This is a genomic window from Sphingobacterium sp. LRF_L2, from assembly GCF_965644235.1.
GTDB lineage: Bacteria > Bacteroidota > Bacteroidia > Sphingobacteriales > Sphingobacteriaceae > Sphingobacterium.
Genome location: NZ_CBFFRI010000003.1, coordinates 574,908 through 632,578, shown reverse-complemented (window position 1 = coordinate 632,578; position 57,671 = coordinate 574,908). Strand labels below are relative to the sequence as shown.

Here is a 57,671-nt window from a genome sequence, read left to right as displayed (position 1 = left end):
CACTCAAACTCATGCAAATTATGTTTGAGAAAGGAATGGTTTCACGAGACGCTACCGCAAAAACCCATATCTATAAAGCTAAATTAAGCAAGGAGCAGACTCAACATCAATTTCTAGATAAAATCATCGACACCGTTTACAACGGATCAACAGCTCGTCTTGTCATGCAGGCCTTAGGCAATCAACGCGCAAGCAAAGATGAGATCGACTTAATAAAAGAATACCTAAACAACCTTGAAAATTCTTAAGCTATGAATGCCCTCTTTCAAAATATCACGCATGCCTTAGGTTGGGGAATTGTACATTCTCTGTGGCAAAGTGCAGCCTTATATGTCCTTATATCGCTATTTTATATCCTTAAGCCGAACTTGTCTGCAAAGCATCGCTATCTGGTTGCTACCGCTGGACAAATGATAATCGTGCTCTTATTTCTAGGCACATTTTTGCACTCTTTAGATTTATCCGTCTTAACAAATAACCCGGTAAACATCATAGATATAGAAAAAGATGTATATGTTAATAACCATAATACGCCTGCATTCTTTGCTGCTATTGAGCCGATGTTTCCGATATTTAGCTCGCTATATGTTTTAGGCTTATTTATACAACTGATCTTTTTTGCAAACAGTTTTTCAAAACTGCGTTATCTCCGAACACGAGGTCTAAGCGATGCACCTATTACTTGGTTGGAATCTTTTCAGCAAGCATGCACAACATTACAGATTACTGAAAATGTCAAGTTGTATTTATCCGAAAAAATTTCAGTCCCTTTAACTTTAGGTCACTTTAAGCCCATTATACTTTTCCCATTAGCCTATGCCAACCAACTCGATTTGAATCAGGTCGAAACCATCTTGATACACGAGTTAGCACACATCAAGAGATATGATTATCTTTTCAACCTACTAAAAATAGCTGTAGAAACCATACTTTTCTTCAATCCATTTGTCTGGTTACTTTCGAAACACATCGAAGAAGACAGGGAGCATGCCTGTGACGACATCGTACTCTCTTTGATCCCTTCGCCTATTGCATACGCCCAAACGCTCCTTACTATCGAAACGTTAAGAAACGAAGAAACACGGATAGCTATGGCTGCGACTGGAACAAAACACCATCTATTTCATCGTATAAAAAGAATCACAAAAATGGAAAAGAAACATATACACACCAAACAACACCTCTTAGCAATTCTCTTAAGTTGCTCCGCACTTCTTACCATTGCCTGGATTGCTCCTTCAACGAGGTCCAACAGCACACAACAAGAAAACATTGAACATGCTGCTCTGATTCCTATACAGTTCAACTCTGCCATCGATACAATTGAAGTGATACAAACAACCAGCTCCATTAGAAACGATGTTGATACTGTTGGAGAAAAGTGTGAGGAAACGAGCATACAACCAACAGCAGTATCTGTACACTCGATCAAAACAGCACAAACGGACACCGACGAAGCCCAAGACAATATTCAGAAAGTAGAAAGGCAAGCGAAACGAATTGAAGCGTACTACAACTCTCCGGAATGGAAAGAACATATCGCTACAGTTGAACAAAATGCCCAGCGTATTGAAAACTACTACAATTCTTCTGAATGGAAAGAGCATATCGCTAAAATTGAGCAAAATGCCAAGCGAGTGGAAGATTATTACAATTCACCTGAATGGAAAAAACAAATTGCTAAAATTGAGCAAAACGCCAAACGCATTGAAGACTATTACAATATTACAATTCACCTGAATGGAAAAAACAAATTGCTAAAATTGAGCAAAACGCCAAACGCATTGAAGACTATTACAATTCACCTGAATGGAAAAAACAAATTGCTAAAATTGAGCAAAACGCCAAACGCGTTGAAGACTATTACAATTCACCTGAATGGAAAAAACAAATTGCTAAAATTGAGCAAAACGCCAAACGCATTGAAGACTATTACAATTCACCTGAATGGAAAAAACAAATTGCTAAAATTGAGCAAAACGCTAAACAGATAGAAAATTATTATAACTCTCCCGAATGGAAAGAGAAGGTAGAGCAACTCAAAGATTTTTATAAATCGTCTGAAGGCGAGGAAAAACAAACGCAGGAATAATATTATCATTTTTTCACACGAAAGAAGGAAACATGCTAAACATACAGCTGTTTCCTTTTTTTATGCCTCATTCATCCAAGAAATTGTATTTTTTATGTATTATTGCGTACCAGCAATTCTACCCCATGAATAATATATATGTTATTGATTTATTGGGAACCATGTTCTTCGCTATTTCGGGAGCCATGGCTGCCAATCGAAAGCATATAGATGTTTTCGGAGCTACTTTTACTGGTTTTGTAACCGCAATAGGGGGAGGCTCTTTAAGAGACGTTTTTTTGAATCTGCGTCCTGTATGGGTCGATGACGGTAATTATCTATTCGCAATTTTAGCCGGTGTTGTTATTTCGATACTTGCCAACAAACAGCTCGATAGACTGGCCCGAACCTTTTCATTTTTTGACGCGATAGGCATTGGATTTTTCTGCATCGTAGGGGTACAAAAATCATTAATATATGGAAGCACAGAGGTTGCAGCCATCGTTTTAGGGATGTTCTCTGCCGTTATGGGGGGAGTAATACGCGACACCTTAATGAACGAAACACCGTTAATTTTTCGTAAGGAAATCTATGCTACAGCCTGCTTATCTGGCGCTATACTATATGTTATTTTAGGATTATTGGGTGTTGATAGCACAACAAATGCCTTTTCTTCTGCATTCGTTATTTTTTCCATCCGATTAGCTGCAGTTAAATATAAGCTTTCCCTACCTGTAATCGGCGGTTAACTGATCTTTTTTCTAAAAAAATTTTTTTAGAAAAGCTTTTAGATAAACCGGCGAATAATTTTTAAACCGATTACTTGATTTTCTTTATCCCCGGAAACTTTCCAGCCTTTCAACTAAAATTCTACTCGTTTTCAACGTAGCAACTTTGAGAAAGATTTGATAACCATTAAATCTTATAAAAAAAGGCAGTTTAGAACTACCTTTTTTTCTTTAAATTGGGGAATCTCATTTTGTATCCCACTCGCACCGCACCTTTGGAAATAGACTCCAGCCTTCCTTTCAACATTGCTTTCTTTAAAGGACCTAACTTATCAATAAAAAGCTTTCCTTCTATATGATCGTACTCATGTTGCACAATTCGAGCAGCAAGACCACTTAATTTAACTTCTTGTTCTTCAAAATCTTCATCCAAATAGTTGATAAGCACTTCAGAAGGACGAAGGACTTCTTCATTTATATCTGGGATACTCAAGCATCCTTCGCTGAATGCCCACTTATCACCTGTCTCTTCCAAAATTATCGGATTGATCAACACCTTCTTGAAATCTTTCAAGGAAGGATCTCCTTCTCCATCTTCATCATCCTCCGCAAAAGGGGATGCGTCGATCACGAATAAGCGGATCGGTAATCCCACTTGAGGAGCTGCCAATCCCACACCCCGCGCAGCATACATCGTTTCAAACATATCATCAATGATCTGCTTCAGATTTGGATAATCCTCGTCGATCTCTTCAGCCTTCTTTCTCAAGATAGGATCGCCATACGCAACAATAGGTAACTTCATACTTTGTAATTTCTGTGCAAAGGTATTAATAATAATTAATACCGATTTAGATTGTACTAACTTTGTAGCGTATGAGCATAAATAGTACTCAAAATATAAACGTATTTATTGATAAAATATCACGGAGACTATCATCCGACTTTCAGGTGTACAAACAACAAGGTGTCACGATTTTAAATTTAGAAAAGCACGACACAACACTAATCATCTATCCAGCTTTCACAACGCTTCGCTTACCAAATATCGGTAAACGAACAATACACCTTGACGACGACCAAATCATGAATCACTCAGAAAAAATAGTCGCTAGATTAGCTTCATTGCTAGGGCAAGGTGATACAATCTTTGCCCGAAACACCGTCATCGCAAGAGTAGATAAACGCGTTACGCTAGAATTTCTTACAGAACATCATCTGCAATCGGCCTTACCTGGGAAATATCGATATGGCTTGTTTTATCAAGGAGAACTTTTGTCCATCGCTGTGTTTAGTGGTGGGCGACACATGCGCGATCAAGCTTCTGATTACCGATCGTTCGAATTATTGCGTTTCTGTCACAAATCAGGTTATCGTGTTGTAGGCGGCCTTTCAAAATTAATTAAAGCATTTGCTAAAGACTTCCAGCCAAATGATATTATGACTTACGTCGATAATGACTGGTCTCGTGATTCAAGTTTACAGACCATAGGCTTTCAAGAAAGGGGGCTAAGTCTGCCACAACAGTTTTGGATCGCCAACCACGAACGCCATTCATTTAGAACGCCAGAACAACTTCAAACCTTGCGTATTAATCTTCCAAATGGGTATTTAATCGAGAACCAAGGGAGTACAAAGTTGGTCCTCCAGTTATGAAAACCCAGTTGTGTTCTGTATATTTAGCCGACAAAAACCTTAAACGAAGACAATCTTATGAAACGTAAATTACGTATGGGTATGGTTGGCGGTGGTAAAGATGCCTTTATCGGGGCAGTACACCGCATAGCGGCCTTTATGGACGGAAAAATCGAATTGGTATGTGGAGCTTTTAGCATCGATCCAGAGATTTCCAGACAATCCGGTGAAGACCTATTTATCGCTCCAGACAGAGTATACGCCAATTACGAGGAAATGATAGCAAAAGAGGCCGCACTTCCAGAAGGCGAGCGTATGGATTTTCTTACTATCGTCACCCCGAACTTCCTTCACTTTGGTCCAGCCAAGCTGGCCTTGGAAAATGGCTTTGATGTCGTTGTCGAAAAACCGATGACTGTAACCCTTGACGAAGCCAAGGAATTACAAACTATAGTTGAAAAAACAGGCCGTACACTTTGCCTAACACATACCTACTCGGGATACCCTATGGTTAAACAGGCAAAAGCCATGGTCAAAGAAGGCCACTTTGGAAAGATCCGAAAAATTGTTGTCGAATACCCACAAGGTTGGCTCAGCCGCCTCTCTGAAAGAGAGGGAAATGCCGGCGCTGCTTGGCGTGCTGACCCTAAAAAATCAGGTCTTTCCTTGGTTATGGGCGATATCGGAACACATGCAGCCCATCTAGCAGAATATGTTACTGGTTTGCGTATCACATCACTTTGTGCTGATTTGACGACATTTGTAGAAGGCCGTTTATTGGATGACGATGGATCTGTTTTGCTACGCTTTGAAGATGGTGCTAAAGGAGTATTGATGGCATCTCAGATATCTGCTGGGGAGGAGAATGCGGTAAGAATTCGTATTTATGGTGAAAAAGGAGGACTAGAATGGGCTAATGAAGACCCAAACAATCTGATTATCAAAATGTTAGATCAACCTCGCCAAATTTACCGTACAGGTAATGCTTATGCAGCACCTTTCACGCTGAGTTCTTTTGCTACGCATAATACGCGCATTCCTGCGGGCCATCCTGAGGGCCTTTTGGAATCCTTTGCGAACATTTATAGAAATTTTGCTGCTACCGTAACAGCGAAACGTGAAGGCAGAGTTCCTAAAGCAGAAGAGTTAGATTTCCCTTCCGTACAAGATGGCGTAAGAGGTATGGCTTTCGTTCAAAATGTTGTGAAGAGCAACGAGAGCAACGAAAAATGGACTACTTTTGTTGTGTGATAACGTCAGCGAATAAACCAACGATAAATCAGGTGGAGAGACTAACTCCACCTGATTTATTATATATCATTCTAGGCCCTACAGCTTCTGGAAAAACCCAACTAGGCGTCGCTTTAGCCGAACGTATTTCCGGAGAAATTATCAGTGTCGATTCACGGCAAGTCTATCGTGGAATGAATATCGGCACGGGAAAAGATCTCGAAGAATATAAGCGTATTCCTTATCATCTTATCGATATTCGCGAGCCAGGAGAGAAATATGATATTACGCAATTTTTAACAGATTTTAAACAGAGTTACACAGATATCCTCGCCCGAGGTCGTCAACCTATCGCCGTCGGGGGAACGGGGATGTACATCCATTCGTTATTAAAGCCACAGCCCTATATGCATGTTCCTGTAGACAAAGACCTGCGGGACAATTTACAATGGAGGGAAAAAGACGATTTGATTGGCTTATTAACTCAATTTGAGATCCCCACTAATTTCCATATTGACACGAGTTCACATAAAAGACTCATACGCGCTATTGAGATTTTAAAGCTGCTGGAACAGGGCTATAGAATCGATGAATCAGCATCCAACTATCAGCCTATCCTATTTGGTTTATCTCCTTCTGTAGAAACACGAAGAACAAAAATAAGCAACCGTCTCACACAACGAATTCGTTCCGGCTTATTACAAGAAGTAGAACAATTAATTTCATCGGGTGTATCTCACGAAGATTTGCAGTATTACGGCTTAGAATATAAATACAGTTCTCTTTTTATCCTGGGAGAATTAGACAAAGCATCATTTTATTCGAAACTGGAAACAGAAATTCACCGGTATGCAAAACGGCAAATGACTTTTTTTAGAAAGATGGAAAAAGATGGTTTAAAAATTAACTGGCTGAAAGGGGAGAACACCGCAGACCGACTCGAAGAAATCATACAGCTAATGAATGCTTAAAATACCCCAAATGGGGTATACCACACCGTCTATTTTGTTTGTAATTTCAATCATTAAAAACAAACAAAATGAAACTAACCGATTTAAGAAGAACAATGCTTGCGATAGCGGTCATGTTCCTTTTTTGGCAATATGCGCAAGCGCAGCACACAGCTAATGCCAGTTCATTTGAAGGTGTATGGGCAGGACAATTGCAAGATGAAAATGAGGAAGTTCAATACCTTATCATTCGCATTATCAATGGCGACGCGAGCAAATATAGCTATAACGAAGAAAACAATTCTTTTGAAGCGAATACATTCGACCTAGAGAAAACGATGATTACGGGGAATAATGCTTCCTACACATGGATGAATAAAGGAGGGGTATGGACCGAAACGCAAACACATTTACTTTCCTATTTAAAACCCGGAGAACTATGGTGCCGTATGATCCGCCAAGTTACAAATGCGAAAGAGGATGAAGACAATCCAGGTATTAACAATGAATGGTCTACATATTATTATGGACGATTATCATACCATCGCTCTATAGAAGCTTTTGTGGCAAGTTTGGAAGAATAATTGGGATAGTATCTAATAAGAAAAGCAGCATAAAAATGCTGCTTTTCTTTTATTCATATTTTACAACTTAATTTCTTCGTCTTTGCTATTAAAGAATCGAAATTGCGTTAAATAATAGGAAGAGACGGTCTTTATTTTTATCCATTTCCCGTATTTGAAAAACCATTTCATTCTTCTTGAGAACAATCCTGACGTAATGTAGGCGCCTATATATGGATGTACACAAAGTGTTATTCCCTTTTCATTTTGTTCTTGTAAGATAAAACTCAAGTTATTTTCAATATCGTCTAGCAATACAATGCTCGAACGAATCTCTCCAGTACCTTCACAAGCAGGACATTTTTCATTTGTCACCACACTCATCTCAGGTCTTACGCGTTGCCTTGTTATTTGCACCAGTCCAAATTTACTTGGTGGAAGGATTGTATGTTTCGCTCTATCATTAGCCATACATTCCTTCAGATAACTATACAATTCCTTTCGATTGGTTGGCTTGTGCATATCGATAAAATCGATAACAACAATTCCCCCCATATCGCGCAAACGTAATTGTCTTGCGATTTCTTTTGCGGCCTCTTTATTGACCAACAACGCGTTTTCTTCTTGATTTTCTTTGCTAGCAATTCGATTTCCACTATTCACATCCACAACGTGGAGTGCCTCAGTGTGCTCAATCACAAGATAAGCACCACCTTGGAGGTTAACCGTTTTGCCGAAAGATGCCTTAATTTGCCTTTCGACACCAAAATGGTCGAATATAGGCTCTTTATGCTTGTAAAGCTTAACGATCTTCTCTAAATCAGGTGAAATTTCCTGTACATAAGATTTGACCTCATCATACAGTGCATTGTCATTCACATGAATATGCGCAAATTCATCTGTCAAGATATCACGAAGAATCGTAGATGCTCTATCCATCTCTCCCAAAACTTTATGGGAAGGTTCAGCAGTTTTAAGGCGTTTGGTAAAAAGTTCCCATTTAGAGATCAAGTCTAAAAGATCTTTCTGCATCTCTTCGACGCCTTTTCCTTCAGAAACAGTCCGTATGATAACTCCGAAGTTTGCGGGTTTAATACTTTCCACAATTTTCTTGAGTCTCGTTCGTTCAGCATTTCCTTTGATTCTCTTGGATATGGAAACCGTACTTGAGAATGGAACCAATACTACAAATCGACCTGCTATTGAAAGGTCCGAACTTAAACGAGGACCTTTAGTAGATATGGGTTCTTTTGCAATCTGTACTGGTAAAAGCACATTTCGACTTAAAATGTCAGAAATTTTACCGGCTTTATCAATATCCTTTTCAAGTTTCAAACTATTGAGCAACTTCTCTTGATAGCTGCCATTCTTTACTATACGCGTTAGCTTGAGCAAAGACTGAACCTGAGGTCCTAAATCCAAATAATGTAAGAACGCATCTTTTTCGTAGCCTACATCTACGAAAGCGGCATTCAGGCCGGGCATGATTTTCTTTATTCGCCCCAGATAAATATCGCCTACGGCGAAATTATTATCGGCCTGCTCCTTGTTCAGCTCAACAAGCTGTTTGTCCTGTAGTAAAGCAATAGTTACTCCCTTTTCGGGAGTAGAATCGATAATTAGTTCCTTTACCAACAGCTACTTTTTTAAGGCTTGATACAAACAAGTACCATCGGCCTGATGAAACATAAAAAACTTGTAATGAAAAAAAACAATCTATGATTCTACCGAAGTGAAACCATAGATTGTACAATGTCTTATGCGGCTTCAGCCAAAAAGACCAACAAGCTTATTTTTTCTTGTGTCTGTTTTTTCTTAAACGTTTTTTACGCTTGTGAGTAGCCATTTTGTGTCTTTTTCTTTTTTTTCCGCTTGGCATAGCTTTAATGTTTTTAAATGATTATAAATTAATATGTTAATTACTTACTTAGTTCCTCAATACGGCGATCGATGAACTGAGATAGGGTTGGATCAGCAGCTAATTCTTTACTTTTTTGAAAAGCAGAAATAGCTTCATTCTTCAGCCCGATATTTTCATATCCTGTTGCTAAGTAGAAATACGACTCTGCATCAGGCTTCAATTCGACAATAGTCTTAAATCTTTCGATAGCTTTGTCAAACTGACGAGATTGCAATGAAAACAATCCCAATGTTTTGTTTGCTTGAATATTCTTTGGATCCTTAGCGACTACTTCCCTCAATAAAGCAATACCAGCCATCGGATTATTGGTTCCTGTTACCATCGCAGCACCAAGTCCTGTTTTGGCATCTAAACTATTAGCATCTAACTCTGTTGCCTTTTCATAAGACTGAATCGCCATCTGATTTAGCGCTGTCGCCATTGCCGTATCCTGTAGATTCGTATATGCCGAACGAAAAGAATCACCCGCTTTTAACCAATATTCAAATTTAGGGGAAATTTTTGCCATTTCCTCATAAATAAATCCTTGAGGTGCATATTTGGCTAAATCGTCCCATTTTTTTGCAAGTTCTTCCAATAAAGGGAGCTTATCTTCTCCATCAGCAGCTGCAATCTTTCCTTCCAATGCCGTAATTTCTTGCGCCAAACTGGCGTTAATGGATTGTTTGGTAATTTCAGATACACGCTGGAAGTTGAAAGCCGACGAAGACTCGGTGGTAGTCGACGTTTCTGCTCCTTTATCTGCATTTACCAAACCTTTAATAGGCCGAGCGAGCAACACCCCCATAAGGGCAACAACGACTACGATTACTATTATTTGTTTGGTATTCATCTTGTTTTACTTGTTTCCTTGTTTAACCTTTTCAACAAAAACTTTTGCCGGTTTAAAGCTTGGCACAAAGTGAGCTGGAATGATGATAGCTGTGTTTTTCGAAATGTTACGTGCTGTTTTTTCCGCTCTCTTTTTTACTACAAAGCTTCCGAAACCTCTAACATACACATTTTCCCCGCTAATCATTGCATTTTTTACAACTTTGAAAAATGCTTCAACTGTTTCTTGAACATCTACCTTCTCTAAGCCCGTTTTGTTAGAGATCTCCGCAATAATTTCTGCTTTAGTCATATCTGTTTTTACTGTAATTATTTATTTCTCAACCCTTAACGCAATAGCAGTTTGGGGATGCAAAAGTATCTTTTTTTATTGATGATTAAAAATTTATTTCTGTTTTTTTAATAATCATGACGTTCGAGAAACTTTTAGGTATCAGATAGGTAGCAAAAAAAATACGATTAGTCGAAAAATAGATGTTAAAACGCAACAATTGTTTTTTTACTGACAGCTTATTTTTTAACCGAAAATTAATCAGTTCAGGTGAAAGTTTAATGGTATATTCAGATTAATCGATGCCGTGAAACCTTCAAGCGGCTTAAAATTGCTTTTTGTCTGCATGGCAAAGCCATAACCCAGTCCAAAATCGATAATCGAAAATACACCAATACCGATCTTTGGTGTCACGGTATAGGGAGTAATTTCCGCCTTGAGAAAGGGAAACAAAAGACGGTCACTAAGGTAATAAGTAAAGCCCAATTCAGGAATAACGGTGGTCTGTTCACGCATCCAGGAAAGGTTCGCCCCTGCATCGATTTTCATATATTGTTTATCATTCGGAGCAAACAATCCCCAACCAGAAAATTTCAAAAAATTCCCCCGCTGATACTGCCATCCAACAGACGGCCCCCATATCCACGTTTTTCCAGGAGCTGTTTGTGCAAAACCGATCCCTAATGAGCAACTAAAAAACAGAAGTAAAATTAGCTTCTTCATCGGCACTTAATTTTTCTATAAATTTATCATTCTTTCCTTTTACCCCAATTGGAAAACTCAGGAAAACAAAATCTATTTCCGTTTTTTTCCAAAAAGCAGTCTTCTTAACTGCAATATCCCCACCGTCATCCGGCGTTTAGAATTAAGATAAGGAATACTCATCACAACAAGCACTGAAATACAGGCGGCCGTTCCCAAGGCACCTCCATAACCATCAAAGTATCGACTTGTATTGATAAAAATTACTGCAAAAATAAGACCAGCAAATGCTATTCCCAGAAAAGTTGAAAGACGCTCGCTAGACACCATGCCAATAAACGAACTCCCTATAACTACAGCGGGCAAATTTTGAGATAAATGGGAGGGAAGTAGGTTTGGAAAAAAATAAAGCGCCCCAGAAAAAACTAGTGCAATAAGAGAAGATGCTCGTACAGGCCCTTGTTTTAGTTTTACACTTAGAAAATAAGTGGCTAGAGCACTTGTCATAGCAGTGATTATAACCAACAAAGAGGACATCATTTTTGATAATAGAAAATCAAATAAGCAAACAAGACTCCGACAAAAGCTAGGGTCCCTAACTTTCCACCAACGCCTCGTAACACGCTTTTGGATACAACAAGAAAGGTCGCTGTGAAGAACCCCGCAACCAATACAAAACCGATTCCATCGGCAACACGGGGGCTCGACATTCCCACAAAAGCACCGCAATAAAGTGCCGCAGGCAGCTGCTGAACGAAAGAAGATTTCTTCCAGATATTCGGTAACATCGATCCTAAAAAACCTATACATGCTGCTGAAAAAACAACACTAAGCCCTACATATCGACTAAACAGATAAGTGAGAACGGCTCCTACAGGAACCCAAATTGCGACACGCAATGATTCAAATTCATGTTCTTCTTCATGCTTTCTATACTTTAGGTAGGTATACGCTAATAGAATAATAATAGATAAAATAAACAGAGGAATAGTATAGGTCGCACTCTTCTCTCTAAAGATAGCGGACAAGAACAACAACTGCGCAACAAAGAGCAGTAACATTATACCATAGCGTATCCATTTTCTCATGCGATGTTCTACGTTATATTAAAAGCATACGTACATATTTTACTTTTTATTAAACACGGCAAGTCGGCTTGTCAGAAAAAACATAAGTAAACCGAAACAAGCATATACACCAAAGGAGTGACGTAAACTAAAGGCCTCTGCAATGTATCCGATCAGGGGTGGCCCCATTAAAAAACCTAAATAGCTCACACTGGAGACCATAGCGAGCGCTACGCCCGAAGAAATAGTTTTATGAGTGCCTGCCACAGAATAAACGGATGGAACATTACAGGCTACACCTAAACCAACCAACATAAATCCTATCGTACAGAGTACCAGTTGCGGAAAAATAACAGCACCCATCATGCCGGTAAACATCAAAATTCCGCTAATCTGTAGCGTACGTTTACGTCCTATTCGGCTTACTACCGCATCGCCTATAAAGCGCCCCGTGGCCATCATTACCATAAAAGAAGCATAACCTAAAGTTGTTAACGTATCAGGCGCATGTACAATTTCATGAAAATAGACACCACTCCAATCGAACATCGCGCCCTCGGTAGCCATACTACAGAAGCCAATCACTCCCAAAGAGATTAACAACCGATCAGGCTTGAAAGAAAATGATTTTTTTTCTGTATTTCCAGCTAAATCGTGAACGAGAAAGTTTCGGTTGAAGAAAATATTGAACACCAACAACGCACTGACAAAATAGAAATGTATAGCTGTAGACAAGTTTAAATTCAACGTCGCTAATCCAATTAACGCTCCCGTAAAACCAGCGATACTCCAGGAGCCATGAAAAGAAGACATGATTGACCTCTTATATATACCTTCAGCTAATACACCCTGGGTATTCACGGAGATGTTGCACACATTTCCAACAATCCCAAATAGGAGAAGGGCAGCCCCTAATTGCCAGGCATTTTGAGCAAAAGAAATTCCACAAAGAACAAAAAGATAAACGAATGCACCTATTGGGAGAATCTTATGACTGCCATACTTACTCACCAACTTTCCAGATATGGGCATCGTTAGAAGCTGACCAACAGGAAGCATCAATAAAACAGTGCCCAACTGTGCTTCCGTCAGCCCAAGTTGGGCTTTTATAATAGGGATACGGCTTGCCCAACTTGCAAAAGCTAAGCCTTGACCAAAATAAAAAAGGGAGACCGCTATCCGTATTCTTTGCCTATTTCCATAGGCATCGGGACTCGAAGAAGTGATTTGAGAATCCATGTCTGAGGTGATTTTCTCTGCAAAATTACATCAATTTTTGGATAAAAAATGCTAAACTTGTGAAACATCATAAACCAAAAATATTCGTATTACTAAAATGAAAAAAATCCTCTTTACCTTAAGTGCTCTAATGGCTTGCTCACTCTGCTTTGCCTCTTCGAAAGATAGTGTTTTCTTATTTTCCTATTTTATGGGAAACGGTGAAGACGGCTTGCACCTAGCCTACAGCAAAGATGGGTTCACGTGGAACAAGATAGAAAGACAAACAACTTTTCTTCAACCAGAATTAAGCCCAGATAAATTAATGCGCGACCCTTGTATTATTCGCGGAAAAGACAATTTATTCCATATGGTATGGACAGTAAGCTGGACACAAAAGGGCATAGGCTATGCCTCATCGCCAGATTTAATACATTGGTCGCCACAGCAGTACATTCCAGTCATGGAACATGAGGAAAAAGCAAGAAACACCTGGGCTCCTGAAATAACTTACGATCCCAAAGAAGATGAATATATGATCTACTGGGCCACCACCATAGAAGGCTCCTTCCCCGAAACACAAATTGATGAGGAAAAAGGCTATAACCACCGTATGTACTTCACAACAACCAAAGATTTTAAGACATTCTCAGAGACGAAAATTCTTTATGAACCAGGTTTCAACAGCATTGATGCAACAATACTTCCGTATCAATCGAAATGGTTAATGTTTATTAAAGATGAAACTCGGGTTCCTCTCCAAAAGAATTTGAAAATAGCTTTCGCAGACAATCTGACAGGGCCATATAGTACAGCTAGCGCTCCAATTACAGGAAAATATTGGGCAGAAGGTCCCACCGCAATAAATATTAATGGATACTGGGTTGTTTATTTTGATAAATACACCGAACATCGCTACGGCGCCATCCGCTCAAAGGACCTCATACATTGGGAAGATGTATCCGATAAACTACATCTACCAAAAGGTTTACGTCACGGAACCGTTTTCAAAGCCTCAAAAGATGAGTTAGAAAAACTACTTCAGAAATAGCAAATTGTTTTTGCTTACAGCGATTTTTTTTCTTTGCATTTATGTACATAATATGCTGTTGAATACATAAGAAACAAAAGGGATACTGAAAAATAGGCGGTTAACAAAAAAACCAAAAAATGGTTGACATTTTATAAGATAGGTCTTACATTTGTCCTACTTCGACTTCGTAGCTCAGTTGGTAGAGCAACAGACTCTTAATCTGTGGGTCCTGAGTTCGAGCCTCAGCGGGGTCACGACAAAAAGCTTCACATGCGTGGAGCTTTTTTCTATTTAAACCACCCAGCAAATCACTATATTTACTACATATCTTAAAAATAGGCCTAATGTTTACCATACAACAAATTGAGGAAGCTCATCAAAAAGTGAAATCTGGAGCAGACTTTCCAAATTACATTCAAGAAATTAAACGCATCGGTGTCAAGCTTTTCGAGACATGGGTGCAAGATAGCCATACCGTTTACTATGGCGAACAGGGATTTGAAGCAACATCAGCAGCACAATACGATCCTCTGAACATTCAAGAGAAGTATGTCTCAACGGACTTTGAAACTTCACTCAAAAAACATCAACAAGGAGAGACTGATTACTTTACTTTTTGCAGAGACTGTGCCAGAAGTGGCGTGGAGAAATGGGTTATGAATTTAGAAGAAATGACTTGCGTCTATTACGACAAAAGCCAGTCAGCAGTTCTCCTAGAGCATATTCCAGAATAGGGATTTATTTCGTATTCAAAAAAAATTCTACCAAGCCTATTCAAGTTAAATTTCTCTAGTACAGCTATAATCTATTGGAAACTCTTCAAAAAAGCCACATCGTTCTTGGAATGATGTGGCTTTCTAAAACTTAAAAAACAAAGCTGAGAGTTTCTGCAGCTTTTCTATTTAAGATCCTTTAACAATTCTTCTACTGCGCGTTTCAACTGCGGATCGTCATCCTGTAAACGGTCGGCGACGGTATTTTTAACATAGATATCAGGGGTTACACCGGTAAGTTCGAGATCTTCTCCGTCTAACGTGTAACATCCCCATGCGGACACCCGATACATAGAGCCGTCCACAAGTCCTTTTGCTGAGGTGAAAATAATCCATCTGTAGGTTTCTGTACCTATTATTTTTCCAAGTTTTAAGGCTTTAAAGCCCGCAGCAGTCATCTCTGCATCACTGAGCGACTGTTCATTTATTAACAGCACAATAGGCTTGCCTGAAGGCGCAAAATTGCTTTGTGGAGCCCGTTTTCCACCTCTATACTGCCATGTTAAATAAGGTCGTTGCGAAAGGAAACGCAATACTTCATCATGAACATTTCCACCAGTGTTATACCTAAGATCCAAAATAATTGCTTTTTTATTATTTTCTTGTTCAACCATATCCATAAGGAAATTGTTTAACTCGTCCCCTCCCATATTTTTCATATGTGTATAGGCGATTTGGTTACTCCCTAGGCTATCTACCTTATTTTTGTTACTCTTAATCCACGCATCATAAAGCAAGTCTTTAAAGGAAGCTGTCCCTTGTGGTTTTATCAAGATCGATTTTTCCTTACCCTCTCGTTTGATGGTAAGCTGCATCTCGCCACTAAGAGACGGTTTGGTAAAATAGAAATCACGATCCTTTCTAGGATCAATAGTTTGCCCATCGACAGCGACAAGAATATCCCCAACACGTAAATCAACACCTTTTCGAGAGGCTGGACTATTAGCAACAATTTGACTGATTTCCAATGGATTTTCTCTGCTGTATAGAACGCCCAATTCATTGGTGACAAAGTTGAAGCTCTTGCGCTCTTCAGCGCCGACAGAATTAAAGCCTAAATGAGAAGAATTTAACTCCCCTAGCATATCGTTTAATAAGATACGTAAATCTGATCTATTATTAATGCCCGGTAAATAGGATTCATATGTTTGTTTAATACTACTCCAATTGACACCATGAAATCCTGCATCATAAAAATTTTCCTCTATCCCAGCCCAGGTTTCAAAAAACATTTGTCGAAACTCTTGTGACAAATCCTTATTAAACTTGAAGCTGATCGGCATTTTATCCATCCTATTCTGTTCAATACTATATTTTTGGATAACACCGCCACTCAGCGCATATATTTTACCTTCGACTTCAAACAGTTGACTGATACGAGCATCGCTTACTTTTTCTGTTTTATCTTCCTCAAAAGGTTTCGAAATTATACGGTAGAGGCCATATTTACCTTCATGATCAGAAGAGAAAAAAACATAGTTCTTTTCACCTTTTTTAAAAGCCAGTGGTTCATATTGACTTCCAGCGGATGGACTAACCCGGACTATTCTACTCCTAAGGTCCTGCGTATCGATTGAAACAAGAACTTTCTTCTCCTCTTTTGGAAGGTTTTTCTTGGTTGAAGATTCTTGTTTTTTATTTTTAGTACTATCGTTCTTTTCTGATGTTTTCTCTCCAAATAGTTCATCAAATTTATTTAATCGATAAGGTTCGTCAACGTTCTCCAACGCCATCCTGTAGATACTCGCAAATTGCATTCCGGTAGGATAGGAGGGCTTTGTACGATTACTTGCGAAGTAAATGTATTTGCCATCCGACGACCAACATGGGTTGGCTTCAGATACTCCGGTATTTGTCAAATTTGTTGTTTTTCCGCTCTCTATGTGATGTACAAAAATATCTTGCTCGAAATTCCGTACTGCAGTAAACAACACATATTTTCCATCCGGAGAAAAAGAGGGTGAGGAGTTTTGAAAGGCCCATATTTCATCCTTCACCAATAATGTACTTTTTAAACTCGTTAAATCCAATAAACGGACCTCATCCCGGCCGCTGAGATAAACCGCCTTACTACGATCTGGATTAAAGGTGATTTCTCTGTTGTTTCTTGAATCCTTCGTATGTTGCTTTACCATTCCTGAACCATCGGCAAGACGGGAGAACCAATTCAAATACCCCTGATCCGTCTGGTTAAAAACAAGCGTCTTGCTATCTTTTAGCCACTTGACTTCAATAACACGCTCTCCATCGTTTGGCATTTTACGAACGAATTTACCATCTATATCACTTACAAAAAGTTCCCCTCTTGATACAAAGGCGATCTTTTTACCGTCAGGCGCAACATCGAAATACGTTATGCTATTGTTAACGTCGAACTCTTTCTGCTTACCCAATAGCAGGTTTCTGTTTAGCTGTATTTTGACTGGCTTTGTGGTCTTACTTTTAACATCATAAAAAAATAGTTGGTAGTCTTTTTCGAAAACAACAGTCTGACCATTTGCAGAAACGAAAGGTCGTTTTATTGACGTTTTAAATTGTGTTAGAGCCAGTTTTTTTCCCTCATTCAGCGTATAGAGATTATATTCCCCATTGCCTTCATCAGAGGCAAAATAAAGGGTTCCATGTTGATCTACACTCGACCAAAAATCTTTTCCTATGTAATCCGTATACTGTTTAAATGATTTTTTTGATGGATCATAGCCATAAATATCTGGATTAAACGCGCCTTTGTATCGTTTTCTATTGGCCGATGAAAAACTCTCCCATGAATCATTAAACAGCAATTCTCCTGAAGGGGTTTCAACCATTCCGTGTATATAGTTGAAAAAATGAGGAAAAATCCTTTCAGCCGTTCCTCCACCTCTATTTACACGATAACTACTTAATCTATTATAACGTCCCGACGTAAAATAAATAAACTGACTATCCCAGCTCCAACTATCCACAAGGTCAGAACCGTCATGGTAGGTCAATTGTTGAATATCTCCGCCCTCCAAAGGCATGACATAGATATCCAAATTACCATTTTGATCGGAAGAGAAAGACAGCCACTTACCATCTGGAGATATTCTTGGAGCGATCTCGTTGCCTTCCATAGCGGTAAGTCTTGAAGCTATTCCTCCGGAACTAGACATCTTCCATAGATCACCTTCAAAACTAAATACCAACGTAGAAGCATCTGGGCTTAAGGTCGGATAAGAAAGAAAGGAGGGCTGTTCTTGAGCAATGGCATGTGCCCCCAAAGCGACTGCTGCAGCTATGGATAAGATATTTTTAATCATATATGTAGTAGTTAGTTTAGTACTCTATAAGGGTTGTCGGCAAGATAAGCGTAGAAAAATCGACATTGTTTTGTTTCGATTCTATCTGTTCGATTAATAACAATGCGGCCTGTTGTCCCATTTCAAAAGCGGGTTGGCGAATCGCAGTGATTGTAGGCGAGAAAATACGAGCTACTTTCGAATTTGTAAATCCTGCAATAGCAATCTTTTCCACAGCAAGGGGATAATTTTGCTTCATCGCATGCAAATAGCCCGTCGTGAGTTTATCTCCAGAAATAAAGATGCCATCGTATTCCTCTTCCATCAGTTCTTCTACAGCATTTTCAATTTCATCCTGATGTAAGCCTCCATACTCACAATACTTGACCAAAGATGAGGAAGACTCTAACCCATGTGCCAAAAGCCCCATTTTGTAACCTTCTAATCTCTCCTTCGTGATGGAAAGGTTCTTCGCTCCTGTCAGATGGGCAATTCTCGCTTTACCTTTTTTTGCCAAATATTGCACCGCCTCGAACGCTCCTTGCCTATTGTCTGCAATCACTTTATGCGCGCTTATCTGAGATGGAACGCGATCAAAAAAAACCACAGGAAATCCTTTTTCCATGAGCTTAGCCAAGTAACTGAAATCCGTAGTCTCTGCAGAAAGTGCCATCAATATCCCATCCATCGAACGAGAGTAAAGATGCTCTACATGAAGTCGTTCTCTTTCAGACGATTCATGTGTTTGGGAAATAACAACTTGATAATTTCGGCTATAGGCTACAGATTCTATTCCATCGATAACCTGAGAGAAAAAATTATTTGCAATTTCGCTCACGACAATGCCAATACTGTAACTTTTTCTTTCTTTCAGACTTCTTGCAATAGGGTTTGCTCGGTAATTTATTTTTTCGGCATAATCTTGCACCAGTTTCTTCGTTTCCTTACTGATTTCATAACTATCTCGCAATGCTCTAGAAACCGTAGATGCAGAGAGGTTTAGCGCCTTAGCGATATCCTTAATAGTATAGTTCTCAAAAGCCATGGTAGGTAAAATTACGTAATATTACCCAAAATAGCCGAGAAAAGGAAACGGGACCGAATGCAGCATAATAGATGGGGGAGATTCCCCCCATCTATTAAATTAAAAGATATACTTTGTACTTAAGAAATTTGAACTGTTGTCTCCGACAATCTCATTCAGTAGTTTCTTATTTTTATCGGTATTTTTCGTTGCTACCAACGATCGAATAGAAAATGAGCGTAAGGCATCCACCACAGATAATGTACCTTCGGCGCTATCTTTACGTCCAGTGAACGGGAAAGTATCTGGTCCACGTTGGCACTGGCTGTTTACGTTTACCCGACTAACCTGATTTACCAGCGGATCAATTAAAGAGGATATAACGGCGGCATTATTACTAAAAATACTCACTTGCTGCCCATGCGAAGAGTCAATCAGGTATTCAATAGGCTCCTCCAGATCATCAAAAGGAACCACTGGAATAACAGGACCAAATTGTTCTTCTCTATACAATTTCATTTGCGCATTTACGGGATAAACAATCGCTGGATAGAAAAACGACTCTAACGTTTCGCCTCCATTTTCATTGATTACCTTCGCACCATGATTTTTGGCATCTTCTAAGCAAGCCGTCAAATAGGCTGGCTTGTTTACCTCAGGAAGAGGTGTAAGAGCAACGCCTTTCTCCCAAGGCATACCAAATTTTAACTTACCAACTTCAGTACTCAATCTTTTCAGAAATTCCTGGGCAATACTACGGTGCACATACACAATTTTTAATGCCGTACAACGCTGTCCATTAAAAGAGAGAGAGCCTAGAACTGTTTCCGAAACTGCCAAATCAAGATCAGCGTCCTTCGTTATAATGGCTGCATTCTTAGCATCAAGACCAAGAATGGCACGTAATCTATTTACACGTGGATGAAGTTTCTTTAATTCGTCAGCAACTCGGCTTGATCCTATTAATGTCAATACATTAATTTTCCCGGATTGCATCAATTGCGGGATAATTTTGTTACCTCTTCCATAGATAGTATTGACTACCCCTTTTGGAAAACTTGTTCTAAAAGCTTCTAAAAGTGGATAATGCAACAATGTACCATGCTTTGGTGGTTTAAATAATAATGTATTCCCCATTATCAACGCTGGGATAAGCGTTGTAAAGGTTTCGTTTAATGGGTAATTAAATGGGCCCATACACAGCACTACGCCTAAGGGAGAACGTCTAATTTGTGCAATGATTCCTTGTTCTATCTGAAACCGCGAAGAATCGCGGTCGATATCTTTCAACGCATCAATAGTTGCGTAAATATATTCTACCGTACGATCAAACTCTTTAACAGAATCGGCATATGATTTTCCGATCTCCCACATAATGAGTTTGACAACGATGTCCCTTTTTTCAATCATCTGTTGGGTAAAGCGTTCCACGCAGGCGATACGATCGGCAACACCCATTGTCGGCCATTCACCACGGCCATTATCGTAGGCTTTCTCCGCCGCAGACAGGGCTTCCATCGACTCTTTTTCCGTACAGACTGGATAACTTCCAATACGTTTACGCTTCAACCCATCTTTTGTTTTCACGCAGATGGGTGAAAACACTTCGCTCACTTGGCCATCCCATGGAAGCATCTCTCCATTTGACAGGAACTCGCGCTGATCAATTTGTTCCTGCAAGGCAAATTCTACAGGGACGTCCTCTTCCCCGTAGAAAATGCTTTCTAAATCTAACTCCATTTTTAAAAAATATTTAGGTAGGTATTTAAATAAGTCAATCTATTACTCTCGAATGAGTTCCATTTTAGGAACCAAACTCTTCATCACCGTCCAAGCAATAAGATAAGCTACCGCGCAGAAAGAAAAAATAATAAAATAACCGGCTTCTTCACCTTGGAAGCCTAAAAAGGTCATTTGTGTTTCTTTCGCATAATCGAACAATTTACCGGAGAAAAAGTTGATGAATGTTGATCCAAGTCCACCAGCAAGTCCGCCAATGCCTGTTACTGTAGCAATAGCACGCTTTGGAAACATATCTCCCACAGTAGAAAAGATATTCGCTGACCAAGATTGATGTGCTGCACCAGCAAGTCCAATCAACAACACAGGGATCCAATACGATAAATGTCCGAGCGGTTGAGCAAGTAAAACGACCAACGGAACAAAAGCAAACATCAACATCGCTTTCATACGTCCTTCATATGGATTTAGTCCCTTTTTTTCAACCAAATACGTCGGCAACCATCCACCAATAATCGATAACAGTGTGATGAGGTAGAGCACAAAAATGGCTAACTGCCCTTCTGTATCCGAGGATTTGATATCATATACAGCCGATAAATATGCAGGCATCCAAAATAAGAAAAACCACCAAACGCCGTCTGTCATAAACTTTCCGAAGGCAAAAGCCCATGTCTGCTTATATTTAAAGCAAGTGGCTAATGACATCTTCTTTTTTACAACAGGAACCGCAACGTCAGGCGTTGTTGTTTCTTCATGATCTCCATCTTGCAAGATATATTTTAGCTCTGCTTCATTAACTTTTGGATGCTCATGCGGTTTTTTATACATAAAGATCCAGAATCCCATCCAAACAAATCCTAAAGCACCAATGATTATAAATGACATTTCCCATCCCCAATAAGCGGCAATCACCGGTATCGTTAATGGTGCGGCTAGGGCGCCTATTGTCGCTCCTGCATTAAAAATGCTAGTAGCTAATGCTCTGTCTTTCTTAGGAAAATACTCTGCTGTAGATTTTATTGCTGCAGGAAAATTTCCAGCTTCCCCCACCGCCAGTACAAAGCGGGCAAAAATAAACAAGGTGACACTTACATTAATAACCTTTGCGACATCATTAACGCTGGCAATCGCTTCCTTTGCGCCTTCGAATCCTACGCCCCAAGTCCCTGCGACAATCCCTGCTGTTGCAATACCACAAAAGGCATGCAATACGGCTCCTATAGACCAAATACCAATGGCCCATAAAAACCCTTTCTTTGTATCAAGCCAATCTACAAAAGGGCCAGCAAATAACATACTAACCGCATAGAAGATAGAAAAGAGAGCTGTTATTAATCCATAGTCACTATTTGTCCAATGAAATTCGGGGCTTATAAAATCTTTCCAAGTAAGTGACAGCACTTGTCTGTCTAAGTAGTTTATTGTCGTGGCGAAAAAGAGGAGGCCGCAAATTGTCCATCTGTAATTTCCCTTCTTATCATTATTCATTGGTGTAGCTTTAAAAATTAAAAAGTTAAAAGTTATAAATTTCTATACGTCATCGGATATGTTCGCGGCTGAATTACAAGTTCCCCATCTTACTCTTACTATCTATTCCTTTCTTCAAACGGAAAGGCCAACAATATATCCGTCCTATTCGTGAAGGCTATTTTTCTTCTTTTGCTTGTTTTACGAGCGCAATGGCTTTCCTAGTCTTCTCTACTAGTCCATCCAAGTTTTTCGGATCAATGAGTTTACTTCCCATTCCTACCGCTGATACGCCTGCTTTAAACCAAGACTTTAAGTTCTCGATTTCCAGATCTACGCCTCCTGTAGGCATGAATAGTTGTCCTTTGAAGAGTTCGCGGATTGCGGAAAGAAAACCAGGCCCCAAAATATTCGCAGGAAAAAGTTTCACTAAAGTGGCGTGTTGCTCTTGTGCTAAGGCAATTTCAGTAGGTGTCATACATCCTGGAATCCAAAGCAGTCCTTCACCGTGTACAAGTTGCCCTACTGCAGGGGTAACAATAGGAGCCACGATAAAATCAGCGCCAGCATCAATAAACTGTTGTGCTTCCAGTGTATTTTTTATTGTACCTATTCCAAGATATAAACCTGGAAATTCATCGTTTCTAGCTTCAACCAATGCCTTAAACACCTGTAATGCCTCTTCTCCTCGGTTCGTAAATTCAAACACTCGGATGCCTTCATCATACAATGTTTTAACGATTGCAATACTTTCTTCAGCATTTGCATGAAAAAACAATGGAAGCATGCCCTGCTCCAATATCGCATCTAAGACTTCTTCTTTTTTACTCATTTTTTTAATCTTTTTTTTATATCAGACACCGTACTTACGGTTGCATCGCTGGAGATAAACAATTTATCATAGGCCGCTACGGTTGCAAACTCTAGCGTATAACTGGCGTCATGTTCGTGATAAAGACCGTAAATGAGTCCTGCCATAAAGCAATCGCCACTACCGACCTTATCTACAATGTTTTCGGAAAGATACTCATTTGAAACCAAAAGTCCATCCTGTTCTGTATACAAGGACGTAAAATATTTTATTCCAGCTTGTTCGTAGTCAAAACGGAATGTATTTGCAACATATCGACATCTAGGAAACCTGTTCCTAATTTCCTTGCTCGTCTGTAGAGACTGTTCCAACAGTTCTTCTGTAGGATATGTAGCCTTCGTTTCTTGGAAATTAGGCTGCAAGGAGGTGCCTAACATTCGCTGTGCTGCCCAGATATTGCCCATGATGAGATCACAGTAGGCCGCTATTTCTGGCATGATCTCTAAAGGATCTTTTCCATACTTCCAAAGTTTGGAGCGATAGTTAAGGTCAAGCGAAACGAAAATACCACGCGCCTTCGCTTCTTGTACTGCCACTAAACACAGCTGTGCAATCTCAGCATTCACTGCGGGACAGATTGCAGAGAAGTGCAGCCAACAAACATCGTTAAAAACAAGATCCCAATCGAAGTCTGAGGGCTTTAGTTCAGAAAATGATGAATTCGCTCTGTCGTAAACGACACCCGCATTCTTTACGTCTTTTCCCTTAGGCAGATAGTAAATCCCGATTCGATCCCCCTTCCAAAACATACCTTCCATATCGACACCCTTCTGTTGCAGATGTTGAGCAATCTCCTCACATATCGCATTTTTGGGCATAGCGGAAACATAGCTTGATGGAATGTCCCAAAGCGCTAACGCCGTTGCGACATTCAATTCAGCTCCGCCTATATAAAAAGGTAAATTACCTTGCGAAATCCAATCTTGACTCATATCGGGACATACACGTAGTAATATCTCCCCAAAACTGAGTACCTTTCCTCTAAGCATATCCTTTAGAAGTTGAAATATTCCTTTGCATTATTGTAGCTTATATCGCTAACAATTTTTCCGATCCACTCGATATCATTAGGTAGCTCTCCATTCTCTACATCCTGCCCAAAAATGTCGCAGATTAGGCGTCTAAAATACTCGTGCCTAGGAAATGACAAGAAACTCCTTGAATCCGTTAACATTCCTACTAAGCGGCTCAGTAAGCCCATGTTCGAAAGTGCATTTATCTGCTTAGTCATCCCATCCTTTTGATCTAAGAACCACCAAGCGGAACCAAATTGAACTTTTCCTTTTACGGAACCATCATTAAAATTGCCAATCATCGTTGCAATAAGCTCGTTATCTGCAGGATTTAAGTTGTAAATAATTGTCTTGGCTAATTTATCCTGATTGTCCAATCTATTTAGGAATTTGGAAAGAGCCCTAGCCTGACTGAAATCACCAATAGAATCCCAACCTGTATCAGGTCCATTTACACGTAGCATACGTGCATTATTATTACGTAATGCTCCTAAATGATATTGTTGCACCCAACCTTTCTCATGATCCCATTCTGCAAACTGGATTAACATAGCCGACTTAAATTTCAGGATTTCAAGCGGGTTAAGTGGCTGGTTTGACCGAATTTTTTGAAAGATATTCTCAATTTCTTGATCCGTGTAATCTTCTGCATAGATCTGTTCCAAACCGTGATCTGATACAGTACATCCTTGGGATGCAAAGAAATCATGTCGGGATTTCAAAGCTGTCAAATAAGCGCTATAGGATCCAATTGTTGTATCAGTTACAGCTTCGACTTGACCAATGTAAGCATTAAGTGCTTGGGTGTCGTCCGCATTCATCGCTTTATCGGGGCGAAAAGCTGGCAACATCTTAAAAGATTCCCCTTCTTTCGCAAACTGTTCGTGAAAGTTAAGCGCATCAATAGGATCATCTGTCGTACAAACAACCTCAACATTCATTTTTTTCAACAACCCACGTACAGAATATCCTGGTTCAGCTAATTTCGCTGCGGTCTCTTCGTATATTTTTTCCGCAGTCTTCGGTGACAATAAATCGGTAATACCAAAATAACGTTGCAACTCCAAATGCGTCCAATGGTATAAAGGATTTCGCAACGTGTAAGGTACTGTTTCTGCCCATTTGATAAACTTTTCTTTATCAGAAGCATCTCCCGTAATATAGCGCTCATTGACACCGTTGGTTCGCATCGCTCTCCATTTATAATGGTCACCGTTCAACCACACCTGACTTATATTCTCAAATCGGCTATCGTTTGCAATCTGCTCTGGAATCAAGTGATTATGATAGTCGATAATTGGCTGATTTTTTGCAAACTGATGATAGAGATCTTGTGCTGTTTTACTCTGTAAAAGAAAATTTTCGTCTAAAAATGCTTTCATAATAATTTCTGTATAATTATAAACTAACCCCTCGTTTCCAAGGAATGAAATCGTCTTGATTTAATTGGACAGCTTTAGGAATAACCTCTCCACTAGCCGCGCGGATACAATATTCAAGAATATCTTCTCCCATTTCCTCAATAGTTTTCTCACCATCGATAATGGCACCTGTATTAATATCAATAATATCAGACATGCGCTGATCTAGGGCATTGTTGGTGGCAACTTTAATAACGGGGCAAATTGGATTTCCTGTTGGTGTGCCTAATCCCGTTGTAAAGAGGATTAATGTAGCTCCAGAGGCGGTCTTTCCTGTGGTTGCTTCGACATCGTTACCCGGTGTACAAACCAAATTAAGACCTGGTTTTGTTGCTTCTTCGGTATAATCTAACACATCCACAACAGGAGATGTTCCTCCTTTTTTTGCTGCACCTGTACTTTTGATTGCGTCCGTAATCAGTCCGTCACGAATATTTCCGGGAGAAGGATTCATGTGGAACCCAGATCCTACGTTTTCAGCCGCTTGACTATATGCTCCCATTAAAGAAATAAACTTATGGGCTGCCTCAGGCTCTATTGTACGGTCGATCAAATTCTGCTCAGCACCACAAAGTTCTGGAAACTCCGCCAACAGGACTTTTCCACCTAGTGCCACTAGCAGATCTGAAGTATATCCCACTGCAGGATTCGCTGATATGCCGCTAAAGCCATCACTACCTCCACATTTCACACCCAATGTTAGCTTACTTAGAGGCACTGGCTGCCTTTCGTATTTGTTAATATCTACCAAACCAACAAACGTTTTTTGTATCGCCTCCTTTATAAGTTGCTCTTCACTTTTAGATTGCTGTTGTTCAAATACAAAAACAGGTTTATCGAAATTTGCATTTCTTTGTTTTATGTCCTGCATCAAGTCCGCCAACTGGAGGTTTTGGCAGCCTAAACTCAAAATCGTTACACCTGCTACATTTGGGTGATCTGCGTACGCTGCTAAAAGCTTTCCAAGAACTGCTGCATCCTGACGGATTCCTCCACAACCACCTTGATGGTTAAGAAACTTGATACCATCGACATTCTTGAAAACACGATTTTTTTTGTGTGTAACAACACTCAACTCATCCGAAGATAGATTGTCTAAATCTCGGCCTTCTTCATAAGCCGTCAACAATTCGTGTGTGAACGCCCTATATTTGCCTGTTACCGAGTAGCCCAACTCATTGTATAACGCTTCCTTAATAACATCTAGATTTCTATTCTCACAGAAGACTGTCGGGATAAACAACCAATAATTTGCGGTTCCCACTCGACCATCAGAACGTAAATATCCATTAAACGTACGCCCTTCAAATCGAGACACATCAGGAGCCTCCCAATGATAATGAAAAGGACGAAAGGTATATGGATCGGCGGCATGCTTTGTATTATCTGTATTCATTAAACCGCCTCTAGGAATAGCATATTGTGCCTTTCCAACCAACACACCATACATATAGATTTCGTCACCCGCATGCATATCCTGCATAAAAAATTTATGCTTTGCCGGAATGTCTTCCTGTAGGCTATATTCTTCACCTTCAAAAGCGATTTGCTCTCCCTTTGATAAATCTTGCAACGCAACTAATACGTTATCTTTTGGGTGTATTTTTAATATTCTACTTGCCATGCTACATTTAACTTTTCTATCGTTTCCAATACTCCAAAAGCATTTATTTCATCAAGAAACCGCTGTACCGTTTCTTCAAATCCGGGATAACTGCTTAGATCTTTTCCCCATAAACTGTCGTCTGCCAAGACACGGTGTACGACCGTGTTTTTATCTTTCCAATAATCAAATAATAAAGGTGCAAACTCGTCTTGTAAGATAATCGTTTGTCCATTGATCTCCTGTGTATACTGAACGCCGTTGTATTGCGTATCCATAAATTTCAAATAAGCAGCAAAACCTAAAGCGATATAGGAAGGTGGAACCAAGTTCTTCTTATACCAACGCTCAAGTAGCGCCACATTCCGCATATTCATCTTTGAGGTATAATTCAATGCTATATTTTCCCAACGGTGTTCTAAGAAGGGATTGCTAAATCTATCGATTACACTTCTAGAAAAATTTGCGACATCGTCTTGTTCAATGTATTGATCTAAAATCGCTTTCCCTATTTCACGTTGCATTAAGTTCGCAACAAAACCATGAAACAGGGAATTATTCATCGCCTCTTTTACGGTGACAAAGCCACTCCAAAGCGCCGTTGCGCAGCTCAGCGTATGGGTTCCGTTTAAAAGCCGCAATTTAATCTCCTTGAACTTATCAATTGAAGGCACTAATTTGATTCCTGAATCTACCTGTGCAAAAGATAAAATGTCTTTCACGCGATCCGAATCTGTTTCTATTGCCCAAAGGCTAAATGGTTCTGCCATGATCATTAATTGATCTTCATAGCCCAATTCCGCCTCAGTTAGCTTTTGTTCGGCCGCAGATAAACGTCCAGGAACAATACGATCCACTAGTGTATTACAAAAATCATTCGCCTCTTCTAACCAACGTAAGAATTTATCACTTAATTCGTTTTGAATCGCTAGGGTTAAAAGTATCTTCTTTAATTTCTGTGCGTTATCAGAAATTAATTCCGTAGGCAGGATGACTAATCCTTTGGTTACATCTCCTTGATAGTATTCATATCTCTGGTGCAAGAAGGCCAACAATTTTCCAGGGAAAGAAGAGGGGGGATTATCTAAAATATTGTCGTTACTCAAAACGATACCGACTTCGGTTGTATTAGAAATAACAACTTTTAAATCGGGATTCTTTGCCGCTGCTAAAATCGTCCCCCAGTCCTGCGCTGCCGCTAAAACACGAGAGATAGAATTGTTTAATGTATATTGAACGACCTCTTTTCCTTCATCCAATCCTTTAACACATACGGTATATAAACCATCTTGTTCTTCGAAAGCATCAGCACCCGATGAACTTGTCGATTTTACAACCAATATTCTACCATTAAAAACACCTTGTTTATTCGCTTTATCGATGTAATAATCTGGCAAACCTCGCAATAGAACCCCCGTCCCAAACTGAATCACGCGTTCTGGAAGCTCGAAAGAAGCGCTTGAGGGCAACGCTAAATTAGTTGAGCTTATTTTCTCTAAATTTTCCTTTGAAAGCAACATTATACTATTCCCTGAATTAATTATTTTTATTTTATCTAGTCTTATCTACCTATTCCTGTAGTCTACACAAATCGTTTCTCGACTATCCTCTTACTATTCTTTATCACCGGCTTTCGCCGTCACAGCTACTTAGCTCTTTTTATCAACCAATCTACCAACTCATTTGCCGCCTCAAAATTTTGATATACCAGCGGCAACTTTCGTCCATCGGTATACTCATTATAAAGCCAAGGATCACCAATAGCGAATACAGTCCCTTTTCCATAATTAGCTGTTACGATAATGTTGTCTCCATTATCTTGAACAATTGCTCTTGCCGGCGACTCCACTTTCATCGTAGAGATTTCCTTTATATATATTTTTTTTGTGTTCTTAAAAATCGTTGTTCCTTCAGGAATATCAATAGCTCCTGTTTGGTATTGATTTCCTTTAACACGGTTGCGACTATCTTCGTTAAAGGAAATTCCAAACTGCTGTGGAAGAACATTAAACTTCGTGATCTCACAATTTCCCACATCGTTTAATAAAAGAACGAGTACACCACCTTTTTTCACCCATTTTGCAATTTCTTTCGCATCAGATTCTTTCATAAAGTTTGGTTTGTCCGTCTCTTTCTCTGTATCGGGATCAACAATTATATAGATATCTGAATGTTTAAGATTCTGGGATGAAGGTGCTTCACGTAAGGTTGTTAGTTGGCCCCCGTATTGTTCAAAAATACGACCTAGCAAAGAGAACCCATTATTGTCCTGACCGTCCCAAAGGTAGTGGTATGGCTTCAGATCACCGCTTGCAGTCTTCTTGAATTCGTTGTTATAGAAATTATCCAGCGTGACTACAGGCGATTTCTTTCCGATTTTCACCTTTCTGAATTCCACCTCTGAAGCAGCTAACATAAACGCTCCCACGCCTTTCGGATCATTCGTCCGAACAGGTTCGCTCATATAATATTCGAAGCTTCCATCACGATATTTTTTTCCGCCGAGTCCAGACACTTCAACAACTTTATTTAAATCTATTCGATCAACACCTGCCTGTGTAACAAACTCTTTTAAAAGCCCTTGATAACCTCTATTTATATTTTTTTGGAAAGCGTTCGAGACATAACCTTTCCGGACGGCCTTAGCCATCGCATAAACAAACATGCTTGATGCCGAAGCTTCTACATAATTTCCCTCGCGTTTACCCAAATCCAACACATCAAACCACACCGACGTTTTAGGATCTTGATATTTTGCCGCCGCCGCCAATGTACGTCCTAATATCTGGATGAGCTCTCCTCTTCGAGGGTGATTTTCTGGAAAATAATCTAAGACATCCACGAGCGCCATTGCAAACCATCCCATACCACGTCCCCAAAAATGTTTTGATCTTCCTGTTTGGGGATCTGACCACCTCTCTTTTCTCGATTCATCCCAGCCATGATAAAGAAGCCCTGTCTGCTCGTCGCGTGCATGATTCTCCATATAAGTAAACTGGTTTACTACGTCGTCAAACACTTTGGGAATATTCATCAATGCGGCGTACTCTGTATAAAAAGGCTGCGCCATATACAAACCGTCCAACCACATTTGATTAGGATAAATATGCTTATGCCAAAATCCGCCTTCGTTGGTTCGGGGGTGGTTCAAAAGCTGATCGTATAACTTTTGACAGGCTTTCAAATATTTTTCTTTACCCGTTACTTTATAAAGAAAAAGTAAGGATCTTCCATTCTTTACGTGGTCAATATTATATTCTGTAGCTTTATAATTTCGGATATCTCCATTCTCTGTCACATATTGATCCATCCAATTTTGGATATATTGGAAATATTTCCCATCACCGGTATTTTTCCAAACCTCAGCAACACCTTCGAGCACAACGCCCATATCATAAGTCCACGTGGGGCCTTTTTCTGGATTTGTAAAACGTGCATCTTTAAAGAGCTTCTCCATAGCGGTATTTGCCATTTGTTCTGAAATAGCTTTCTGAGCATATACCGTATGTGCTATAATAGAAAGAAAGATTATAAAAAACAGACTCCTTTTCATTATCATTAGATCTTACTTTATTTTTTAATAGTCAGTGCCTTATCCTGGGCACCATTAATAAATTCACTTTTTTTACGCACGACGGGGATATCAAATCCGCTTAACTTCACTCCTTGAGTAGTCGCTCCCGATATACGGAACAGAAGGTCTGTTTCCCTTTCCGACTTTAGTCCTTCAATAGTTACGTTATTACTATTCTCGACTTGAATCATGGGATCTGTTGTGTCGGTTGTAATGCTAAAGTCCTTTAACTGGATATCGAAAGCCTCTGTGATATCAATTCCTTTCTTTGCGCGAATATTCGCATTTTCAATTTTTATATGTTTTATCTGCATCTCAGGCAAGCCTCTGATAAACAACCCTTTTTCAGCGCCATGTACGTTTACATTTTGGATTACAAAGTTCTGAAATTGAGGTGTTTCTTCTGTCACTGGATACTTTACCACTTTTATAGCATCTCTTTTTTCTCCGGCCAAGACAATAGGATCGACTGCGGCATAGTACATATCGAAGAGAATCGCTTCTCCTGGGATGTCAAACATATTTATATTCTTAATAAAGATATTTTCAACAACTCCACCTCTTCCTCTTGTTGTCTTAAACCGTAGTCCTATATCGGTACCTATAAATGAACAATCTTCTACCCAAATGTTCCGTGCTCCGCCGCTCATTTCGCTTCCTATTACAAAACCTCCATGCGCATGGTAGACAACACTATTCCGAATAATTACGTTCTCTGTTGGCATTCCACGATCGCGACCAGATTTGTCACGACCAGATTTTATACATATCCCATCGTCGCCAACATCAAACGTACAATCTTCAACAAGTACATTTTTGCACGATTCAATATCTATTCCGTCACCATTTTGCGCATACCATGGATTTCTCACGGATACTTTTCTCAGTGTAATATCTTCACACATTAAGGGATGTAGATTCCAAGCTGGAGAATTTTGAATAGTAACCCCTTCCAATAAAATTCGCTTACACTGTGTAAAAACCATCAGATTAGGTCGCAAAAAATCTTTCACATCACGAAAATCTTCCATAGAAGTCTCTGGACGTATTGTGCCTGGCTTCTTCTGTTGTGCGCCTCTCAACGAACTTTCCGATGGATACCAAATATTACTTTTTTCATCCACGACACCACCGCTTGCTAGCAGGTTTTTCCACTGGCTCTCGGTCATTTTGCTTTTTTTCACCATGCGCCAGGCTCCACCATTTCCATCAATTATTCCAGAACCAGTTATTGCAATATTTTGAAGGTTTTTACCAGAAATAGGATTTTGATTTCGCCAAGCGGGTTCTCCTTCCCAATTGGATTCAACCAGCTTATATTCACTAAAGTCACTGGTAAATAATAAAACAGCCTCTCGTTGAATGTGTAAATTCACATTGCTTTTCATCTCAATAGGACCTGTTAGCCACAGCCCGCCGGGAACCAATACCACTCCACCACCTCGTTCACTACAGCTATTGATCGCTTGGTTTATCGCATCTGTATTGAGTTGTTGGCCATCTCCTTTTGCACCGAATGACGTAATCTGAACGGTATCTTTAGGAAAACTTACTTCTTGAATTACGGGCCTAGCGGGTTCCTGCGCCTTTAAAGATGATGTTGCCAATACCCCTAAAAAGATAAAGGAAATCAAACTTTTGCCCGTTTTTATCTTCGCGTTTTTTGTCATTGTTAGCATTGTCTAAAAATTGGTAGCTTTTGTTTTAACAAGTCTACAGGGTTTGCTTATCATTATAAAGAAAAAACTATGCAATCGTTACCGGAACTTTAGACTATCATCAGCCAATAGATCGATTGCCCAATCACCGAAAACACTTGATACAGAAACACTTTCAACATCTTCCTTTGATAATATTTTCATCCATTTGACACGACTTTGTGACAAAGCTCCTTCTCCTACATTGTTAAATTCCGAGAAACTCACTGTTTCTTCGTTACTCGCTTTCCCCCAATTGTTCCAACCTTCATCAGCGATAAAATAAGGTAAACTACTATTCATCACAATAACTTTTGCATAGGGCCGCCAGGGTCTTCCCAGATAGAATTTCTTTACGTCTTCATCTCCAGTAATCTGACAGCGATTAAAGACATAGCCGAAGCGAGAAGATTCGGGAGTGGATGCAGCAGTAATAAACCCACTTCCTTTGCAATGAAGCTCACATTGCTCAAACCAAGCTGTTGACGATCCGAAAATGTAATCTACTGTCCCTTCGATATAACAATTAAGATATAACTGTCTCGCCCCCTTACCATAGGTATATAAAGTATCTTGAAATCCTAAAAACCTACAATTAATAAAAACAGCTTTATCCGCTGCAACCCATATCGCTACGGCTTGGCCTACTGGGCCAGAACTATTTTGAAAAGAAATATTCTCTGCCCTAAACCCTTCACCTGTACAATAAAAACTTGATGAGCCAGATGTACCCAGATCCTCTCCAAACGTATTTTTCTTTTGGGCATAATCATCATAAGTGAGAATAGTTGTATACTTATCTTCACCGACAATCCGTATATTTTGCTTCGGTTCGGCCAGAATCACCTTTTCCTTATAAATACCCTTTTTCACAAAAATTGTAGTCACTTTTTTCCTAAAAGCCGGTACCGCATCTATAGCCGCCTGTATACTGACAAAATCTCCAGTACCATCTTTTGCAACAACTATATCATACTCTGCCGCTTTTAAGTGCGAACTTATAATCAATAAGAGAAAGACAAATAGGTTTATTTTTTTCATCAAATTTTACTCCCTGCAATTGGTTGCAGCGAAATTTAAGTATTAAATTTCGCTTTGTACTTCGATCGGCAGGAAATTAAAAACGCAAACGTTATCGGTAACGTTTGCGTTTGTAGAATAGCGGAAAGCTCAATAAAAAAGCCTCTAAAGAACCTTCACCACATAAAGTAAATCGAACCGCTATTCATCTTTATATCCAACAACCGATCTTCTATTCTTTTAGGTACTTTGCTAAGGGTAATTTTTGTACTCTAATATCATCCACTACCAAATTAGCGACAACTTCGGCTCCATAATCATTGAGATGAGTATTGTCTTTCACTCCTTTTGAGTAATTGGCATGTCCTTCGGCTAAATGTAAGAAGAGTGCTACAGAATGTTCTTCACCCTCTTTGACTAACAAGTCGGATGTTTGTTTCGTTAAATCAATAAAGGTCACCTGTAAACTATCCGCAACCTCTTTAACAGCTGCTGGATACCCTTTGTGTGTCTGCTCCAATTGACCGTTGACAAAAGACCGACGGGCAATTGGTGTTAATAAAATTGGAGTAGCCTTCTTTTCTCGAACAGATGATACAAACTTGACTAAATTCGCCTTGTACTCATCAATCGTTGTACCAACTGCCGGCTTTTCGATCTTCTCGTCGTTATGTCCAAATTGAATAAAAACATAATCGCCTTCTTTCACGCCTTCATAAACCTGGCTCCAGATCCCTTCGTTAATAAATGATTTGGTACTGCGTCCATTTTTTGCCTTATTTATCACTTCAACATCGTCATTAAATTTTGTTGCAAACGCAACTCCCCAACCTGTCTCGGGGAATTTGTCCTTCGCTTTAATGGCCATCGTTGAATCTCCCATCATCCAAACCGTTGTTCTCGCCTTCCAACAGAAGCTACAAAGGATCATGACAAGTAGTAAGCCGGAGGCTCCCAATAAAGAAAAATGTCTATTCATGGTATTATATGTTGGTTATTTTGTTTTTATCTATTTGACCTAGGCAATTTCCACATTTTTTATGATTTTTTTGTAAAATACAATGTAATCGTTACCGGCAACGATTGCATATTTCTTTATTTGTTCCGGTTGTTAATTTGTGTATCCTTGTTAGTACCGAATATAAATCCAACTTATCGAAATGAACAAACCTTTGTTATTCACATTTTGCATGTCATTCGCTCTAACATATGCGACCTTTGCACAAGACAAAAGTATTTCCTCCACTTGGGTTGCCGATTTAGGCAATGGGAGTTATAAAAACCCAATATTACATGCAGACTATTCAGATCCTGATGCCATAAGGGTAGGTGATGATTTTTATATGATTTCTTCGAGTTTCAACCATGCGCCCGGAATTCCCTTGCTGCATTCTAAAGACTTGGTAAATTGGCAGCTTGTAAACCACGTCTTGCCTTATCAACAGCCTAAGCAAGTATTTAGTACGGTACAGCATGGAAATGGTGTATGGGCTCCCTCTATACGCTTCCATAATGACGAATTCTACATTTATTTTCCAGATCCCGACTATGGTATATATATGACAAAAACAAAAAACCCTCTGGAAGAATGGTCGGATCCAATCTTAGTTTTCGAAGGAAAAGGACTTATAGATCCTTGTCCATTTTGGGATGATGACGGCAAAGCGTATTTAGCTTTTGCCTATGCGGGTAGTCGAGCAGGCCTTAAAAGTGTCTTGGCTATTGCCCGTTTAAACAAGGAGGGGGCAAAAGCAATTGATCGGGGTATCATTGTATACGACGGACATGAGTTAGATCCTACAATAGAGGGGCCTAAAATGTACAAGCGGAACGGATATTATTATCTTTTTGCCCCTGCAGGAGGCGTTGCAACAGGCTGGCAGCTTGCTCTTCGCTCAAGGAATGTGTATGGTCCCTATGAGCGCAAAGTTGTCATGGAGCAGGGAAAAACGCCCATCAATGGACCTCATCAGGGAGCTTGGATCGACACCCAAACGGGAGAAGATTGGTTCATTCATTTTCAAGATAAAGACGCCTATGGCCGTGTCGTGCACCTACAGCCTATGCAATGGGTCAACGACTGGCCAATTATTGGTGAACAGAAGAAGACCGGAATAGGGCAGCCAGTACTCACATACAAGAAACCGAATGTGGGAAAAACATACCCTATTGCAACTCCTTTTGAATCAGATGAATTTGAATCAACTGACCTTGGAAAACAATGGCAATGGCAAGCTAATCCGGATGGTACCTGGCTGATGCCTAGTAAAGATGGGCAATTGGTATTATACACCCAGCAATGCCCTAATGGGTATAAGAATTTACTAGATATACCCAACATTTTAACGCAAAAATTTCCTGCAGAAGAATTTATGGCAACCACAAAACTACGTTTAATCGCCAATGAAAAATTAGACAATGAAAGAGTAGGATTCGCTGTAGTAGGAGAGGATTATAGCCAATTGTTTCTAACCCAAACAAAAAATGGTCAAACACTATCATTCGGGACGTGCATTAAAGGACTTACATCGGGAAAGGAAGAACAACAAGAGTTAGCAAAAGTTCCAAATAAATCATATGTGTATCTTCGTGTCAAGATTAGTAAGGGAGCCATCTGCCGATGGTCTTATAGTCTTGACAATATACTTTATCACCCTATCGAAAAAGATTTTAAAGCCAAACCGGGTAAATGGATAGGTGCCACACTCGGTCTTTACGCGACAAGAAACGTCCAAATAAATGATAGTGGATATGCTGAAGTTGATTGGATTAAAATCGAAGCACTTAATTAATGGAGCCATGCGTTTACATCGAACAATCTTAATTACATTTATTTACCTTTTTATTTTTCCTAGCCAAGGACAAACAATCGACAATAAGTTTAAACTCGTTGTCGCTCAAGATGGCAGCGGAGATTTTAAAACCATCCAAGAAGCCATCAATAATGTACGCGATCATGCAGAAAAAAAAGTGGTCATTTTCGTTAAGCCTGGTATTTATAAAGAAAAATTAGTTATTCCATCTTATAAGCGCAATGTCACACTCCAAGGCGAAGATAAAGAACATACAATTATTAGCTTTGATGATTATTCAGGAAAAGACTTTAGAGGAATTGATATCACAGGTAATACTAAATACAGCACATACACATCCTATACCGTGCTAATTGCAGCAAACGACTGTACGCTAGAGAACTTGACTATTGAAAACACGTCAGGAAGAGTGGGACAAGCAGTTGCTTTACATACGGACGGAGATCGAATCATTATTCGTAATTGTAATATTTTAGGAAATCAAGACACCCTGTATTTGGCACGAGCGGGCACCAGGAATTTCGTAGAAAATTGTTATATCAGTGGTACCACAGACTTTATATTCGGTGCTTCGACAGTTTATTTTCAAAATTGCACGATTGAGAGCTTAGCCAATTCTTATATTACCGCAGCTTCAACCACATATTTCGACCCATTTGGCTTTGTGTTCGCGTCCTGTAAATTAATTGCAAAAGATAAGGAGATCAACAAAGTTTTTCTGGGTCGACCATGGAGACCTTTTGCTAAAACAGTATTTATAGATACAGAGATGGGGGCGCATATTACACCGGCAGGCTGGCATGCTTGGCCTGGGGATAAAAATTTCCCAGATAAAGAAAAGACAGTTTTTTACGCCGAAGGTGGGAGCTATGGAGACGGTGCAAAAGACCTGACAAAACGTGTGGATTGGTCTCTACAGCTTAAAGCAAAAGAAATGAAGAAATATACACAAACACATGTGCTAAACGGCTGGATACCAGAATAAATCCATTTCAACAAGGTTATGCGGCCTCTTCTTATTGCATCGACGAAACATTTTGCAAAGAGGCCGCATAAACATTTTAGGGATCTAAAGGCTCGTCGTAGTCGATCGTTAATGCCTCGATTTTTGGTTTAAATTCGATGATAACCTCATTAATCCTTCTACCAAGTTCATAGGGAACATAACCTAGCTCTGCTAAACAACGATCGGCCATCTGCTCTACTGCGTTAATATGGGCCTCACTACTATTAATAATAGCCGATTTATCCTCCGGAAATCCATATTGCAACATTATACGAGCTGTATTTCGAATATTCGTGGTGGTGTGTCGTGCATGAGGATCAATCAATATGGCCTCCTCTGGAATCAGTAGCGTCTCCATTAAATAACGTTTCATTTCTAATGCTTCTATATATTTCGTTTTATAGGGATGAACCCGTCCTCCTGAAACAACAATAAAAGGAGCTAATCCATCAAAATAGCTTCTCGCGGCCATTCTACTACGAAGCATGCCCCCTGGGCTAATGGGTTGGTCATACTTTTCTGGCCCGGCCCCCAACGTCAACAATAAACTATAAGGATATTTGTTGAAATCTGTTCTGGATACCGCCTCATAGGCTTTTCGATTTTCCGTTTCTAGCAAAGGTTCCAATTGTGCAGCATCCCAACGTTCATTGATTTCCAAAAGACGAACCGCAGTTAACAATGTTAAATCAAAGACTTCTTTGATACTTCGAACATCCGATAACACGTCTTGCTGAACATCTTTTAACAACGAGAGGTAACGTGGATCATGTATGTTAAAAGAAATCGAGTCTATTTTAGGATAATTGGGATTACGTCCCCCGGCATACACATCTATTACGTAATTCATTGCCCGAAGATCCTGTCGAAAAGCCTTCTCAATATATTCCTCTACAGTTTTTCCTTTGGATATTCCATACCTATGGCTCGGCAAAAGTTTTTCGCGGAAGTACTTTTGTAAATTTCCATTCTGCCCGATCTCTCTAGATAGGGCTAAGACGATCGACTCAACTTCAGCTTCACTCCACCTAAATGCCGACAAAAAACAATGTACATCTTTACAGTCTTCGCTTTCTTTGTAGCGCCTGAGCCTTTCCTTAAAGATGCGCTTGAGCGATTTGTCGTGGTCAAGAACGTGTCTAATGACCGTAGTGTCTTGGATCAATAAGGATGTTGCAAAATAGTTTTTTGCAATCACCCAATCTTGAGGCGTTTTATATAATGAATAATCTTGAGCTTGCACCTGCTGTAAACAGCAGAGCACAAGCATAAGTATCATTTGTTTAAGGAATCTATACATTGTATATTTTTAATAGCCTGGATTCTGATACATCCGTATAGGATCTAGTTGATATTCGTCGTACGGAATAGGGTAGTACCGATCTTTTGTGCTCATATTGGAGAGCTTCGCGTTTCCATAATCCGATTGATTCTTCGACTTGAAATAGCTGACAAGCTCTGTGGCATCATAATTACGTATCAGATCGAACCAACGATGATTCTCAAAAGCAAGTTCTACGCGACGCTCATGCAGTATCGCGTCTTTAAGCGTAGGATATTTTGTCGTATAGGCCGTATTACTTCTTGATGTTGCATAGTTCGGCAATCCTCCTCTTTCACGCACTTCATCCAACAAAGCAATAGCCTCAGCATCCTTACCTAGGTTCATTTTAGTTTCAGCCAACAATAACATCACATCAGCATAACGAATCAAAATCCAGTCATTACCTCCAAATCCCTGTATCCCCGCATTTGTACTATTGTCGCGAAATTTCGTAATAAACCAATCGTTTACTTGGGGATCACTAGCAAATTTTATAGAAAAGCTTTTCCGTAAATCACTCTCTTCATAATCTTTTACCAAGTCCATTTTCACATTTCCACCGATGCCTGTAGAAGGGTATTGCGAGTTAATAGTCTCTCCACGGGCTTGATTATTACGAGCAATAGAGGAACTGTAGTTTTGATCTCCCTGTAAATATTGTACCTGTAATATCAATTCTTTACAGGTCAATTTATTATCCACGTCGAACACTTCTTCATATGGAATTTCATTCAATTTGCCGAAAGTACGCATACCATAAGCTGCGGTCAGATATTGTTCTGCTAACCGCAAGTTTTCTGCCTGCCCTTCGGCGACTGTAGAACCAATCGTAAGATAAACTTGTCCAAGAATTGCATTTATAGCCGCCTTCGAAGTTCTTCCCACAGCATATTCCCATTGCGTATTTGGCAAATTGCTATCGAGCGCTTCTGTCAAATCGGTAATTATCTGTTGATAAATGACGGCTTCTGGCTGTCTATAGGCGAGTGCAGTAGCCTGTTCTTTGTTTGTGACCTCTACGGTTGCCAATGGTAGATCTCCAAACTTACGCACCAAGTGAAAATAGAGCAAGGCACGAACAAATTTCGTTTCAGCAAGGTAACGTTTTTTGACATCCTCATTGCTAAAAGGAACTTGATCGATTCTTGATAGGATAGTATTACAACGTGAAATACCATCATACATATTTGCCCAGTGCGACTTCAAATAAGAGTTACTCGGCAAGATAGAAAAATCATTAAATTGAAAAGGCTCCCCCGCATTGGATTGGTTATCGTCCCGTCCTGTGTTATCAGAGCGTTCCTCACTAAAAAGTGTACTGCTCTCTCCAATATTGTTACTTGAGCGTAACGCTTGATAAACACCATTCACCGCTAGCAAAACATCATTTTCTGTTTCAAAAAATTTTTCCACAACGACTGCATTGGGATCCAGTTGGTTCAGAAAATCATCGTTACATGATACCAAACTCAATAGGAGAAAGGGTAATATATATCTTTTTTTCATTGTCTTTTTTTTAAAACCCATTAAAAAATAGGCGATCTTTCTCAATTAAAAAGTAACTTTTAGTCCTAAATTATAACCACGTACAAGAGGATACAAACCATAATCCACGCCCGGTGTTAAATTTCCACGCTGATTGTAATCAGGTTCAGGATTATACCCTTTGTATTTCGTAATCGTAAAAGGATTTTCCACACTTGCGTACACGCGTACACCAGATATTTTCAGCTTCTGGGCTAATGACTGTGGAATATTATATCCTAACATCACGTTGGTCATCCGTAAAAAAGAACCATCTTGTAAATAGAAGGAGGAAAGGCGCGTACTATTGCTTTGAGTTCCTGCACGAGATGCTCTATACACTTTGCCATTTCCCGGGTTTTCCGCCGACCGATAACGTTGTGCAACATCCGCATACTGATTTCCGGATCCCTCCATATTGTACAAATAATAATCGTATCCATCGAGTACTTGATTTCCTTGTGATCCATTGAATGAAGCACGAATATCAAAACTTTTGTAACTTGCATTTAGGGCAAATCCGTAGGTAAAATCAGGATGTGGATTGCCAATCACGCGTTTATCAGCATCATTAACAATACCATTCCCGTCTACATCTTCAAAGTAAAGATCGCCCGGTTGCATCGGGTTTGTTGATCCGGCAGAAGGAGCAACCGTATTGTAGTTTTCTTCTGTAGCAACCCCTAGCACTTGAAAACCATAGAACATACCGATAGGACTTCCTTCTTGCGTGATATGTGTGATGTACGAGCGCTCTGCTCCATTGGTCATAATTGTTGCAGCGCCGCCAAGATCGAGGACCTTATTACGATTGACGTTTATGTTTCCACTAAAGCCTAATTGGAAATCCTCTTTTTTAATCAGTGTTGCATCGACTTGTAGATCAAAGCCCTTATTCTCTACTTTGCTATTACGCATGTTCGTTAAGACCGATGTCGCCCCAGAAATCGCCGAGACAGGCTGGTTGAACAACAAATTGAAAGAACGACTGAGGTAAAAATTCGTCATAATATTTACGCGACCATTTAACAAACCAACATCTAAACCGCCATTAAATTGGGATGTAGATTCCCAACCCAATCTAGTGTCTTGAAAGTCATTCGGCCAATAGGCTGTTGACACATTATCTCCAATAATAACTCCGCCTGGAGAACTCATAGTTGTCGCATTTCTATAGTCACCAATATTATTATTTCCACTTAATCCCCAACTTGCGCGCAACTTAACGGAAGAAGCTGAACCCAGCCAGTTATTATAGAATTCTTCATTAGAGAGTGTCCAACCTGCCGAAACCGAAGGGAAGGTACCCCATTTTGTCTGTGATCCAAATCTTGAAGAGCCGTCAGTACGGAACGATGCCGACAAAAAGTACTTCGCATCGTAATTGTACATTACACGGCTAAAGTATGATTGTAATGTCGTCGTACGTTTGAATGTATCTGGATTGGTTTCGGAACCCTTAATCAATTGAAAGTTTCCTGGATCAGCTCCCTTATCGGTAATCTCCCCAATCTTATCATTCTGGAAACCATTAGCACGCATAAGAATCTGATCGATATCTGTGCGTTGCGCTGAATATCCTAAAAGCGCATTGATCTGATGTTTTTCGCGAAAAGTCTTATTGTAATTTAACGTTGTTTCTACCAGTTTATCAATCTCATTTCTTGTTCGAGCATCGGCATAAGCCGCCGTTTTGGCGGGATCAGAAAAAGGGCGATTATTACCGTCAGAAATACTAGACGGGCGAAAATAATCGTATTTTTCATCATAAGTTGAAAGTCCACCATTCACCTTTAAATTTAAACCAGAGAAGATTTCGAAATCAGCGAACGCATTATACAAACCGCGTTTACCCCGACGGTTATTTTTAATCATGGTCACATAAGCTAGCGGATTTTCCGGATTTTGGATACCATAATTATTTGCCGATAGATCCGCCATCAGATACTGTGCATAACTGCCATCTTCATTGTATACAGGCAGCGTAGGCAAATAAAGTAATGCCGCCATGGAAGGACTTCGATCATAACGACCTGTAGTAACCTCGTTATTATCATTATATGTAAATGAAACATTGGCACCTACAGTCAACCTATCATTCACTTTAGAATCAACATTTGTTCTAAAATTGAAGGTCTGCTGGTCGGTTCCCAACATGATCCCATTCTGGTTTTGATAAGCGCCACTTATCAAGTAGCGTGTTTTGTCGGTACCTCCATAAGCTGACAGGTTATGTCGTTGAAAAGGAGCATTTCTATACAATGCATCCTGCCAATCTGTATCATATAGTGATTTTTTTGCCGTACCAGTATCAAAATCATAGTATTCTTCTGGAATTGATACAGATCCAGCATTCCCCACACGGGCAACACGTGTTGTATTGTTATCTAGACGCATTGCATCTGTCCATGTCCCGCCTCTATTTACAACAAGGTCTTTATAGGCATTATTTCGTCCATCAATAAGGAGATCAATAAATTCCTCTGCATTAAGGAGGTCAATTTTTTTGGAAAGTTGACCAAAGCCCGTTAATGCTTCATAATCCACATTACTCTTTCCATCTTTAACTCTTTTGGTTGTAATCAATATTACACCTCCTGCTGCTCGTGAACCATAAATAGCCGCCGAGGCAGCATCTTTCAATACATCAATTGTCTCAATATCGTTAGGATTTATATTCAGGTTATTTCCCGCTGGATAACCATCGATAACGTATAAGGGATCTGAAGCTGCAATGATAGAGCCCATACCACGCACCCTTATCTTTGTGCCATCATAGGGAGCACCACTGGTTTGCATAACTTGAACACCAGCAACTTTACCGACCAAAGCCTGCGAGAGTTTAGGTGAAGATAAATTCAATTCTTCCGCTTTTACACTAGCAATAGCACCCGTTACATCAGATTTACGCACGCGTTGGTATCCAATGGACACAAGAACCTCATCTATTGCTTGAGACTGTGATTCTAATGAAAAAGTAATATCTTTTGCTGTTAACGTTTTCTGATCCACAGAATTAAATCCTATATATCGAACCGATAACGTATCGCCTATCGTACCGGATATCGTAAACGTACCGTCGATACTTGTTTGTACATTTTGATTGGTTCTTACATTAATAACCGTGGCACCTGCAATAGGATTTCCTTGGGAATCGAGCACCTTTCCCCTTAAATTTTCCTGATTTTTTTCAAATTGATGAATCAGTGTGGTGTTATTTTCTGAGCTACTTGCGTATGCCGGGAGGGACGCAGTGCCTATCGAAAGCAACAACCAGATTAGTCTGGATGGTTTAGAATACATTTTTTCACTTATTAATAGTTCCAGCAAACCTAAGAGTCTAATGTTATGGAAATATTAAATTGATTTTATAAAATGATTAGCTAAATCGTATTAATCAGTAAAAAATGAACTCTAAGAAACTTTTATTAACATTAGGCAACTATCGCTGTACTCGTATGATACCCGATTGCAGCAATGACATATACCTAAAAAATACGGACATTCGTCAATCTTGTTCAAAAGATTTTAGTGTACCGTCATCGTTAAATTCTATCGAATAGCGCGATCTATCACTCGTTATAGAACCCGGATACCATCTTATTTTTTGCTTGTTTATAACGACGTACACGGTATAATCCGTGGATTTACTCCCTATTTCCTGCGATTTTCGTTTTAAAATATTATACACATTATTTGCGTATTTAAATGGTATTTTATCAAGATCAATGGTACGTTCTGCTATTTTTTCATACTTCGAAAGAATAACAGGTTTGGGGTCTGACCATGCTTGATCCCGATAGCTATACTCATCCACATAAGTCGGGTTATCCGGATTTTGAATAGCGAGCGAAATACGATAATCGTTATAAAAATGAATCGAGCCATAAATTTTAATTGATTTATTTTTCAGTTCCGGACGATTTCTGAAGGCTTTTTCGACCTCGATCAAGGCAGACATATCTTCTAAAAAAATAGATTTTTTTTCTTTAAGATCTTCTACCGAACTGGAAAATACAACAGAATCAGTCTTCCTGTCGATTCCTCTATTCGTCTCCTTAATGCTTTTAATGAAAGATTCACAAGATAAACTTAAACCACAGGTTACTAAAGTTGATATAATAAAAGTGAGTCGCATATTCATTTGTATCTATATTTTAATCATATCATCAGCAAAAGCAACATCCCTTGGGTTCGAAGGGTCATAAAAGACATCTTTCTCTTTTTCTGTTTGGACTCTGGCAATATCGATCAACAAAATAATTTTATCTATTTTAGTCAGTACCTTTTCCCCCATATAATCAAAGAATTGGATTGTAAACCTCAATTCGGGCTGATCATTGATGTAAGTCCCTGTTTGCTGTACATCGAGTATCGTTGCTGTCGTTTTCTTTCCGTTAAATTTCAGTTTGTCTTGAGACCTAATATTCATTTTTTTGAAAACAAGGAACTTAAAAACGGTAAAAATTAGTCCAGAAAAGAAAAGTATGCAACAAGGAATTATAATCAGTGGATGCCAAAAGGTTAAAAAACGCCAACCAAAACCGCTATTTTCAGTTGCGTAGGCAAACAAAAAATAAGAGATTACTGCCGCGAGAAATAAAATCCACCATAAAAAAAAGGACCAACGAATTTTTCCATAGCTCCCTTCTAAGACAACAAAAGGCATTTTCTTAAAGGAATCATCGACACGTAGATAACAAATCTTCCCCTTTTCATAACGCCTATCATCAGGTTTAGTATCTGTAAACGTAAAAGTGTGTGTAATGGCCTCTCCTTGTAAATTGTTTATTGCCAAAATGATTTTCTTTAATGAAGGTCCTTTTCGTGAGGATCTCAATATTTTTTCTTCGATAATCTCTCCTTTTAGCCTCCTCCCTTCCTCCATCAATTTCTTCCTATTTCTTTTCAAAAAAACCGTGTACTTCAGAATAATCCAAAAAGATAACACGAATACTATGGTCCAGAGGGTGAAACTGATTCCTAAATACGTCAAGGCTACAACAGGATCAACAGCTGCTAAATAATCATTTTCCGGAGCACCGGCATAGTATATTATTGCTGGATGTGCAAAAATAAAATAGAGGCAAAATACAATCCAAAACCATACAAAAAATTTACCCATCCATATTACTTTTCAGGATATTCCTATCCTATATGAACAAAATCTGAAAGTTGTTTTTTGAAATTATCGTTTCCATTTCTAATATCGAATCGTTCAGCAAGTCGTAGTGCAAGCCGACTATAATGTATAGCCAATTCAGTTGCACTATAAGATTCTTTATTTGGATAGAGACTATGTGTCTCACTGAGTTCAAATTCAAACCGCTCTTCCGAGGGAAAAAGATTCATCGCTTCTACGACGAGGCAAGATAATTGAAAAGTGGACCGATCTTCTGGTCCATCGGCCCAAGGCAAGTAACGTTGAAACCAGGTCTTGGCCTTGCTTTTATCTACGTAAGTAAAATATGTGGCCAGTTTGATTGCTGAAAGCATGATAGAACTGTCTTTTTCTTTTTTATAAACTTCCTGTTCAGCCTCCTCTGCCATCCGTTGTGCTTTCTCGAATTGATTGTTTTTAAAACCAGCATACGCTAAGTTAACACTTGTACGCAAAGGGACATGAGCACAAGTAAATTGTCGTTCAATGAGAGGGAGAGCTTTAGCATAAGCTTTATCGTACCCCTCACGAAGCAGAATTGCCGATACTTCAGCATCCATTTCACAAGCTTGACAATCGCTCATATCGTCTCGCTCTTGCATATTAACCAACTGCAACGCTCGTCCTATCGCACCCAAATCTTTTTGAACCAAAGCATCACTTAGCTCTTCGTTATGGATAGCCCTCTTACCATATCCATTTCTTTCCAATCGGTTTTGGAAGTCAATCAAAGCAGCATCAATTTGTTCTCTGCTTACATCCGGGTTATCGTAAAGTTCAGACATCATCCATTTATACTGCCACAAAAAATCATCCTCACTAAATAACGTAGGATTTTCATCATATGCTTGCAAAATCCATGCGAATGCAGGCAGAGACTCTACCGAAAAAGCGAGGTCAATTTCGTTGTTGATCAGTTCCAACCTCAAATCATACCCCCATTCTATATCTTCATTTTCATCCGCTATTTGAATAGCCTGTGTTAATAATTTAACTTTCTCCACAGTATTATCTACGCGGTCTATTTGGTTTATTATTCGCTGTATTTTAAGCGTGTACATTTTCTATATTTTAAATATTAGCAAAATTAGTCATCCCCATTACCATCAGATTTTTTAAGGCCTCATTCATTATTTTCATTTCCCTTTCACCAACCTGATATTTGCCTAGAATCATTGCCTGCACATACAATACATCTATCATCGCATGTAGGAGATAATCATCGTCAATATTTTTTATACTTTGAATCAATTCATTGTTCACATTCAAACATAAGATCGGTTTTATCTCTGTTCGTTTATTATTTGATGCTTTCAACATCTTAGCAAATGGATTCGCATTCTCCTTCAATTGCTTAATTGTACTTTCAAAGTTACTTTGTTCCGCTTTTGTAAAGATTGCGGGCGTATCCTTCGGTTGAAACTTTCGCAGTTCAAGACGACAAGCGTGTAGATCCAAAGCGCGCTGCGCTTGCTTAAAAAATTTATCCCAGAGCGTTTCTTCTTCTTTATTCATCACTAAAAAAGTATCCAACAGTGTACTTGGCGACATTTCCTTTATCTGATAGACAGGATAGCGTTGCCTTATTTTTTTTAGTAATTCTGTATCGAAGGTGTAAGAGGCATTGATTAGCAGTAGATTCTGTGTATCCGCCATTCTATCGATTTGTTTAAAATCTTCAAAATCCTGGCAGTAGTATGCTATATCTTGGTAATCAACAATATTTTTAAAATTTCTTAACCCTCTATTCGTTTCAAATGGGATATCGTCGAGAAAAATATCGAGAAAATCCATATCCTCCAGCGCAAATGCTTTTAAATGTAAAAAATGAGTCTGGATAATTTTTGTATAAATAACCAGATCAATTTGTTTTACATTTTTAAGATAGTCCTTAAGGATCAACGCTATTTCCGACCTCGTGTTCCTTAAAGATTCATTTTTCATCAACGATTCACGCGAGGCGGTGGCACTTAATGCTTCTGTATTCACCAACATCCGAACAAAGAAGGCCCAACTTGGGAGAAGTCCCTGATCTTCGTCGGACAAGAACATACGTTTCAAATAAACACGATGCTGTTGTTTTGTGCTGAACTGCGTTTTAAAGGGTAAAATATATAATACGCCTTGGCATTCGCCTTCATTTGTGCTAAAAGAGACGGCATCCAAAAAGTTTACATTGAACACGCGCTTTCCGACATCGAGCAGTTCATTTTTATCTGACGATTTTTTTAACCAAAGTGGATCGTTTGTATTCAATTCGTCACAGCCTTCTTCCGATATGAGCGAAATTTTCTCACGAAGGGCATCACCATAAAACCGAAGTTTAGTCGTGATATAGTTCTTTTCAAAAATATAGAGATACTGCTCCTTGGGTGTTAAAATTACGCGTGTTCCGATTGGCATATCTGTTTCAAGGGCTTCGATGGCATAATCTCCTTCAGCATTTGCAATCCAACGTAGAGGTACCTGTTCTAAAGCCGATTTTGTCTCGATTACGATTTGATCACTGACGACAAAACAAGAAAGTAGACCTATCCCAAACTTGCCTATAAAATCTCTCGCAGCGTAGACATCTTTTCCTTTCGAGCTTTCGCCAATTACGGCTAAAAACTGATGAATTTCAGATTCCTTGAGGCCTATACCGTTATCTTGAAAGATAAATTGCGAATTATCTCCTTTCGGCAAGTGCACCTTGATCTCACCTTGATGCTGTTCGTCTAAATATTTTATCGCCGTAATAGCATCTGTAGCATTTTGCAACAGCTCTCTTAAAAATGTATTCGGATCACTGTATAAATGTTCCGATAAAAGAGCAATCATGCCCCGTAAGTTAACCTGAAAAGAATATGATTTTTCGTGTTGCATATACTGTCTTATCTTTTACCTCTTTTTGTAACCTTTAATGCTCCCTCATGTCCATTATCTGCTGCACGTTCAAACCAGCCCAAAGCCATTTCTTCATTTTCAAAAACTCCTTCTCCCATCAAAAAGCAATTTGCTAATCGAAATTGTGCCTCTGGATAATCTGCCTCTGCGGCCTCTTTTATCCATTCAATAGCCCGTTCGAGATCAGCAGCAATTCCGTCACCTTGTAAAAGTTGCAAGCCCGCAAAATACTTCGCATATATATTGCCATGTTGTCCGCTTTCATCAAAATAGCGGAAAGCCTGTTCCTTATCTATCTCTGCTCCTATTCCAAAATAAAAGCAGCGTGCCAAACGGTATATTGCGCCCATATTACCTTTTTCAGCTCCGTCTCTATAACACTTAAATGCCTGTAACGCATCTGCTGTTACGCCAATGCCAAATTCATAACACATTCCAATACCATCCGTTATATACCCAGCCTTAAAAGCTTCCTCGTAATACGAAAATGCTTTATCATATTCTCCCTGTTGATCGTAATCAAAAAAATAATAATCAGCCAATAAAAGCATAGCCTCCGGTACTTTCTTCTGAACAGCTTCTTGTAACAATTGCAACGCTTGTGTCGAATCCTGTGTTACCAATCCATCCAGATAATACCGACCTAAGACATAATAAGCGTACGGATAGCCAAGATCGACTGCCTTACGAATAAATTCTTGAGCTTGGTAAACATCCTGTCCGACACCATAACCATATTCATAACAAAGCGCCATATCGGTTAGTGCCTGAACATGATTTCTTTCGGCAGCCTGTCGATATAAAGCGATTGCCTCATCAATATTTCCTGCGGTACCTATTCCAAACCTATAACATCTTGCTAATTCATACATACTATTTAAGTCTTGGTTATGCGCTCCATATTTATAACAGCTAAAAGCTTCTTCTGTTTTCTTTTGACCAGACTGGTGATAATCAAACTCAAGATATATGCCTTTTAAATAATTAGCATACGGATAACCTAAGTCTGCAGCACGCGAAAAGTGCACGAATGCTTGCGCATAATCAGGTGGACTTTGCATTTCACTGGCAAGTCCGAGTTCGGTTATAGCGGCTGGAAAATTTAGTCCTGCAGCCTCTTCAAAATAAGGAATAGCGCCAGAAAGGTCGGCATTTTCGCCATGAATGCCATATTTAATAAATCTTCCAACCTGATATATCGCCTGGGGTAATTTAGCTTGTGCGGCTCTCTTGTACCATGAGAAGGCCTCTAAATAATCTACATCAAGATTGGTAAGCCCATACTCGTAACAATTTCCCAAACGAAATTGCGCGTAAGGAACTTCGGTTTCGGCTAGGTGTCTTAATAGAAAAAGTGCCATATTCTCGTCTCGATCGACCAAGTGTCCTTCCAAATAAATCTCAGCCAATTCCACCTGTGCGTCAATGTGGTCAACAGCCTTTAATTGCTGCAGCAACGTAAGACCGCTATCTATATCTCTTATGATATCTGTGTACAGATACAAGCATGCCAACCTGTAACCAGCGTAGTTATTATTATACTCCCATGCTTTCGTCAAATAGAATATCACATCGTCATAATCCGCTTTCGTAGCGACGTCGGTCGAGATTTCAGCCAATTTAATCAATGCAATTTGGACGGCAGCATCCGTAATTCCGTATTCAAAAGTTTCCAAATAAGCTGGAATAAGTGTAGTGAGGTTATCGCCTGGCAGAGAATCGTATCTTTTTATCTCTGTGAGCACAAATTTGCAGTATTTTGAATCTGTCTTTCTCACTCCTTCTTCAAGCACTTTCACCTGTAAATCACGCTCCTGACGACGAGCGTAATAAAACTGCAAGCTTTCATAATAATGTCTTTCTATTTTATTATCCTCGCTATGTTTTAATACCTGAATTTTCTCATATACATCCTCAAACTGATCTGTCCATACCTCCAAATGAGAAAAATAAGCTATAGCCCAGAGATCGCCTCGATCCGCCAACATTTTTAACTCGGCTTTCGCCTCTTCACGATTCAGCTCATTTAATAGTCCCAAATTATTGTAATAATAAAACAACGCTTTCGCTGCTGGAACTTCCGCTAAAATTGCCTTTTTCAGAAAAAATAATGCTTTTTCCTTATCGATATAATCTCTTCTGCAAAGAATATGCTGTAATGCCAATTCAATCCATGCTTCATGATCTTTCTCACCATAACGCGCTAACAATTCTCTTGATTTGCTTACAAAAAAGGCATAGTCGGAATCATCTAAATACAGATTGGCAGGAAAGTCCACCCCGTTATCGAATAATCCCCTATATATTCTCGATGCATTTTCCTGACCTATCTGCGTTTCAAATAGTGCCAAACCGTCAAACCATTCATTCATACTCCAGAAATCCGGCAAGGTCGAGTAGCCGTTATAATTCTCTGCGCTATAGACTAATAGTTTTTTTTTATACTCTTGATGAAGATGCATGTTATTATTCTCTTAAATAGATACGGTTTTTAGTTTTTGCAACTAATAGGTCGTTTTAAGCAAAAACTTTGCCAATAGAAACTTCTTTTTACTGTGAAAAGTATCCTTAATTGGTTTCATCCAACGAACAAAAAATGAAAAACTTTTTTTACCAACTTCGGTAAGCTGGTACTTATGCAACTTACTATAGAAAGGGTTATTCAAAATAAGTCTAAATACCTTTGACATAAAGAAGGTATTTTTTAATCCTTTTGTAGAAGACAAGACGTTATTTATAGGAATCAAGATCATAATATCACATACATAATCCGTTACATATATGAAGCAATTAATAATAAGCATTGCGCTAGGCGCATCAACACTATTGAGCTACGGGCAAGAAAGTGGAAAAGCCAATTTTAAAATCGATCAAGTGCAGAAACTTCCAAACGAAGTATATCAGCTAGCTTATAATCCTACAAATAATCTAGTATATGTTGCTGGTCCCAGAAAGGGTTTTAATAAGGAGGAAAACAACTACATTTATGTTCTCGATGGCCAAAATTTATCGATCAAAGATTCGATTTCTGTTGGAAAAAACCTTCCTTTCGGTATCGCTTTAAACAATAAAACACAAACACTTTACGTTGGTCATTCCTTACAAGGATCGGTCAGTGCAATAAACTTAAAAACGAAGACACAGACCTTAATTAGTAGTGGAAAAGAGAAATCGAAATTAAGAGAGATTGCCGTAGATGAAATTCGCAACAAGGTATATGTATCTGATCATGGAAACCCTTCTATTTGGGAGATTGATGGATCTAAAAACACCTATTTACGTTCGTTTGAGGTACCCGAAGCTTCTCTTTTAGGATTGAATGTCGATGCCGAACGTGGACTTGTTTATGGCACAGACGCAAACACGATGGAAGGAAATATCGTCGTGTTTAATAGCGAATCGGGGAAACTAGAAGGTAAATATAAAACTTGGTCTTATTGCCCTTTAAACATTGCATTGGATAAGAAAAACAACAGAATATTCGTAAGCCAATCCAATGATAATAATGTAACTGTTCTTAATGGCGAAACAGGTGAAATTGTCAATAAAATATATTTGGGATATGACTCGTCTCCAATAGGGCTTACTTATGATGAGAAAAACAACCTATTATATACCGCTAATCGCAGCAAACAAGAAGTTGCGGTAATAGATGCAGATAAATTGGAGGTAATAGAACGTATTCCTACCAAAGGCTTACCTAATACGATTTCTCTTGATTCCAATTCTGGCGCGATCTACATCACCAATAAAGGTGCTGGCCGAAAAGGTGAACCGGTTGAAAATGGAAATACAGTATTGAAAATAAACAAAATAAAAATCTAAAAATCACGATAGCCTCTCTCGGGTATAATCTCATAAACGAGAGAGGCTCCCCAAAATCAATTTTGAGCAGAATTGCCCACATATTTATGAAATTTTTTATCCTAACATCTCTATTTATTTCCTTTTTACACATTAGTGTATCCGCTCAAATTACCTTCAGTGGCAAAGTATTAAGTCGAGAAGGTAAAGCATTTGAAGGAGCTTCCGTTACGCTACTTCAATTACCTGATTCTATCGCCACACTTCAAATAACCAGCGACGAACAAGGCAACTATGTACTGAAAGCAGATCGCTCTGGAAGTTATCTTTTAAAATTTACTTTTATTGGTCATGAAACGCAGCTCAGCAGATCGTATACATTAAAAAATGGCGACAAGCAAATCGTTCCGCCTATTATTTTGGAACCGCTACCTATCTCGTTGTTAGCAGTAAATATAGAGGGTAAACAGCCGGCGATTCGACAACTTGTAGACAAACTTGTTGTTGATGTCGAAGGAAGTGTCGTTAGTGAAGGAAATAATGTTTTAGAATTATTGGAAAAGACTCCGGGAATACTATCCGACGGGAAGGGAAACTTTTCGATACAGGGGCGTACAGGGGCGACTGTACGAATCGATGGTCGAGAAACTTATTTATCAGGGAATCAACTAGCAAGCCTATTACGTGGCATGCAGGCTAGAGACATCTCTAAACTCGAATTGATGAGTAGCCCCTCTGCGAAAGAAGATGCTGCCGGAAGCGCAGGAGCGATTAACATTGTGACGAAAAGAAACAAACGTGGAGGAATTGGAGGAGACCTTTTTTTAAGAGGTTCCCATTCACGTAAAGCACAGGGGAGTGTCGGCGGTGGATTGCATTATAAAACAGATAAAATAAATCTATTTATGAATGCATCGAGAGGCTACGAAGCATCCCGTGAAAGTTCATATAATGAACGAATATTTAACCAAGAAAATGGCATACAAACCCGTCAAATACAACAAGAGGAGCGATTAGTTAAACCAGGTAATTACCATAGCCTTCGTACAGGACTAATTTATGAGGCCGACACAAATACCACATTAGAAGCAAGTATCAATTGGATCAAGGGTCAGTTTATTTCCTCTTCAACAATAGGCATGGATATTTTTCGAGGTACATCTTCCACGCCCGAGCAAGCTTTGACAAAAAACAGCTTCGACGAAAGCTACAACAACTTAACTTTCAACGTTAATTTTAGTAAGAAATTTAGAGAGGAGGATCACTTTTTGAAAGTAAATGTAGACTTTGCTCCGCATACAAACGACTATAACAATCTCTATAATACGTCCTATTTTTTGCAAAATACGCAATCTATTGACAAGGTTTCTGCCAGACATAATATCCAAGATCTAAGTAACACCACTTATTCAGCCCGTATTGACTATAGCAAGCCATTAGCCAACTTACAAAAAGTGGAATTAGGCTGGAAGTTATCGCATCTTTTTATAGACAATGGCGTACAAAATGATACGCTGGAAAGTAATAATTGGATAAGAGATCTGTTGTCCTCCAATTTATTCCAATATACTCAGCATGTTCAAGCGGCCTACATAACCTATTCTGGGAAACTTGAGAAGATCGAATATCAACTTGGGCTTCGTGGCGAATACACCTTTACCAAAGCGAACCAGCGAACGGCTTCACAAATAGATAAAAAAAGATATTTCGACGTTTTCCCAAATGCCTTTGTTCTTTATCATCTAAGTGAGAAACACAGTATTCGAGGTGCGTTAAGTAGCCGAATAGAACGACCTAGTGATCATGATGTCAATGTCTTCCGCGTATACGAAGATGCTTTCACTTATTTTCAAGGAAATGCAGAAATAAAGCCTGAAAAAAGTAATGCGATTGAAGTGGGACATGGTTACAGAAATATGTTATTTACAACGTTAAGTGTTTCACGGAATAGGGATGTGATCACCTTTGTAAGCAGAGCGGGTGAAGCTGAAAACCAAACATACAGTAGACCCGAAAATATTGGAAGATTCATGAATTACAGTGCCAGTATTATGTATAACAATAGGTTCGCATCTTGGTGGACAGGAAGTCACTACCTTAATGCGTTCCACAACGATTATCAAGGAACAATAGATGATATAATTCTAGACAATAGTGGATCTAGCTGGACATTCAATACCAAGCACACACTAGAGTTGCCATGGGGGGTACGATCAGAATTAATGGGATACTATAACTCGGGTATCACGGTAGGAGCAAAAAGAGATGCAAAAAACTACGGTTTAGATTTAGCGATCGAGAAAAAGCTTTTTGCCGATAGAGCCATGCTGAAAATTGCTATGAATGGACTAGTACGTAATGCTACCCCGGGTTATTCAAGTACTTTTGGCGACCTTACTATATATCATTCTTCCCGACCAGATAACCGAAAAATTTTACTCTCTATGAGCTATCGCTTTGGAAAATAGAATACAATGTTGAAAGAAAAAAACACACTGAACAGAACCGAATCTGCAATACTCGATCTACTTTCGATCGAGCGCTCTTGGATGAATTTCGATGACATATTTAGTCATCTCAATCCAAATACAAAAGTTTTTAGCTATGCCGCTATTTATAAAAATATCCGTAATCTTCAGCAAAAAGGACTAATTATTTGTCGCCGTATCCAAGCACATCGAAAAGATTACTTTTGTGTCAATACACCGTGTGAGGATCTCCAAAGCATTTAAGTTTACTTATTTTATTTATAACTATTCTAAATAATGTATATTTGCGATGATTTGGAAACTCCAGTACATACCAACGTTATTTCTATATCTGAAAAAACATTCGAGCAACTGTTTCAGGAGTACTGGCAACGCATGTATGTCTTCGCTTTGAAAACGACAGATAACGAAGATGATTCCAAAGAAATTGTTCAAGATGTTTTTAAATCGCTATGGGAAAGACGAGAAAGCCTCTCCATTCGGGACGCAGATCGATACTTGTTACGTTCTGTTAAACTTCGTGCGTTGGAATTTATCAGGAATAAAGCAACCCGGCAAAGACACCACAATATCATCCTTGACCGGAGTGCCACGGATTATGAAGATCAACATATTCAAATAAAGGAACTTAACTTAAAACTTCAACGGATCATTGAATCTCTTCCTAAGCAATGTAAAAATGTTTTTAAAATGAGCAGAGAAGAGGGCCTAAGCAATAAAGAAATTGCGAAGACTTTGCTGATATCCGAACGAGCAGTGGAATACCATATTAGTAAAGCTCTACTTACTTTGCGTACCCATTTTGGAAATACAGATAGCTAAAAAGACCTCAATAATGAAAACAAAAGAAATATATATTTGTACTTTTGAAAAGTATTGTACTGCTTGTGATAAATGGAGCTGCAATAAAAAATAATCGTCATGGAGATTAGCAAAGCTCTTCTAGAAAAATATGAACTTGGCCTATGTAACGATCAAGAGATTGCGGCTGTACAAAAATGGCTGGAAAATGATAACTGGGACGATTTCCCTACAGAAAATGCAAGTCAAGATATAAAAAATGAAATTTGGAGTGATTTATCGAATTATATATCACCCAAAGCCGAAATAGCAAAAGCAAAAATAAACTGGAGAAAATTTCTATTTCCAGTATACACCTCTGCAGCATGCTTGATAGCATTTTTTCTATTAAAAAGTCTATTTACAATAAACCAACAGTCTGAAACAGAGTTTTTTAACAAAAATGATTCACATGAAACATTGGGTTGGCTCCATAAAAAGAACTTCGATTTACTTTTAAGTGAAAATAGTTCAGCTCAGATTAGTTTAAAAAATAAAAGCATCACACTTTCTGGCGATATCATGTTTAAGCCAAAACAGGACTTTACGCTTGAAGACAAAAAGACCAAAGCTATTTTCCATTTTAAAAAAGGTCAGGTATACGTACTTTCTGAATCTCAAACAGAACATAAATTAATTGTGTTCAAAGAAAATGAGCTTGCATTCTTGCCCCCTGCCATACAGCGCAAACTGAAAAAACAATTTCAAATCAGCTAGTAAAAAATATGATTATTAATAGATTTGATCATCTGTACTTCTTTTCTTGTTTCATTTACTCCGTAATCTTATTATTTTCATCTTGTTCAGCGCCTTCAACTCGCGATACTCAGCAGAAGATCGATACGCCACAGTATGCGGTTTATATCTTAAATAAGAACAACCCAAGTGGCTTTTTTCTCTTGGATCAGTTAGACAGTTCTTCTAATTTACAAAAAACGGCTATTCCATCCGAGGACTTCAATCGAGAATACATCGTAAAGAATAATTCACTATTTATACCGAACTACAGAAGCAATTATTTTATTCGTTATGAACTAGATAGCGATAATAGATTCTTTGCTAAAGATTCGCTATCACTAGCAGATGTTGGTGATATTGAGAATTTCCATTGGGTATCTCATTCGGACACTTTACTTCTATTCTCAGTGAAACGCGAAAATGGAAGTACTGGATATCTTCAAGTCATTGACACAAAAAAAATGGCTGTTCTAGAAAAGCATATTCTCCCTATTCCATCCACCATCAAAGACTATAATATATTGAACATTGGTGTTTCCGACCTAGTCGGAAACAAATTATGGCTCGCATATTCCTACAGCAAATATTTTGACAATGGGGATTACACAACGTTGGATACGATGTATTTCAGTACAATAGACATGAAGAATTTCCGTTTATTGAAAACCCAAAAAGATAATCGGTCCAGCTACCCCGGCGGCATAAATACTGTACAAACCTATTCAGGAAAAGCAGAAAATGGGGATCTATATTTTATGAGTTGCCCAGGCATTGCACTGGGTAATAATCTTAACGCAGCGACAGCTATATTTAGGAAGAAAAACAATTCCGATACTGTCGATACCAATTATATGCTTAATATATCGGAAAAAATAAAAAACCACGCCTACGGTTTTTGGTACATAGGAGAGCAAAAAGCAATCATAAGAAGTGAACGCAAAGATAAATATACCGATTTTTCAAATCACCATTCTACCCATCAATTTGAATACTATCTTGTTGATTTAGCAACAGGTATGTTAGAGAAAATCAGTCTTCCTCTCGATAAAGGCACAAGAAAAGAGAATGTACTTGTCACGAAAAATGTTATTTATCTGGGAATCGATGATAAAGACAATAATCATGTAATCTGGGCATACGATATAAACACTAAAAAAATCAAAAAATCTATAATTCTTTCACAATCAACAGATTTCATTCTACGTCTGGATAAGCTAAAATAGTTTATTATTTTTTGACATTTCGACCTTCGGTTAATCGATACATAAGCAACATTCTTGTGTATAATTAATCTAAATAAAATGTTGAAAAAGAATATTGCGCTATTCCTATTTCTTTCTTTCTTATGGATTTCGGGGGCTGCACAAATTACCAATTCCTTTCTGGGCAAAATCGTAAAC

The 57,671-nt window shown here is 39.0% G+C and carries 47 protein-coding genes and 1 tRNA gene (2 of these 48 cut by a window edge); 19 read left to right on the top strand and 29 right to left on the bottom strand.

The window, feature by feature from the left end; translation table 11 throughout:
* The 3 genes from ACSZOX_RS08790 to ACSZOX_RS08780 form a co-directional block, all read left to right on the top strand.
* Positions 1-248, top strand: partial view of a BlaI/MecI/CopY family transcriptional regulator gene (locus ACSZOX_RS08790; RefSeq protein WP_437919504.1) — the 3' portion only. Its footprint begins 115 nt before the window's first position; only the last 248 of its 363 coding nucleotides appear in the window; its start codon lies off the left edge, out of view; the stop codon is at positions 246-248.
* 3 nt (positions 249-251) lie between these two features.
* Entirely contained in the window at positions 252-1,994 is a 1,743-nt protein-coding gene (locus ACSZOX_RS08785; protein ID WP_437919503.1) for a M56 family metallopeptidase, read from the top strand.
* 223 nt (positions 1,995-2,217) lie between these two features.
* Positions 2,218-2,820: a trimeric intracellular cation channel family protein gene (locus tag ACSZOX_RS08780; protein WP_437919502.1), complete on the top strand. Its 603-nt coding sequence runs from the start codon at positions 2,218-2,220 to the stop codon at positions 2,818-2,820.
* A gap of 196 nt (positions 2,821-3,016) precedes the next feature.
* Here the strand turns inward: ACSZOX_RS08780 and def are convergent, their stop codons facing one another.
* Positions 3,017-3,604 (bottom strand): peptide deformylase, encoded by a 588-nt coding sequence (gene def / locus ACSZOX_RS08775; RefSeq protein WP_437919501.1) that lies wholly within the window; start codon positions 3,602-3,604, stop codon positions 3,017-3,019.
* A 71-nt stretch (positions 3,605-3,675) separates the two neighbouring features.
* On the opposite strand from def, the gene ACSZOX_RS08770 reads away from it, so the two are divergent.
* The 4 genes from ACSZOX_RS08770 (at position 3,676) to ACSZOX_RS08755 (ending at position 7,198) form a co-directional block, all read left to right on the top strand.
* Entirely contained in the window at positions 3,676-4,455 is a 780-nt protein-coding gene (locus ACSZOX_RS08770; protein ID WP_437919500.1) for a hypothetical protein, read from the top strand.
* A 57-nt stretch (positions 4,456-4,512) separates the two neighbouring features.
* Entirely contained in the window at positions 4,513-5,685 is a 1,173-nt protein-coding gene (locus ACSZOX_RS08765; RefSeq protein WP_437919499.1) for a Gfo/Idh/MocA family protein, read from the top strand.
* 32 nt (positions 5,686-5,717) lie between these two features.
* The gene (gene miaA / locus ACSZOX_RS08760; protein ID WP_437919498.1) at positions 5,718-6,635 is read left to right on the top strand and encodes a tRNA (adenosine(37)-N6)-dimethylallyltransferase MiaA; all 918 of its coding nucleotides are present in this window, start codon (positions 5,718-5,720) and stop codon (positions 6,633-6,635) included.
* A 68-nt stretch (positions 6,636-6,703) separates the two neighbouring features.
* Positions 6,704-7,198 (top strand): hypothetical protein, encoded by a 495-nt coding sequence (locus tag ACSZOX_RS08755; protein ID WP_437919497.1) that lies wholly within the window; start codon positions 6,704-6,706, stop codon positions 7,196-7,198.
* Between the two features lie 60 nt (positions 7,199-7,258).
* Here the strand turns inward: ACSZOX_RS08755 and ACSZOX_RS08750 are convergent, their stop codons facing one another.
* The 7 genes from ACSZOX_RS08750 to ACSZOX_RS08720 form a co-directional block, all read right to left on the bottom strand.
* Entirely contained in the window at positions 7,259-8,812 is a 1,554-nt protein-coding gene (locus ACSZOX_RS08750) for an Rne/Rng family ribonuclease (protein WP_437919496.1), read from the bottom strand.
* A 284-nt stretch (positions 8,813-9,096) separates the two neighbouring features.
* Complete coding sequence (locus tag ACSZOX_RS08745) at positions 9,097-9,930, bottom strand: TPR domain-containing protein (protein ID WP_437919495.1); 834 nt, start codon at positions 9,928-9,930, stop codon at positions 9,097-9,099.
* A gap of 6 nt (positions 9,931-9,936) precedes the next feature.
* Complete coding sequence (locus ACSZOX_RS08740) at positions 9,937-10,221, bottom strand: HU family DNA-binding protein (RefSeq protein WP_085473406.1); 285 nt, start codon at positions 10,219-10,221, stop codon at positions 9,937-9,939.
* A gap of 240 nt (positions 10,222-10,461) precedes the next feature.
* Entirely contained in the window at positions 10,462-10,923 is a 462-nt protein-coding gene (locus ACSZOX_RS08735; protein ID WP_437919493.1) for a hypothetical protein, read from the bottom strand.
* 72 nt (positions 10,924-10,995) lie between these two features.
* Positions 10,996-11,409, bottom strand: a complete 414-nt coding sequence (locus ACSZOX_RS08730; RefSeq protein WP_437919492.1) for a hypothetical protein — start codon at positions 11,407-11,409, stop codon at positions 10,996-10,998.
* Between the two features lie 29 nt (positions 11,410-11,438).
* A complete protein-coding gene (locus ACSZOX_RS08725) occupies positions 11,439-11,990 on the bottom strand; it encodes a hypothetical protein (RefSeq protein ID WP_437919491.1) in 552 nt (183 codons plus the stop codon).
* A gap of 39 nt (positions 11,991-12,029) precedes the next feature.
* Complete coding sequence (locus tag ACSZOX_RS08720; RefSeq protein ID WP_437919490.1) at positions 12,030-13,208, bottom strand: MFS transporter; 1,179 nt, start codon at positions 13,206-13,208, stop codon at positions 12,030-12,032.
* A 97-nt stretch (positions 13,209-13,305) separates the two neighbouring features.
* Here ACSZOX_RS08720 and ACSZOX_RS08715 point away from each other — a divergent pair, with 97 nt between their 5' ends.
* From ACSZOX_RS08715 to ACSZOX_RS08705, 3 genes are all read left to right on the top strand, one after another.
* Positions 13,306-14,238 (top strand): glycoside hydrolase family 43 protein, encoded by a 933-nt coding sequence (locus tag ACSZOX_RS08715; RefSeq protein ID WP_437919489.1) that lies wholly within the window; start codon positions 13,306-13,308, stop codon positions 14,236-14,238.
* Positions 14,239-14,401: 163 nt separating this feature from the next.
* Positions 14,402-14,474: transfer RNA gene (locus ACSZOX_RS08710), tRNA-Lys, on the top strand.
* Between the two features lie 90 nt (positions 14,475-14,564).
* The gene (locus tag ACSZOX_RS08705; RefSeq protein ID WP_437919488.1) at positions 14,565-14,954 is read left to right on the top strand and encodes a DUF1398 domain-containing protein; all 390 of its coding nucleotides are present in this window, start codon (positions 14,565-14,567) and stop codon (positions 14,952-14,954) included.
* 164 nt (positions 14,955-15,118) lie between these two features.
* Here the strand turns inward: ACSZOX_RS08705 and ACSZOX_RS08700 are convergent, their stop codons facing one another.
* From ACSZOX_RS08700 to ACSZOX_RS08640, 13 genes are all read right to left on the bottom strand, one after another.
* Complete coding sequence (locus ACSZOX_RS08700; protein ID WP_437919487.1) at positions 15,119-18,274, bottom strand: S41 family peptidase; 3,156 nt, start codon at positions 18,272-18,274, stop codon at positions 15,119-15,121.
* Between the two features lie 16 nt (positions 18,275-18,290).
* Complete coding sequence (locus ACSZOX_RS08695) at positions 18,291-19,298, bottom strand: LacI family DNA-binding transcriptional regulator (protein ID WP_437919486.1); 1,008 nt, start codon at positions 19,296-19,298, stop codon at positions 18,291-18,293.
* 99 nt (positions 19,299-19,397) lie between these two features.
* Complete coding sequence (locus ACSZOX_RS08690) at positions 19,398-21,017, bottom strand: NADP-dependent glyceraldehyde-3-phosphate dehydrogenase (RefSeq protein WP_437919485.1); 1,620 nt, start codon at positions 21,015-21,017, stop codon at positions 19,398-19,400.
* A 42-nt stretch (positions 21,018-21,059) separates the two neighbouring features.
* On the bottom strand, positions 21,060-22,508 hold the full coding sequence (locus ACSZOX_RS08685) for an MFS transporter (RefSeq protein ID WP_437919484.1): 1,449 nt from the start codon (positions 22,506-22,508) through the stop codon (positions 21,060-21,062).
* Between the two features lie 157 nt (positions 22,509-22,665).
* Positions 22,666-23,319 (bottom strand): bifunctional 4-hydroxy-2-oxoglutarate aldolase/2-dehydro-3-deoxy-phosphogluconate aldolase, encoded by a 654-nt coding sequence (locus ACSZOX_RS08680; RefSeq protein ID WP_437919483.1) that lies wholly within the window; start codon positions 23,317-23,319, stop codon positions 22,666-22,668.
* On the bottom strand, positions 23,316-24,347 hold the full coding sequence (locus ACSZOX_RS08675; protein ID WP_437919482.1) for a PfkB family carbohydrate kinase: 1,032 nt from the start codon (positions 24,345-24,347) through the stop codon (positions 23,316-23,318). Before ACSZOX_RS08675 ends, ACSZOX_RS08680 begins: the two co-directional genes overlap by 4 nt.
* A gap of 5 nt (positions 24,348-24,352) precedes the next feature.
* Positions 24,353-25,753 (bottom strand): glucuronate isomerase, encoded by a 1,401-nt coding sequence (gene uxaC, locus ACSZOX_RS08670; protein ID WP_437919481.1) that lies wholly within the window; start codon positions 25,751-25,753, stop codon positions 24,353-24,355.
* Between the two features lie 16 nt (positions 25,754-25,769).
* Positions 25,770-27,416, bottom strand: a complete 1,647-nt coding sequence (locus ACSZOX_RS08665; RefSeq protein ID WP_437919480.1) for a UxaA family hydrolase — start codon at positions 27,414-27,416, stop codon at positions 25,770-25,772.
* Positions 27,398-28,915 carry a tagaturonate reductase gene (locus ACSZOX_RS08660; RefSeq protein ID WP_437919479.1) on the bottom strand — a complete coding sequence of 506 codons (1,518 nt, stop codon included), beginning with the start codon at positions 28,913-28,915 and terminating at the stop codon, positions 27,398-27,400. The genes ACSZOX_RS08665 and ACSZOX_RS08660 overlap by 19 nt, the downstream gene beginning before the upstream one ends.
* A gap of 125 nt (positions 28,916-29,040) precedes the next feature.
* A complete protein-coding gene (locus ACSZOX_RS08655) occupies positions 29,041-30,948 on the bottom strand; it encodes a glycoside hydrolase family 88 protein (protein WP_437919478.1) in 1,908 nt (635 codons plus the stop codon).
* Between the two features lie 17 nt (positions 30,949-30,965).
* Positions 30,966-32,639, bottom strand: a complete 1,674-nt coding sequence (locus tag ACSZOX_RS08650; RefSeq protein WP_437919477.1) for a glycoside hydrolase family 28 protein — start codon at positions 32,637-32,639, stop codon at positions 30,966-30,968.
* Between the two features lie 87 nt (positions 32,640-32,726).
* Positions 32,727-33,707 carry a pectinesterase family protein gene (locus ACSZOX_RS08645; RefSeq protein WP_437919476.1) on the bottom strand — a complete coding sequence of 327 codons (981 nt, stop codon included), beginning with the start codon at positions 33,705-33,707 and terminating at the stop codon, positions 32,727-32,729.
* 211 nt (positions 33,708-33,918) lie between these two features.
* Entirely contained in the window at positions 33,919-34,665 is a 747-nt protein-coding gene (locus ACSZOX_RS08640; RefSeq protein ID WP_437919475.1) for a rhamnogalacturonan acetylesterase, read from the bottom strand.
* Positions 34,666-34,876: 211 nt separating this feature from the next.
* On the opposite strand from ACSZOX_RS08640, the gene ACSZOX_RS08635 reads away from it, so the two are divergent.
* A complete protein-coding gene (locus tag ACSZOX_RS08635; RefSeq protein ID WP_437919474.1) occupies positions 34,877-36,478 on the top strand; it encodes a glycoside hydrolase family 43 protein in 1,602 nt (533 codons plus the stop codon).
* The gene (locus ACSZOX_RS08630) at positions 36,438-37,484 is read left to right on the top strand and encodes a pectinesterase family protein (protein WP_437919473.1); all 1,047 of its coding nucleotides are present in this window, start codon (positions 36,438-36,440) and stop codon (positions 37,482-37,484) included. Before ACSZOX_RS08635 ends, ACSZOX_RS08630 begins: the two co-directional genes overlap by 41 nt.
* A gap of 76 nt (positions 37,485-37,560) precedes the next feature.
* Here ACSZOX_RS08630 and ACSZOX_RS08625 read toward each other — a convergent pair whose 3' ends face one another.
* The 8 genes from ACSZOX_RS08625 to ACSZOX_RS08590 all read right to left on the bottom strand — a co-directional run bounded on the left by ACSZOX_RS08625 (position 37,561) and on the right by ACSZOX_RS08590 (position 50,862).
* Positions 37,561-38,805 carry a YdcF family protein gene (locus ACSZOX_RS08625; RefSeq protein ID WP_437919472.1) on the bottom strand — a complete coding sequence of 415 codons (1,245 nt, stop codon included), beginning with the start codon at positions 38,803-38,805 and terminating at the stop codon, positions 37,561-37,563.
* A gap of 9 nt (positions 38,806-38,814) precedes the next feature.
* Positions 38,815-40,335: a RagB/SusD family nutrient uptake outer membrane protein gene (locus ACSZOX_RS08620; RefSeq protein ID WP_437919471.1), complete on the bottom strand. Its 1,521-nt coding sequence runs from the start codon at positions 40,333-40,335 to the stop codon at positions 38,815-38,817.
* 45 nt (positions 40,336-40,380) lie between these two features.
* The gene (locus ACSZOX_RS08615) at positions 40,381-43,656 is read right to left on the bottom strand and encodes a SusC/RagA family TonB-linked outer membrane protein (protein ID WP_437919470.1); all 3,276 of its coding nucleotides are present in this window, start codon (positions 43,654-43,656) and stop codon (positions 40,381-40,383) included.
* A 205-nt stretch (positions 43,657-43,861) separates the two neighbouring features.
* Entirely contained in the window at positions 43,862-44,497 is a 636-nt protein-coding gene (locus ACSZOX_RS08610) for a hypothetical protein (protein ID WP_437919469.1), read from the bottom strand.
* Positions 44,498-44,503: 6 nt separating this feature from the next.
* The gene (locus ACSZOX_RS08605; RefSeq protein WP_437919468.1) at positions 44,504-45,478 is read right to left on the bottom strand and encodes a hypothetical protein; all 975 of its coding nucleotides are present in this window, start codon (positions 45,476-45,478) and stop codon (positions 44,504-44,506) included.
* Between the two features lie 23 nt (positions 45,479-45,501).
* The gene (locus ACSZOX_RS08600; protein ID WP_437919467.1) at positions 45,502-46,575 is read right to left on the bottom strand and encodes a hypothetical protein; all 1,074 of its coding nucleotides are present in this window, start codon (positions 46,573-46,575) and stop codon (positions 45,502-45,504) included.
* 10 nt (positions 46,576-46,585) lie between these two features.
* Positions 46,586-48,379 carry an HSP90 family protein gene (locus tag ACSZOX_RS08595; RefSeq protein WP_437919466.1) on the bottom strand — a complete coding sequence of 598 codons (1,794 nt, stop codon included), beginning with the start codon at positions 48,377-48,379 and terminating at the stop codon, positions 46,586-46,588.
* 8 nt (positions 48,380-48,387) lie between these two features.
* Positions 48,388-50,862, bottom strand: a complete 2,475-nt coding sequence (locus ACSZOX_RS08590) for a tetratricopeptide repeat protein (protein WP_437919465.1) — start codon at positions 50,860-50,862, stop codon at positions 48,388-48,390.
* Positions 50,863-51,181: 319 nt separating this feature from the next.
* On the opposite strand from ACSZOX_RS08590, the gene ACSZOX_RS08585 reads away from it, so the two are divergent.
* The 7 genes from ACSZOX_RS08585 to ACSZOX_RS08555 all read left to right on the top strand — a co-directional run.
* The gene (locus tag ACSZOX_RS08585) at positions 51,182-52,225 is read left to right on the top strand and encodes a YncE family protein (RefSeq protein ID WP_437919464.1); all 1,044 of its coding nucleotides are present in this window, start codon (positions 51,182-51,184) and stop codon (positions 52,223-52,225) included.
* A gap of 86 nt (positions 52,226-52,311) precedes the next feature.
* Positions 52,312-54,672 (top strand): outer membrane beta-barrel protein, encoded by a 2,361-nt coding sequence (locus tag ACSZOX_RS08580; RefSeq protein ID WP_437919463.1) that lies wholly within the window; start codon positions 52,312-52,314, stop codon positions 54,670-54,672.
* Positions 54,673-54,678: 6 nt separating this feature from the next.
* Entirely contained in the window at positions 54,679-54,936 is a 258-nt protein-coding gene (locus ACSZOX_RS08575) for a hypothetical protein (protein WP_437919461.1), read from the top strand.
* 33 nt (positions 54,937-54,969) lie between these two features.
* Complete coding sequence (locus ACSZOX_RS08570) at positions 54,970-55,515, top strand: RNA polymerase sigma-70 factor (RefSeq protein ID WP_437919459.1); 546 nt, start codon at positions 54,970-54,972, stop codon at positions 55,513-55,515.
* Positions 55,516-55,614: 99 nt separating this feature from the next.
* A complete protein-coding gene (locus ACSZOX_RS08565) occupies positions 55,615-56,250 on the top strand; it encodes a hypothetical protein (RefSeq protein ID WP_437919458.1) in 636 nt (211 codons plus the stop codon).
* An 8-nt stretch (positions 56,251-56,258) separates the two neighbouring features.
* Complete coding sequence (locus ACSZOX_RS08560; RefSeq protein ID WP_437919457.1) at positions 56,259-57,494, top strand: hypothetical protein; 1,236 nt, start codon at positions 56,259-56,261, stop codon at positions 57,492-57,494.
* 78 nt (positions 57,495-57,572) lie between these two features.
* Positions 57,573-57,671, top strand: the start of a protein-coding gene (locus tag ACSZOX_RS08555) for a TonB-dependent receptor (protein ID WP_437919456.1). It continues 2,292 nt past the right edge of the window; the window shows 99 of its 2,391 coding nt (coding positions 1-99); its start codon is at positions 57,573-57,575; its stop codon lies beyond the right edge, outside the window.

Excerpts from the sequence above, each read along its gene's own strand:
- ACSZOX_RS08785 (WP_437919503.1), top strand. The coding sequence starts at position 252 with ATGAATGCCCTCTTTCAAAATATCACGCATGCCTTAGGTTGGGGAATT.
- ACSZOX_RS08780 (WP_437919502.1), top strand. The coding sequence starts at position 2,218 with ATGAATAATATATATGTTATTGATTTATTGGGAACCATGTTCTTCGCT.
- def (WP_437919501.1), bottom strand. The coding sequence starts at position 3,604 with ATGAAGTTACCTATTGTTGCGTATGGCGATCCTATCTTGAGAAAGAAG.
- ACSZOX_RS08770 (WP_437919500.1), top strand. The coding sequence starts at position 3,676 with ATGAGCATAAATAGTACTCAAAATATAAACGTATTTATTGATAAAATA.
- ACSZOX_RS08765 (WP_437919499.1), top strand. The coding sequence starts at position 4,513 with ATGAAACGTAAATTACGTATGGGTATGGTTGGCGGTGGTAAAGATGCC.
- ACSZOX_RS08755 (WP_437919497.1), top strand. The coding sequence starts at position 6,704 with ATGAAACTAACCGATTTAAGAAGAACAATGCTTGCGATAGCGGTCATG.
- ACSZOX_RS08745 (WP_437919495.1), bottom strand. The coding sequence starts at position 9,930 with ATGAATACCAAACAAATAATAGTAATCGTAGTCGTTGTTGCCCTTATG.
- ACSZOX_RS08740 (WP_085473406.1), bottom strand. The coding sequence starts at position 10,221 with ATGACTAAAGCAGAAATTATTGCGGAGATCTCTAACAAAACGGGCTTA.
- ACSZOX_RS08735 (WP_437919493.1), bottom strand. The coding sequence starts at position 10,923 with ATGAAGAAGCTAATTTTACTTCTGTTTTTTAGTTGCTCATTAGGGATC.
- ACSZOX_RS08730 (WP_437919492.1), bottom strand. The coding sequence starts at position 11,409 with ATGACAAGTGCTCTAGCCACTTATTTTCTAAGTGTAAAACTAAAACAA.
- ACSZOX_RS08725 (WP_437919491.1), bottom strand. The coding sequence starts at position 11,990 with ATGAGAAAATGGATACGCTATGGTATAATGTTACTGCTCTTTGTTGCG.
- ACSZOX_RS08720 (WP_437919490.1), bottom strand. The coding sequence starts at position 13,208 with ATGGATTCTCAAATCACTTCTTCGAGTCCCGATGCCTATGGAAATAGG.
- ACSZOX_RS08715 (WP_437919489.1), top strand. The coding sequence starts at position 13,306 with ATGAAAAAAATCCTCTTTACCTTAAGTGCTCTAATGGCTTGCTCACTC.
- ACSZOX_RS08705 (WP_437919488.1), top strand. The coding sequence starts at position 14,565 with ATGTTTACCATACAACAAATTGAGGAAGCTCATCAAAAAGTGAAATCT.
- ACSZOX_RS08700 (WP_437919487.1), bottom strand. The coding sequence starts at position 18,274 with ATGATTAAAAATATCTTATCCATAGCTGCAGCAGTCGCTTTGGGGGCA.
- ACSZOX_RS08695 (WP_437919486.1), bottom strand. The coding sequence starts at position 19,298 with ATGGCTTTTGAGAACTATACTATTAAGGATATCGCTAAGGCGCTAAAC.
- ACSZOX_RS08690 (WP_437919485.1), bottom strand. The coding sequence starts at position 21,017 with ATGGAGTTAGATTTAGAAAGCATTTTCTACGGGGAAGAGGACGTCCCT.
- ACSZOX_RS08685 (WP_437919484.1), bottom strand. The coding sequence starts at position 22,508 with ATGAATAATGATAAGAAGGGAAATTACAGATGGACAATTTGCGGCCTC.
- ACSZOX_RS08680 (WP_437919483.1), bottom strand. The coding sequence starts at position 23,319 with ATGAGTAAAAAAGAAGAAGTCTTAGATGCGATATTGGAGCAGGGCATG.
- ACSZOX_RS08675 (WP_437919482.1), bottom strand. The coding sequence starts at position 24,347 with ATGCTTAGAGGAAAGGTACTCAGTTTTGGGGAGATATTACTACGTGTA.
- uxaC (WP_437919481.1), bottom strand. The coding sequence starts at position 25,753 with ATGAAAGCATTTTTAGACGAAAATTTTCTTTTACAGAGTAAAACAGCA.
- ACSZOX_RS08665 (WP_437919480.1), bottom strand. The coding sequence starts at position 27,416 with ATGGCAAGTAGAATATTAAAAATACACCCAAAAGATAACGTATTAGTT.
- ACSZOX_RS08660 (WP_437919479.1), bottom strand. The coding sequence starts at position 28,915 with ATGTTGCTTTCAAAGGAAAATTTAGAGAAAATAAGCTCAACTAATTTA.
- ACSZOX_RS08655 (WP_437919478.1), bottom strand. The coding sequence starts at position 30,948 with ATGAAAAGGAGTCTGTTTTTTATAATCTTTCTTTCTATTATAGCACAT.
- ACSZOX_RS08650 (WP_437919477.1), bottom strand. The coding sequence starts at position 32,639 with ATGACAAAAAACGCGAAGATAAAAACGGGCAAAAGTTTGATTTCCTTT.
- ACSZOX_RS08645 (WP_437919476.1), bottom strand. The coding sequence starts at position 33,707 with ATGAAAAAAATAAACCTATTTGTCTTTCTCTTATTGATTATAAGTTCG.
- ACSZOX_RS08640 (WP_437919475.1), bottom strand. The coding sequence starts at position 34,665 with ATGAATAGACATTTTTCTTTATTGGGAGCCTCCGGCTTACTACTTGTC.
- ACSZOX_RS08635 (WP_437919474.1), top strand. The coding sequence starts at position 34,877 with ATGTCATTCGCTCTAACATATGCGACCTTTGCACAAGACAAAAGTATT.
- ACSZOX_RS08630 (WP_437919473.1), top strand. The coding sequence starts at position 36,438 with ATGCTGAAGTTGATTGGATTAAAATCGAAGCACTTAATTAATGGAGCC.
- ACSZOX_RS08625 (WP_437919472.1), bottom strand. The coding sequence starts at position 38,805 with ATGTATAGATTCCTTAAACAAATGATACTTATGCTTGTGCTCTGCTGT.
- ACSZOX_RS08620 (WP_437919471.1), bottom strand. The coding sequence starts at position 40,335 with ATGAAAAAAAGATATATATTACCCTTTCTCCTATTGAGTTTGGTATCA.
- ACSZOX_RS08615 (WP_437919470.1), bottom strand. The coding sequence starts at position 43,656 with ATGTATTCTAAACCATCCAGACTAATCTGGTTGTTGCTTTCGATAGGC.
- ACSZOX_RS08610 (WP_437919469.1), bottom strand. The coding sequence starts at position 44,497 with ATGAATATGCGACTCACTTTTATTATATCAACTTTAGTAACCTGTGGT.
- ACSZOX_RS08605 (WP_437919468.1), bottom strand. The coding sequence starts at position 45,478 with ATGGGTAAATTTTTTGTATGGTTTTGGATTGTATTTTGCCTCTATTTT.
- ACSZOX_RS08600 (WP_437919467.1), bottom strand. The coding sequence starts at position 46,575 with ATGTACACGCTTAAAATACAGCGAATAATAAACCAAATAGACCGCGTA.
- ACSZOX_RS08595 (WP_437919466.1), bottom strand. The coding sequence starts at position 48,379 with ATGCAACACGAAAAATCATATTCTTTTCAGGTTAACTTACGGGGCATG.
- ACSZOX_RS08590 (WP_437919465.1), bottom strand. The coding sequence starts at position 50,862 with ATGCATCTTCATCAAGAGTATAAAAAAAAACTATTAGTCTATAGCGCA.
- ACSZOX_RS08585 (WP_437919464.1), top strand. The coding sequence starts at position 51,182 with ATGAAGCAATTAATAATAAGCATTGCGCTAGGCGCATCAACACTATTG.
- ACSZOX_RS08580 (WP_437919463.1), top strand. The coding sequence starts at position 52,312 with ATGAAATTTTTTATCCTAACATCTCTATTTATTTCCTTTTTACACATT.
- ACSZOX_RS08575 (WP_437919461.1), top strand. The coding sequence starts at position 54,679 with ATGTTGAAAGAAAAAAACACACTGAACAGAACCGAATCTGCAATACTC.
- ACSZOX_RS08570 (WP_437919459.1), top strand. The coding sequence starts at position 54,970 with ATGTATATTTGCGATGATTTGGAAACTCCAGTACATACCAACGTTATT.
- ACSZOX_RS08565 (WP_437919458.1), top strand. The coding sequence starts at position 55,615 with ATGGAGATTAGCAAAGCTCTTCTAGAAAAATATGAACTTGGCCTATGT.
- ACSZOX_RS08560 (WP_437919457.1), top strand. The coding sequence starts at position 56,259 with ATGATTATTAATAGATTTGATCATCTGTACTTCTTTTCTTGTTTCATT.